The sequence below is a fragment of the Pseudomonas sp. BF-R-30 genome (assembly GCF_019956175.1).
Classification (GTDB): Bacteria; Pseudomonadota; Gammaproteobacteria; order Pseudomonadales; family Pseudomonadaceae; genus Aquipseudomonas; species Aquipseudomonas jessenii.
Genome location: NZ_JAHBDE010000017.1, coordinates 1 through 56494 on the forward strand (window position 1 = coordinate 1; position 56494 = coordinate 56494).

57 protein-coding genes and 2 pseudogenes (1 of these 59 cut by a window edge) are annotated in these 56494 nt (G+C 61.3%); 12 read left to right on the top strand and 47 right to left on the bottom strand.

Annotation, left to right across the window (positions count from 1 at the left end):
• Window positions 1–400 (bottom strand): GlcG/HbpS family heme-binding protein (locus KGB20_RS10975; RefSeq protein ID WP_223532241.1); only part of this gene is annotated, 400 nt, incomplete at its 3' end.
• Window positions 401–668: 268 nt separating this feature from the next.
• On the opposite strand from KGB20_RS10975, the gene gcl reads away from it, so the two are divergent.
• From gcl to KGB20_RS11015, 8 genes are all read left to right on the top strand, one after another.
• On the top strand, window positions 669–2444 hold the full coding sequence (gene gcl / locus KGB20_RS10980) for a glyoxylate carboligase (RefSeq protein WP_057715848.1): 1776 nt from the start codon (window positions 669–671) through the stop codon (window positions 2442–2444).
• 48 nt (window positions 2445–2492) lie between these two features.
• A complete protein-coding gene (gene hyi, locus KGB20_RS10985) occupies window positions 2493–3275 on the top strand; it encodes a hydroxypyruvate isomerase (RefSeq protein ID WP_090453874.1) in 783 nt (260 codons plus the stop codon).
• A 156-nt stretch (window positions 3276–3431) separates the two neighbouring features.
• The gene (locus KGB20_RS10990; RefSeq protein ID WP_057715850.1) at window positions 3432–4325 is read left to right on the top strand and encodes a 2-hydroxy-3-oxopropionate reductase; all 894 of its coding nucleotides are present in this window, start codon (window positions 3432–3434) and stop codon (window positions 4323–4325) included.
• A 158-nt stretch (window positions 4326–4483) separates the two neighbouring features.
• Entirely contained in the window at window positions 4484–5764 is a 1281-nt protein-coding gene (locus tag KGB20_RS10995) for a glycerate kinase (RefSeq protein ID WP_223532243.1), read from the top strand.
• Window positions 5754–7169 (top strand): pyruvate kinase, encoded by a 1416-nt coding sequence (gene pyk, locus KGB20_RS11000; protein WP_150716449.1) that lies wholly within the window; start codon window positions 5754–5756, stop codon window positions 7167–7169. Before KGB20_RS10995 ends, pyk begins: the two co-directional genes overlap by 11 nt.
• Window positions 7170–7319: 150 nt before the next feature.
• Window positions 7320–8234 carry an urea transporter gene (locus KGB20_RS11005; protein ID WP_223532245.1) on the top strand — a complete coding sequence of 305 codons (915 nt, stop codon included), beginning with the start codon at window positions 7320–7322 and terminating at the stop codon, window positions 8232–8234.
• Between the two features lie 21 nt (window positions 8235–8255).
• A complete protein-coding gene (locus tag KGB20_RS11010) occupies window positions 8256–9080 on the top strand; it encodes an ion transporter (RefSeq protein WP_090453869.1) in 825 nt (274 codons plus the stop codon).
• A 91-nt stretch (window positions 9081–9171) separates the two neighbouring features.
• On the top strand, window positions 9172–10170 hold the full coding sequence (locus KGB20_RS11015) for a sulfate ABC transporter substrate-binding protein (RefSeq protein ID WP_102669706.1): 999 nt from the start codon (window positions 9172–9174) through the stop codon (window positions 10168–10170).
• A gap of 129 nt (window positions 10171–10299) precedes the next feature.
• Here the strand turns inward: KGB20_RS11015 and KGB20_RS29020 are convergent.
• Window positions 10300–10395, bottom strand: a pseudogene (locus KGB20_RS29020) (hypothetical protein); the annotation flags it as partial.
• Between the two features lie 169 nt (window positions 10396–10564).
• Here KGB20_RS29020 and KGB20_RS11020 point away from each other — a divergent pair.
• Both KGB20_RS11020 and KGB20_RS11025 read left to right on the top strand, forming a co-directional pair.
• A complete protein-coding gene (locus tag KGB20_RS11020) occupies window positions 10565–11770 on the top strand; it encodes an MFS transporter (protein WP_223532247.1) in 1206 nt (401 codons plus the stop codon).
• Between the two features lie 60 nt (window positions 11771–11830).
• Window positions 11831–12115: pseudogene (locus KGB20_RS11025) on the top strand (LysR substrate-binding domain-containing protein); the annotation flags it as partial.
• Window positions 12116–12129: 14 nt separating this feature from the next.
• Here the strand turns inward: KGB20_RS11025 and phnN are convergent.
• The 11 genes from phnN to ccmA all read right to left on the bottom strand — a co-directional run bounded on the left by phnN (window position 12130) and on the right by ccmA (window position 20572).
• Entirely contained in the window at window positions 12130–12681 is a 552-nt protein-coding gene (phnN, locus tag KGB20_RS11030; RefSeq protein ID WP_223532286.1) for a phosphonate metabolism protein/1,5-bisphosphokinase (PRPP-forming) PhnN, read from the bottom strand.
• A 524-nt stretch (window positions 12682–13205) separates the two neighbouring features.
• Window positions 13206–13613 carry a hypothetical protein gene (locus tag KGB20_RS11035; RefSeq protein ID WP_079246789.1) on the bottom strand — a complete coding sequence of 136 codons (408 nt, stop codon included), beginning with the start codon at window positions 13611–13613 and terminating at the stop codon, window positions 13206–13208.
• A gap of 14 nt (window positions 13614–13627) precedes the next feature.
• Window positions 13628–14830 carry a c-type cytochrome biogenesis protein CcmI gene (gene ccmI, locus KGB20_RS11040; protein WP_154910949.1) on the bottom strand — a complete coding sequence of 401 codons (1203 nt, stop codon included), beginning with the start codon at window positions 14828–14830 and terminating at the stop codon, window positions 13628–13630.
• The gene (locus KGB20_RS11045) at window positions 14823–15296 is read right to left on the bottom strand and encodes a cytochrome c-type biogenesis protein (RefSeq protein WP_223532249.1); all 474 of its coding nucleotides are present in this window, start codon (window positions 15294–15296) and stop codon (window positions 14823–14825) included. Before KGB20_RS11045 ends, ccmI begins: the two co-directional genes overlap by 8 nt.
• Window positions 15293–15829, bottom strand: a complete 537-nt coding sequence (locus tag KGB20_RS11050; RefSeq protein WP_223532251.1) for a DsbE family thiol:disulfide interchange protein — start codon at window positions 15827–15829, stop codon at window positions 15293–15295. The genes KGB20_RS11045 and KGB20_RS11050 overlap by 4 nt, the downstream gene beginning before the upstream one ends.
• On the bottom strand, window positions 15826–17814 hold the full coding sequence (locus KGB20_RS11055) for a heme lyase CcmF/NrfE family subunit (RefSeq protein ID WP_057715862.1): 1989 nt from the start codon (window positions 17812–17814) through the stop codon (window positions 15826–15828). The genes KGB20_RS11050 and KGB20_RS11055 overlap by 4 nt, the downstream gene beginning before the upstream one ends.
• 3 nt (window positions 17815–17817) lie before the next feature.
• Window positions 17818–18273: a cytochrome c maturation protein CcmE gene (ccmE, locus tag KGB20_RS11060; protein ID WP_008052305.1), complete on the bottom strand. Its 456-nt coding sequence runs from the start codon at window positions 18271–18273 to the stop codon at window positions 17818–17820.
• Window positions 18270–18446 carry a heme exporter protein CcmD gene (gene ccmD / locus KGB20_RS11065; protein WP_057715863.1) on the bottom strand — a complete coding sequence of 59 codons (177 nt, stop codon included), beginning with the start codon at window positions 18444–18446 and terminating at the stop codon, window positions 18270–18272. Before ccmD ends, ccmE begins: the two co-directional genes overlap by 4 nt.
• Window positions 18443–19198 (bottom strand): heme ABC transporter permease, encoded by a 756-nt coding sequence (locus tag KGB20_RS11070; protein WP_102669713.1) that lies wholly within the window; start codon window positions 19196–19198, stop codon window positions 18443–18445. Before KGB20_RS11070 ends, ccmD begins: the two co-directional genes overlap by 4 nt.
• A gap of 73 nt (window positions 19199–19271) precedes the next feature.
• A complete protein-coding gene (gene ccmB, locus KGB20_RS11075; RefSeq protein WP_007983326.1) occupies window positions 19272–19940 on the bottom strand; it encodes a heme exporter protein CcmB in 669 nt (222 codons plus the stop codon).
• Complete coding sequence (ccmA, locus tag KGB20_RS11080; RefSeq protein ID WP_057715865.1) at window positions 19937–20572, bottom strand: cytochrome c biogenesis heme-transporting ATPase CcmA; 636 nt, start codon at window positions 20570–20572, stop codon at window positions 19937–19939. Before ccmA ends, ccmB begins: the two co-directional genes overlap by 4 nt.
• 199 nt (window positions 20573–20771) lie before the next feature.
• Between ccmA and KGB20_RS11085 the strand changes: the two genes are divergently transcribed.
• Together KGB20_RS11085 and KGB20_RS11090 are read left to right on the top strand one after the other, a co-directional pair.
• Entirely contained in the window at window positions 20772–22346 is a 1575-nt protein-coding gene (locus tag KGB20_RS11085; protein WP_223532253.1) for a flagellar hook-length control protein FliK, read from the top strand.
• On the top strand, window positions 22343–22672 hold the full coding sequence (locus KGB20_RS11090; RefSeq protein WP_154947861.1) for an EscU/YscU/HrcU family type III secretion system export apparatus switch protein: 330 nt from the start codon (window positions 22343–22345) through the stop codon (window positions 22670–22672). The genes KGB20_RS11085 and KGB20_RS11090 overlap by 4 nt, the downstream gene beginning before the upstream one ends.
• Window positions 22673–23731: 1059 nt before the next feature.
• Here KGB20_RS11090 and KGB20_RS11095 read toward each other — a convergent pair.
• The 34 genes from KGB20_RS11095 to KGB20_RS11260 all read right to left on the bottom strand — a co-directional run.
• On the bottom strand, window positions 23732–24124 hold the full coding sequence (locus tag KGB20_RS11095; RefSeq protein ID WP_150813436.1) for a DUF2802 domain-containing protein: 393 nt from the start codon (window positions 24122–24124) through the stop codon (window positions 23732–23734).
• Window positions 24125–24610 (bottom strand): chemotaxis protein CheW, encoded by a 486-nt coding sequence (locus tag KGB20_RS11100; protein ID WP_007980742.1) that lies wholly within the window; start codon window positions 24608–24610, stop codon window positions 24125–24127.
• 77 nt (window positions 24611–24687) lie between these two features.
• Window positions 24688–25617, bottom strand: a complete 930-nt coding sequence (locus KGB20_RS11105) for a CheW domain-containing protein (protein ID WP_150813435.1) — start codon at window positions 25615–25617, stop codon at window positions 24688–24690.
• A gap of 126 nt (window positions 25618–25743) precedes the next feature.
• On the bottom strand, window positions 25744–26532 hold the full coding sequence (locus tag KGB20_RS11110) for a ParA family protein (RefSeq protein ID WP_008020302.1): 789 nt from the start codon (window positions 26530–26532) through the stop codon (window positions 25744–25746).
• A gap of 43 nt (window positions 26533–26575) precedes the next feature.
• Window positions 26576–27466, bottom strand: coding sequence for a flagellar motor protein MotD (gene motD / locus KGB20_RS11115; protein WP_151213369.1), 891 nt, complete (start codon window positions 27464–27466; stop codon window positions 26576–26578).
• A gap of 15 nt (window positions 27467–27481) precedes the next feature.
• On the bottom strand, window positions 27482–28222 hold the full coding sequence (locus KGB20_RS11120; protein ID WP_057715870.1) for a flagellar motor protein: 741 nt from the start codon (window positions 28220–28222) through the stop codon (window positions 27482–27484).
• Window positions 28222–29346, bottom strand: a complete 1125-nt coding sequence (locus KGB20_RS11125; protein WP_223532255.1) for a chemotaxis response regulator protein-glutamate methylesterase — start codon at window positions 29344–29346, stop codon at window positions 28222–28224. Before KGB20_RS11125 ends, KGB20_RS11120 begins: the two co-directional genes overlap by 1 nt.
• A 48-nt stretch (window positions 29347–29394) precedes the next feature.
• On the bottom strand, window positions 29395–31665 hold the full coding sequence (locus KGB20_RS11130) for a chemotaxis protein CheA (protein WP_223532257.1): 2271 nt from the start codon (window positions 31663–31665) through the stop codon (window positions 29395–29397).
• 46 nt (window positions 31666–31711) lie between these two features.
• A complete protein-coding gene (locus tag KGB20_RS11135; protein WP_150813431.1) occupies window positions 31712–32500 on the bottom strand; it encodes a protein phosphatase CheZ in 789 nt (262 codons plus the stop codon).
• A 21-nt stretch (window positions 32501–32521) separates the two neighbouring features.
• Window positions 32522–32893 (bottom strand): chemotaxis response regulator CheY, encoded by a 372-nt coding sequence (locus KGB20_RS11140; RefSeq protein ID WP_003183998.1) that lies wholly within the window; start codon window positions 32891–32893, stop codon window positions 32522–32524.
• A 167-nt stretch (window positions 32894–33060) separates the two neighbouring features.
• Window positions 33061–33801 (bottom strand): RNA polymerase sigma factor FliA, encoded by a 741-nt coding sequence (gene fliA, locus KGB20_RS11145; RefSeq protein ID WP_150813430.1) that lies wholly within the window; start codon window positions 33799–33801, stop codon window positions 33061–33063.
• Window positions 33798–34628, bottom strand: a complete 831-nt coding sequence (fleN, locus tag KGB20_RS11150; protein ID WP_008001746.1) for a flagellar synthesis regulator FleN — start codon at window positions 34626–34628, stop codon at window positions 33798–33800. The genes fliA and fleN overlap by 4 nt, the downstream gene beginning before the upstream one ends.
• Before the next feature lie 116 nt (window positions 34629–34744).
• Window positions 34745–36073, bottom strand: a complete 1329-nt coding sequence (flhF, locus tag KGB20_RS11155; protein ID WP_150813429.1) for a flagellar biosynthesis protein FlhF — start codon at window positions 36071–36073, stop codon at window positions 34745–34747.
• A gap of 11 nt (window positions 36074–36084) precedes the next feature.
• Window positions 36085–38214: a flagellar biosynthesis protein FlhA gene (gene flhA, locus KGB20_RS11160; RefSeq protein ID WP_102669722.1), complete on the bottom strand. Its 2130-nt coding sequence runs from the start codon at window positions 38212–38214 to the stop codon at window positions 36085–36087.
• A 225-nt stretch (window positions 38215–38439) separates the two neighbouring features.
• Window positions 38440–39579 carry a flagellar biosynthesis protein FlhB gene (flhB, locus tag KGB20_RS11165; RefSeq protein WP_223532259.1) on the bottom strand — a complete coding sequence of 380 codons (1140 nt, stop codon included), beginning with the start codon at window positions 39577–39579 and terminating at the stop codon, window positions 38440–38442.
• A gap of 3 nt (window positions 39580–39582) precedes the next feature.
• Window positions 39583–40368 (bottom strand): flagellar biosynthetic protein FliR, encoded by a 786-nt coding sequence (fliR, locus tag KGB20_RS11170; protein ID WP_150734894.1) that lies wholly within the window; start codon window positions 40366–40368, stop codon window positions 39583–39585.
• A gap of 3 nt (window positions 40369–40371) precedes the next feature.
• Complete coding sequence (fliQ, locus tag KGB20_RS11175; protein WP_008058625.1) at window positions 40372–40641, bottom strand: flagellar biosynthesis protein FliQ; 270 nt, start codon at window positions 40639–40641, stop codon at window positions 40372–40374.
• On the bottom strand, window positions 40638–41396 hold the full coding sequence (fliP, locus tag KGB20_RS11180) for a flagellar type III secretion system pore protein FliP (protein ID WP_223532261.1): 759 nt from the start codon (window positions 41394–41396) through the stop codon (window positions 40638–40640). Before fliP ends, fliQ begins: the two co-directional genes overlap by 4 nt.
• Window positions 41396–41809, bottom strand: a complete 414-nt coding sequence (fliO, locus tag KGB20_RS11185) for a flagellar biosynthetic protein FliO (RefSeq protein ID WP_102669727.1) — start codon at window positions 41807–41809, stop codon at window positions 41396–41398. The genes fliP and fliO overlap by 1 nt, the downstream gene beginning before the upstream one ends.
• Window positions 41810–41839: 30 nt before the next feature.
• Window positions 41840–42286, bottom strand: coding sequence for a flagellar motor switch protein FliN (gene fliN, locus KGB20_RS11190; protein ID WP_150813424.1), 447 nt, complete (start codon window positions 42284–42286; stop codon window positions 41840–41842).
• A gap of 65 nt (window positions 42287–42351) precedes the next feature.
• Window positions 42352–43320, bottom strand: a complete 969-nt coding sequence (gene fliM / locus KGB20_RS11195; RefSeq protein WP_046037701.1) for a flagellar motor switch protein FliM — start codon at window positions 43318–43320, stop codon at window positions 42352–42354.
• Window positions 43321–43329: 9 nt separating this feature from the next.
• Window positions 43330–43833: a flagellar basal body-associated protein FliL gene (fliL, locus tag KGB20_RS11200; RefSeq protein WP_150813423.1), complete on the bottom strand. Its 504-nt coding sequence runs from the start codon at window positions 43831–43833 to the stop codon at window positions 43330–43332.
• Window positions 43834–44062: 229 nt separating this feature from the next.
• Window positions 44063–45391, bottom strand: a complete 1329-nt coding sequence (locus KGB20_RS11205; protein ID WP_223532263.1) for a flagellar hook-length control protein FliK — start codon at window positions 45389–45391, stop codon at window positions 44063–44065.
• 100 nt (window positions 45392–45491) lie between these two features.
• On the bottom strand, window positions 45492–45842 hold the full coding sequence (locus KGB20_RS11210) for an Hpt domain-containing protein (protein WP_150813421.1): 351 nt from the start codon (window positions 45840–45842) through the stop codon (window positions 45492–45494).
• Window positions 45843–45872: 30 nt separating this feature from the next.
• Window positions 45873–47579, bottom strand: coding sequence for a fused response regulator/phosphatase (locus tag KGB20_RS11215; protein ID WP_150813420.1), 1707 nt, complete (start codon window positions 47577–47579; stop codon window positions 45873–45875).
• Between the two features lie 5 nt (window positions 47580–47584).
• Window positions 47585–47884: an STAS domain-containing protein gene (locus KGB20_RS11220; protein WP_150813419.1), complete on the bottom strand. Its 300-nt coding sequence runs from the start codon at window positions 47882–47884 to the stop codon at window positions 47585–47587.
• Between the two features lie 157 nt (window positions 47885–48041).
• The gene (fliJ, locus tag KGB20_RS11225; protein WP_057715885.1) at window positions 48042–48491 is read right to left on the bottom strand and encodes a flagellar export protein FliJ; all 450 of its coding nucleotides are present in this window, start codon (window positions 48489–48491) and stop codon (window positions 48042–48044) included.
• A 6-nt stretch (window positions 48492–48497) separates the two neighbouring features.
• Entirely contained in the window at window positions 48498–49856 is a 1359-nt protein-coding gene (fliI, locus tag KGB20_RS11230) for a flagellar protein export ATPase FliI (protein WP_057715886.1), read from the bottom strand.
• The gene (gene fliH, locus KGB20_RS11235; protein ID WP_223532265.1) at window positions 49846–50643 is read right to left on the bottom strand and encodes a flagellar assembly protein FliH; all 798 of its coding nucleotides are present in this window, start codon (window positions 50641–50643) and stop codon (window positions 49846–49848) included. Before fliH ends, fliI begins: the two co-directional genes overlap by 11 nt.
• Before the next feature lie 4 nt (window positions 50644–50647).
• Complete coding sequence (fliG, locus tag KGB20_RS11240) at window positions 50648–51667, bottom strand: flagellar motor switch protein FliG (RefSeq protein WP_150813417.1); 1020 nt, start codon at window positions 51665–51667, stop codon at window positions 50648–50650.
• Window positions 51660–53447, bottom strand: coding sequence for a flagellar basal-body MS-ring/collar protein FliF (gene fliF / locus KGB20_RS11245; protein ID WP_150813416.1), 1788 nt, complete (start codon window positions 53445–53447; stop codon window positions 51660–51662). Before fliF ends, fliG begins: the two co-directional genes overlap by 8 nt.
• Before the next feature lie 16 nt (window positions 53448–53463).
• Window positions 53464–53790 (bottom strand): flagellar hook-basal body complex protein FliE, encoded by a 327-nt coding sequence (gene fliE, locus KGB20_RS11250; RefSeq protein ID WP_057715889.1) that lies wholly within the window; start codon window positions 53788–53790, stop codon window positions 53464–53466.
• A gap of 234 nt (window positions 53791–54024) precedes the next feature.
• Entirely contained in the window at window positions 54025–55410 is a 1386-nt protein-coding gene (locus KGB20_RS11255; RefSeq protein WP_223532267.1) for a sigma-54-dependent transcriptional regulator, read from the bottom strand.
• A 5-nt stretch (window positions 55411–55415) separates the two neighbouring features.
• Window positions 55416–56494: the 3' portion of a sensor histidine kinase gene (locus tag KGB20_RS11260; RefSeq protein WP_223532288.1), read on the bottom strand. 115 nt of this gene lie beyond the right edge of the window; the window shows 1079 of its 1194 coding nt (coding positions 116–1194); its start codon lies beyond the right edge, outside the window; it ends in the stop codon at window positions 55416–55418.

Here is a 56494-nt window from a genome sequence, read left to right on the forward strand (position 1 = left end):
CGATGGCATTGATCGCGCACTGCTCGTCGACATCCGACAGATCGCCGCTGATCCCCACCGCCCCCAGCACGTTCCCGTCCTGATCGCGAACCAGCACACCACCCGGTGCCGGCACGACGCTGCCCTGCCCCAGGCTGTTCAACGCGGCGATAAACGCCGGGCGTTGCTGGGCGTCCAGCGCCAGCAGGCGCGACCCCTTGCCCAGCGCGATGGCGCCCCAGGCTTTGCCGATGGCGACGTGCGGGCGCAGCAGGCTGGCGCCGTCTTCGCGTTGCAGGGTGATCAGATGCCCGCCGGCATCCAGTACCGCAATGGTCAAGGGTGCCGCAGAGATTGCACGCCCGGCGGTGATGGCCTCGTTGACCAGGTTGACTGCGACTTTCAAGGTTAAAGCGCTCATGGTGCCGTCCTCATTTTGTTTTTCGGAAAGTCGGTGGACTGCGCCGTTGTGCCGCAGCCCGATGCAACAAATAGAACACAATGAATTATTTTTTTGTATACAATAATCATCGAAAGGCGCCACATGCGACGAAAAGCCACAGCAGAACGGGCTTCCGACGAATGAAACAAGCGCTTGAGAAAATGGATTGACCTGCGCCGTCCGCCGTGAATACACTCTGCGCAAAGCCACTTGTATACAATTACAAAACGTAAAGAGGCACAAAACCATGAGCAAAATGAGAGCAATCGAAGCCGCCGTTCTGGTGATGCGCCGTGAAGGGGTCGATACCGCTTTTGGCATCCCGGGTGCCGCCATCAACCCGTTGTACTCCGCCCTGCAAAAGGTCGGCGGCATCGATCACGTACTCGCTCGCCACGTTGAAGGCGCCTCGCACATGGCCGAGGGCTACACCCGCACCAAGGCCGGCAACATCGGCGTGTGCATCGGCACTTCCGGCCCTGCCGGTACCGACATGGTCACCGGGCTCTACAGCGCCTCGGCCGACTCGATTCCAATCCTCTGCATCACAGGCCAGGCACCCCGCGCCCGTATGCACAAGGAAGACTTCCAGGCTGTCGATATCACCACCATCGTCAAGCCAGTCACCAAGTGGTCGACCACCGTCATGGAACCGGGCCAGGTGCCTTACGCGTTCCAGAAAGCTTTCTATGAAATGCGCTCCGGCCGTCCGGGCCCGGTGCTGATCGACCTGCCGTTCGACGTGCAGATGGCCGAAATCGAATTCGACATCGACGCCTACCAGCCACTGCCATTGGCCAAGCCGAGCGCTACCCGCGTCCAGGTGGAAAAAGCCCTGGCCATGCTGGATCAGGCCGAGCGCCCATTGCTGGTGGCCGGTGGCGGCATCATCAATGCCGACGCCGCCGACCTGCTGGTGGAGTTCGCCGAACTGACCGGTATTCCAGTGATCCCGACCCTGATGGGCTGGGGCGCCATCCCGGACGATCACCCGTTGATGGTAGGCATGGTTGGCTTGCAGACGTCGCACCGCTACGGCAACGCCACCATGCTCAAGTCCGACGTGGTTCTGGGCGTAGGCAACCGCTGGGCCAACCGTCACACCGGTTCCGTTGACGTGTACACCGAAGGCCGCAAGTTCATTCATGTTGATATCGAACCGACCCAGATCGGCCGCGTGTTCACCCCAGACCTGGGCATCGTTTCCGACGCTGCCGCCGCGCTGACCGTGTTCATCGAAGTCGCTCGCGAATGGCAAGCCGCCGGCAAGCTGAAGAACCGCAGCGCCTGGTTGCAAGACTGCCAGCAGCGTAAAGCCAGCCTGCAGCGCAAGACTCACTTCGACAACGTACCGGTCAAGCCGCAACGCGTTTACGAAGAAATGAACCAGGTGTTCGGCAAAGACACCTGCTACGTCAGCACCATCGGTCTGTCGCAGATTGCCGGCGCGCAGTTCCTGCACGTCTACAAGCCGCGTCACTGGATCAACTGTGGTCAGGCAGGCCCTCTGGGCTGGACCATTCCGGCAGCACTGGGCGTGGTCAAGGCTGATCCGAACCGTAAAGTCGTGGCCCTGTCGGGGGACTATGACTTCCAGTTCATGATCGAAGAATTGGCAGTGGGCGCGCAGTTCAAGCTGCCGTACATTCATGTGGTGGTAAACAACTCGTACCTGGGTCTGATCCGTCAGGCGCAGCGCGGTTTCGACATGGATTACTGCGTACAGCTGTCGTTCGACAACCTGAACGCGCCGGAACTCAACGGCTACGGTGTGGACCACGTCGCAGTTGCCGAAGGCTTGGGCTGCAAGGCACTGCGTGTGTTCGAACCGGCTCAGATCCAGCCTGCCCTGCGCAAGGCCCAGGAGCTGATCGAAGAGTTCAAGGTTCCGGTGATCGTCGAGATCATCCTGGAGCGCGTGACCAACATTTCCATGGGTACCGAGATCAACGCCGTCAACGAATTCGAAGACCTGGCGCTGGTCGGCGACGACGCACCGACTGCGATTTCGTTGCTCGATTAACTGTTGATCGCTCCCACAGGGAAGCACACTCATATTTGGGAGACCACCATGCCGCGTTTCGCAGCCAACCTGTCCATGCTGTTCACCGAACAGGACTTTCTTGCCCGTTTCGAAGCGGCCGCCAAAGCCGGCTTCAGTGGTGTCGAATACCTGTTCCCGTACGACTTCAGCTCCGCCGAAATCAAGGCCCAGCTCGACGCCAACGGTCTGACCCAAGTGCTGTTCAACCTGCCGGCCGGCGACTGGGCCAAGGGCGAACGCGGTATCGCCTGCCTGCCGGACCGGGTCGAAGAGTTCCGTGCCGGTGTCGACCTGGCCATCGCTTACGCGCAAGTGCTGGGCAACACCCAGGTCAACTGCCTGGCCGGTATTCGTCCGCAGGGCTTTGACGATGCCACCGTGGAGAAAACCTTCGTCGCCAACCTCAAGTACGCAGCCGACAAGCTGCAAGCGGCGGGCATCAAACTGGTGATGGAAGCGATCAACACCCGTGACATTCCAGGTTTCTACCTGAACAACACGGCGCAAGCCCTGTCGATTCGCGAGCAGGTCGGCAGCGCCAACCTGTTCCTGCAATACGACATCTATCACATGCAAATCATGGAAGGCGATCTGGCCCGCACCCTGCAATCGCACCTGGGCGAGATCAACCACGTGCAGCTCGCGGACAACCCGGGGCGCAACGAACCAGGCACCGGTGAAATCAACTACCGCTTCCTGTTCGAACACCTGGACCGCATCGGTTACCAGGGCTGGGTCGGTTGCGAATACAAGCCGCTGACCACCACTGAAGCGGGCCTGGGCTGGCTCAAGACCCATAACGCAATCTGATGTAGATCCCTGTGGGAGCGAGCTTGCTCGCGATAGCGGTGGGACAGTCGACATCGATGCTGAATGTTATGGCCCCATCGCGAGCAAGCTCGCTCCCACAAAGAGCAGTACTCCCCTATTTGCTTGAAGCAGCAATAAAAACAAGAGGATTTTCTCATGGCTAAAATCGGATTTATCGGCACCGGCATCATGGGCCACCCAATGGCGTTGAACCTGCAGAAAGCCGGTCACAGCCTGTTCCTGTCGGCCCACCACGACCCTGCGCCTGCCGACCTGGTCGCCGCTGGCGCCGTTGCCCTGGCGAACCCGAAGGAAGTCGCCCAGGAAGCCGAATTCATCATCGTCATGGTGCCGGATACCCCACAGGTCGATGATGTACTGTTCCGCGCCGATGGCGTTGCCGCCGGTGTTGGCAAAGGCAAAGTGGTGATCGACATGAGCTCGATCTCGCCGACCGCCACCAAGGCTTTCGCAGCAAAGATCAACGAAAAAGGCGCGCAATACCTCGACGCCCCGGTCTCCGGCGGTGAAGTCGGCGCCAAGGCTGCGACCCTGAGCATCATGGTCGGCGGCGATGCCGACGCCTTCGAGCGCGCTCTGCCACTGTTCCAGGCCATGGGCAAGAACATCACCCTGGTCGGTGGCAATGGCGACGGTCAAACCGCCAAAGTGGCCAACCAGATCATCGTGGCCCTGAACATCCAGGCCGTGGCCGAAGCCCTGCTGTTCGCTTCGAAAAACGGTGCCGATCCGGCCAAGGTGCGTGAAGCACTGATGGGCGGTTTCGCGTCCTCCAAGATCCTCGAAGTGCATGGCGAGCGCATGATCAAGGGCACCTTCGATCCAGGCTTCCGCATCAGCCTGCACCAGAAGGACCTGAACCTGGCCCTGCAAGGCGCCAAGGAGCTGAACATCAACCTGCCGAACACCGCCAACACCCAGCAAGTGTTCAGCACCTGCGCGGCCATCGGTGGCAGCAACTGGGACCACTCGGCGCTGATCAAGGGCCTGGAACACATGGCGAACTTCTCGATTCGCGACAAGAAGTAAGCCCTGTCCCACCCTGCATCAAACCTGTGGGAGCGGGCTTGCTCGCGAAGAGGGAGTGTCAGTCGACATGGATACTGACTGAACCACCGCTTTCGCGAGCAAGCCCGCTCCCACAAGGTCCGCGACAACCCCAATAACAAGAATTCCGGGAGCCCGCCATGTCGGTCGATCCGCAACAATTGCTGCGCGAGCTGTTTGCCACAGCCATCGATGCGGCGCATCCGCAACAAGTCCTCGAAGCCCATTTGCCTGCCGACCGCAGCGGCCGCGTGATCGTCATTGGCGCCGGCAAAGCCGCAGCCGCCATGGCCCAGGTGGTCGAGCGCTGCTGGCAGGGTGAAGTGTCCGGCCTGGTGGTGACCCGCTACGGTCACGGCGCACCTTGCGAAAAAATCGAAGTGGTCGAAGCCGCACATCCGGTGCCTGATGCCGCTGGCCTGGCCGTGGCCAAGCGTGTGCTGGAACTGGTCAGCGACCTGAGCGAAAACGACCGCGTGATCTTCCTGCTCTCCGGTGGTGGTTCTGCCCTGCTGGCACTGCCGGCCGAAGGCATCACCCTGGCCGACAAGCAGTCGATCAACAAAGCCCTGCTCAAGTCCGGCGCGACCATCGGCGAGATGAACTGCGTGCGCAAGCACCTCTCGGCGATCAAGGGCGGCCGCCTGGGCAAAGCCTGCTGGCCTGCCACGGTCTACACCTATGCGATTTCCGATGTGCCGGGCGACCTCGCCACGGTCATCGCCTCCGGCCCTACCGTGGCCGACCCGAGCACGTCGGCCGAAGCGCTGGCGATCCTCAAGCGCTACGCCATCGAGGTTCCGGCTTCGGTGCGCACCTGGCTGCAAAGCCCCGAGTCGGAAACCGTCAAACCCGGCGACCCGAGCCTGGCCCGCAGTCATTTCCAGTTGATCGCCCGCCCGCAGCAATCCCTTGAAGCGGCCGCGGTGAAATGCCGTCAGGCCGGGTTCAGCCCGCTGATCCTCGGCGACCTCGAAGGCGAATCCCGCGAGGTGGCGAAAGTCCACGCCGGCATCGCACGACAGATCGTCCTGCATGGCCAGCCGCTGGCGGCGCCCTGCGTGATTCTCTCTGGCGGTGAAACCACCGTCACCGTGCGCGGCAATGGCCGTGGCGGACGCAATGCCGAGTTCCTGCTCAGCCTGACCGACAGCCTCAAGGGCCTGCCCGGCGTCTACGCGCTGGCCGGTGACACCGACGGCATCGACGGTTCCGAAGACAACGCCGGCGCGATCATGACCCCGGACAGCTACGCCCGCGCCGCGGCAAAGGGCCTGAGCGCCAGCGACGAGTTGGACAACAACAACGGCTACGGCTACTTCGCGGCGCTGGACGCCCTGATCGTCACCGAGCCGACCCGTACCAACGTCAACGACTTCCGCGCCATTCTGATCCTTGAGAGCACTAAACATGACGCCTGATAAAAAGGTCAAAATCCTCGCCACGCTCGGCCCGGCCACCGATGGCATCGACGCCATCCGTGAGCTGGTGCTGGCCGGGGTCAACATCTTCCGCCTGAACTTCAGCCATGGCGATCACGCCGACCACGCCCAGCGTTTTCAGTGGATTCGTGAAGTCGAGCGCCAGCTCAATTATCCATTGGGCATCCTGATGGACCTGCAAGGCCCGAAACTGCGGGTCGGCAAGTTCGCCGAAGGCAAGGTGCAACTGGTGCGCGGCCAGGCCTTGCGCCTGGACCTCGATGCCACGCCGGGCGATGAGCGCCGGGTCAACCTGCCCCACCCGGAAATCATCGCCGCGCTGGAACCCGGCATGGACCTGCTGCTGGACGACGGCAAGTTGCGTCTGCGGGTGGTGACCAAGTACGCCGACGCCATCGACACCACCGTGCTCAATGGCGGCGAACTGTCGGACCGCAAAGGCGTGAACGTGCCACAAGCGGTGCTCGACCTGAGCCCTCTGACCGCCAAGGATCGCCGCGACTTGACCTTCGGTCTGGAGCTCGGTGTGGACTGGGTGGCGCTGTCGTTCGTGCAACGTCCCGATGACATCCGCGAAGCCCGCTCGCTGATCGGCGACAAGGCATTCCTGATGGCCAAGATCGAGAAGCCCTCGGCCGTCGAGCAACTGCGCGAGATCGCCGAATTGAGCGACGCGATCATGGTCGCCCGGGGTGACCTGGGCGTGGAAGTGCCGGCCGAAAGCGTGCCGCAGATCCAGAAGAACATCATCAGCACCTGCCGCCAGCTCGGCAAACCGGTGGTGGTCGCCACTCAGATGCTGGAGTCGATGCGCTTCTCACCCGCGCCAACCCGCGCCGAAGTCACCGATGTGGCCAACGCCGTGGCCGAAGGTGCGGACGCGGTGATGCTGTCGGCGGAAACCGCATCCGGCGAATACCCGCTCGAAGCCGTGCAGATGATGAGCAAGATCATCCGCCAGGTGGAAAACGGTCCGGACTATCAGACTCAACTGGACGTCAGCCGGCCGAAAGCCGAGGCGACTGTTTCCGATGCGATCAGCTGCGCCATTCGCCGTATCAGCAACGTGCTGCCGGTGGCGGTGCTGGTCAACTACAGCGAGTCCGGTGCGTCGAGCCTGCGTGCGGCGCGGGAGCGGCCGACGGTGCCAATCCTCAACCTGACACCGAACCTGCAGACCGCCCGTCGTCTGAGCGTGGCGTGGGGTGTGCACTCGGTGGTCAACGACCGCCTGCGTCAGGTCGATGAAGTCTGCTCGACGGCACTGGAAATTGCCCAGGCCCAAGGCATGGCGCAGCGTGGCGACACGTTATTGATCACCGCCGGTGTGCCCTTTGGGCAGCCGGGATCGACTAACTCTTTGCGCATTGAGACGTTGATCTAGCGCCTGAACTGGCCTCTTCGCGAGCAAGCCCGCTCCCACAGTTGATCTATGTGCACCACAGAATCAATGACTGAACAAAGATTCAGTGTGGGAGCGGGCTTGCTCGCGAAGCAGGCGACACGATTCACTGGAAACACCACAGATTTCATCATGCCTGCCAATCACTTCAACACCCACTGCCCCGACTGGGCCGAAGCCTTGCTCAACGGCTTCAGCCAGATCTTTCTCCAGCGCAATCCGCTGTGCGGTCTGCTGTGCGTCCTGGCCATCCTGTTCACTGCGCCCGCCTTGCTCGGCGGCGCCTTGCTCGGTGGTGTTGCCGGGCTGCTCACCGCGCAACGCCGAAACTATGCCAAGGCTGATCGTCAGGCCGGGTTGTTCAGCTACAACGGCGTGCTGCTCGGACTGTTGCTGAGCCTGTATTTCCCCTGGTCGGCGATGATGCCGCCACTGATTCTGGCCGCCGGTGGCCTGAGCGCGATGGTCACCCAACAGTGGCTCAAGCGCGTCCGGTTCAGCCAATACCTGCCAGCCTACACCGCGCCCTTCGTTGGGCTGGGCTGGTTGCTGCTGTGCTTCGCCACGCCCTCGACAGAGCCGCATTTGATCGAAGTCAGCACCCTGAACATGCTCGCCGCGCCACTCAAAGGCCTCGGCCAGGTGATATTCCTCGGTCATCCGCTGGCCGGTGCGATGATTGCCGCCGGTTTGCTGATCGCTGATCGCCGCGCATTCTGCTGGGCGTTGCTGGCCTCAGTCGCGGGCATGGGCTGGAGCCTGCTGAACCACGATTTCTATACCGCACTGCTCGGCCTCGGTGGCTATAACGCCGTGCTGGCCGCCCTCGCCTTCAGCTCGCAGCGTCGCCAAACGTGGCTGCCGCTGGTTGGCATCGGCCTGGCGCTGCTGCTGACGCCGCTGTTTGCCGCCATCGGTCTGCCCACCCTGACCGCGCCGTTCATTCTTGCCGGCTGGCTGATTCGCAGTGTTATTCAAATGCTCGGCAAAGCCACAGTCGAAAGCGCGCCTTGCGCTCCCGGGGAGAATCAACCTAGGCTGCGCTGATTTGCGGCCAAGGCGATGTGCATGATCAGCAACGACACGTGGCGAAATCGCCTGTACGTGATTATTTTCCAGACCGACACCGTCGCCGGTCGACGCTTCGACTCCACCCTGCTGCTGATCATCTTCGCCAGCCTGGTAGTCGTGATTCTGGACAGCATCGATGACGTTCACCAGCACTACGCCAGCCTGCTGGCGTACATCGAGTGGGGCTTCACGGCGATCTTCCTCGGCGAGTACATCCTGCGCCTATACTGCTCGCCCAAGCCCCTGCGCTACGCCTTCAGTTTCTATGGGCTGGTGGACCTGCTGGCCATCGTGCCCGGCATCCTCGCGCTGTACTACAGCGATGCCCAGTACCTGCTGATCATCCGGGTGATCCGGATGCTGCGGATCTTCCGCGTGCTCAAGCTCGGCCCGTACCTCAAGCAAGCTCATTACCTGCTCGATGCCCTGCGTGGCAGCAAGCAAAAGATCCTTGTTTTCCTGCTCAGCGTCTGCACCCTGGTGACGGTGTTCGGCACCCTGATGTATGTGGTCGAAGGCCCGCAACATGGCTTCACCAGCATTCCCAAGGGCATTTACTGGGCTATCGTGACGTTGACCACCGTCGGTTACGGCGACATCGTGCCCAAGACCGCACTGGGTCAGGTCATCTCGTCGATGGTGATGATCACCGGTTACTCGATCATCGCCGTGCCCACCGGGATCTTCACCGCCGAACTGGCCACGGCCATGCGTGGTGGCCAGTTGCAGCACCACTGCCCGGTGTGCGCCAAGGACAGCCATGAGCCGGAGGCGTCGTTCTGCTCCCGTTGCGGTAATGCGCTGTTCAGGAAACGGGAATAAGCAAAGAGCTTTTTAATCTTTAAAGGACTATACGAGCCCAGTTATAGTCGCTGGCAAATTGCCCCACTTTTAATAGAACAAGGAATGCGCAGTGAAAAAACTCTTTGGCGCCTCACTTATCGCCGCTGGCCTGGCCCTGGGCAACATCGCCCAGGCTGCACCGACCCTGCTCAACGTTTCCTACGACGTGATGCGCGATTTCTACAAGGACTACAACACTGCGTTCCAGAAACACTGGCAAGCCGAGCACAACGAAAACATCACCCTGCAAATGTCCTTCGGCGGCTCCAGCAAACAGGCGCGTTCGGTCATCGACGGCTTGCCGGCCGACGTCATCACCATGAACATGGCCACCGACATCAACGCCCTGGCGGACAATGGCAAACTGGTCCCGGACAACTGGGTCACGCGCCTGCCGAACAACAGCGCGCCGTTCACCTCGGCCACCGTGTTCATCGTGCGCAAGGGCAACCCGAAAGCCCTGAAAGACTGGCCTGACCTGCTCAAGGACGGCGTTCAGGTCATCGTGCCAAACCCGAAAACCTCCGGTAACGGTCGCTACACCTACCTGTCGGCCTGGGGCTACGTGCTGAAAAACGGCGGCGACGAGAACAAGGCCAAAGATTTCGTCGGCAAGCTGTTCAAACAAGCGCCGGTGCTGGATACCGGTGGCCGCGCCGCGACGACTACTTTCATGACCAACCAGATCGGCGACGTATTGGTGACGTTCGAGAATGAAGCGGAAATGATCGCCCGCGAGTTCGGCCGTGATCAGTTCGAAGTCATCTACCCAAGCGTTTCCGCCGAAGCCGAGCCACCGGTGTCGGTGGTCGACAAGACCGTCGACAAAAAAGGCACCCGTGCAGCGGCCGAGGAATACCTGAAGTACTTGTGGTCGCCGGAAGGTCAGGAAATTGCCGCGGCAAACTACCTGCGCCCGCGTGACCCAGCCGTGCTGGCCAAGTACACCGACCGTTTCCCGAAAGTAGACTTCCTGTCGGTCGAGAAGACCTTCGGCGACTGGCGCACCGTGCAGAAGACCCACTTCAATGATGGCGGGGTTTTCGACCAGATCTACAGCGGCAAGTAATCGGCTGAAACACTGCAACTTCTGTGGGAGCGAGCTTGCTCGCGATGACAATTGAACAGTCAGCATCGTCGTTGACCGCCATTATGCTATCGCGAGCAAGCTCGCTCCCACAGGTTCTGCGACATCCCGCTACATCGGCGGCGTCACGCCATCCTTGCCCGCCGAAATGGATTGGGCGGTGAGCGTGCCGTCAGCGCCCGGCGTCACAAAGGTCACGATCTTCACGAACAAGATGTAAGTGAATGTATCATTCACCCTTGATGTTCTGACGCAAGACACACGCGTTCGTCAGTCATTCCGCAATGGAATGATTGCTATCACTCCAATCCCACTTCCGCCGTTTCAGTCAGCCCATTAGCCTGCGCGCATTCCTTTCCGTACAGCGAGACCCGTTATGAACCCAGCGACCCAGGTGTCCCATGGCACCGCGACAATGACCCGAGGCATGGTGCTGCTGTTCGCCTTCTGCTGCGGCGCCATTGTCGCCAATATCTACTACGCCCAGCCGATCATCGGCCTGATCGCGCCGGACATTGGCCTGACCAACACCATGGCCAGCCTGATCGTTTCCTTGACTCAGATCGGCTATGCGCTGGGACTGTTTTTCCTGGTGCCGCTGGGGGATCTGTTGGAGAACCGCCGGTTGATGATCATCACCACGCTGGTGGCAATTGTCAGCCTGCTAGGTGCGGCGTTTACCGACCAGCCGAAGGTGTTTTTGCTGATTTCGCTGTTGGTGGGGTTCAGTTCGGTTTCGGTGCAAATCCTGATTCCGTTGGCCGCGCACCTGGCACCGGAAGAAACCCGTGGCCGTGTGGTGGGCGGGATCATGGGTGGGTTGTTGCTCGGCATTCTACTGGCCCGACCGGTGTCCAGCGTGGTGGCCGACCACTTCGGCTGGCGGGCGATGTTTGTGATTGCCGCGGTGTTGATGGCGGCCATCAGCATCGTGCTGGCCGTGACCATTCCCAAGCGGGAGCCTGATCACAGCGCGTCCTATGGCCAGTTGCTGGGCTCTCTGTGGACGCTTTTGCGCAAGCAACCGGTCCTGCGCCAGCGTGCGTTTTACCAAGGCTGCATGTTTGCCACCTTCAGCCTGTTCTGGACCGCCGTGCCGCTGGAACTGGCGCGCAATCACGGTTTGTCGCAAAGCGAGATCGCGATCTTCGCCCTGGTCGGGGCCATCGGCGCCATTGCTGCCCCGATCGCCGGTCGCCTGGCCGATGCCGGTCACACCCGCATCGCATCGTTGCTGGCTCTGCTGTTTGCCAGCCTGAGTTTCATGCCGGCGTTTATCCATCCGGCCTACAGCGTCATCGGTCTGGCGGTGACCGGCGTGGTGCTCGACTTCTGCGTGCAGATGAACATGGTCCTCGGCCAGCGCGCGGTCTACGCCCTCGACGGTAAAAGCCGCAGCCGCCTGAATGCGCTGTACATGACCAGCATCTTCATCGGCGGCGCCTTCGGCTCTTCGGTGGCCAGCGCGGTGTACGAACACGGTGGCTGGTTGTGGATCGTGATCGTCGGCAGCGCGTTTCCGCTGTTGGCGTTGTTGCGGTTCCTGAGTGTTTCGCAAAAGGCTTCGCTGGCGACGGCGTAAGCCTCTAAACCCGGTCGGATCGCCGCCCGGAGCAGGCTCGCTCCCACAGTGGATCGGCCGTTCAACAAGGCCGGCGAGGAGCAATCGGTCATCGTCAGCGGCCGGATCCGCGTCAATGCCGCCGAAGGCCTGCGAGAAGCCGTGCTGGCCCACCAAGGGCTGGCCATGGCCTCGCAATGGATGTTCGCGCCTGAACTGGCTGACGGTTCGGTTCGGGAAGTGATGAAGGACTGGGCACTGCCGGACCTGGATTTGTGGGCGGTTTTCCCTACGGGGAGAATGGCCAGTGCCAAGGCTCGGGCGTTCTTCGAGTATGTGCAGGGGTTGTTGGCCAGGAAGGCCTGACAGGTAGCCGGGAGTTACTCGTCAATGCAGACCAGCAACCGTTCGACCGTTTGCTCAAGCGGCCCTGAGTTGTCGAGCACGTGCACGGCCGGGTCCTCCGCCAGCAATTGCTCGCTGAATCTGGCATTGCGTGCCAACCGCTGGTCGATCTCGATCGGCGATTCCCGCCCGCGTTCCAGCAAGCGCTGGCGCAGTACTGCCTGATCCACAGTCAACAACAGCACCAACGCGTTCGGATAGCGCAGGCGCGTGTTCTGCAAATGCCCGCGAGAGCCATTGATCAGCACGTCCTGCCCGGCGGCCAGCCAATCGTCGATTTCCCGCGGGATGCCATAGGACAACCCGTTGGCGTGCCAGCTCAGGGCAAACGCGCCCTGGGCCTCCATTTCGGCGAACTGCTGTTCACTGACGCCCAGCGCCGCTTCGCCCACGGCTTCCGCCGAGCGCGTGATGACCCGCCGCACGATACGGCAGCCGCTTTCGGCCAACCGTGTTCGCGCGGCATCCAGCAGGCTGTCCTTGCCCGAACCTGAAGGCCCGATGAGATAGATCAACCTGCCCGCCATCAAACCACCCTCTTCATTTGTCGCCCTGTTTGCCGGATCCACGGCAGACCGTCCTGATTGCGCTTGCGCCAGATCAGCCCGCAGGCCCGGCGTATGATCCATCACCGACACCGGTTGCACCAGTGGGTTTTCCAGCGGGTCTCGGTATACGCCAAGGGTGTCCTCGCAGCGCATTGACGCCTCGGCGCGGGCGAGTCCATCCAATTACGGCGGGTTACTTGGCAAATCCCCAAGTAACCAAGGGCTCTTGCCCCTCACGTTCGGCCTCTCGAGGGGGCAAGAAGATCAAAAGCCAAAGCAAAAGCGAGGCAGCCTACTGGCCGGCCTGATCGCAATTGAACGCGTTCCCCCTGTAGGAGCGAGCTTGCTCGCGAAAAACGCCGGGACACCGCGGGGATTCAGACAGCCCGCGTTATCGTTGACGTCCATCGCGAGCAAGCTCGCTCCCACAGAATTGAGCAGTGACCCACCCATCACATTCCAGCAGGCACAAAAAAGGCGACCCGAAGGTCGCCTTTTTTGCGTTACTGCCCGAATTTTCGCCCCAGGCCACCCGGTACACCCTGGATGTCAGTATCTTCCCACGGCCCTTGCGGACTAATCGACCGACTCCAACCATTATCCCAGCGGTAATAGGTACGTTGGCGATAAAAGGTATTGGGCTGGTCATCAAGCACATACACCCCAAGCTTCGGATCCCAATGGCTATTGCCCCCCGGTGGCGGCGCGAAGCTGGCAGAAGTGCGTGGCAACGGCTTGGAGGGTTTGGCCGGGATGGTCGGCTTGCTCGGTACAGGCGACGTCGATGGCGTGGGGCTGGGCTGCGACGGCGGGAACGGTGGTGGTGCCTGATGTTCCGTTGGTTGCTGGACCGCACAAGCGCTTAACCCCAAAACAGCGCTGAGCAGGGCAATACGAGCAATGGCGGTCATGGTGGCGTTTCCTGTTATTTATCCGGGCTGTCGATGGTCAGTGTCTGCGGCGCGGTGGTGCTGCTGGCCAGGGGCTGGCTGCGACCAATCCATTCGCCGGCGGTCGGTTTGCCGGCACGGGAAATGCGCGCAACCAGTTGGACTTCAGGGAAGTTCGACAGTTTCAATTGCGGCATCATTGCGTCGGCATCGCCCAGTTCGACGGTTACCGGCAGGTCGGCCACGGTCATGCGCTTGACCGCCAGCGGGGCTGGAGGACCGGAGATCGCACGGGCGAAGATGAACACGCTGTCGCCAGGCTGGACCTTGGATTTGAGGTCCGCGGCCAGATCGACACTGACCTTGAGCAACGCCGAGGCCTTGGCCGCCGGTGCTTGTGCAACCTTGCCGCCACTGGCCACCAGCTTCTCCGTGGCCCGGGTAATTCCGCCTTCCAGCGCCTCGCGGGACTTGTCCTCCGGCGGCAGCTGCGCCAACAGGCGATTCCAGTAATCGATGGCGTCCTGATAACGCTCGCTTTCAAATGCGGCAATGCCAAGCAGGCCAAGGCTGGTGACTTCTTTCGGATCAGCCTTGAGCGCTTCGTCGGTCAGGGCCTGGACCTTGTCCGACCACTTCTTGCCATCGGCGAAGTACTGGGCCTGGGCCCATTGACCGAGCAACTCGGGCTGGCGACCGGCCAGGCTCACGGTGCGTTCGAACATCTTCGCCGCGTCCGCCGGGCGATCCTGAGCCATGTAGGTGCGACCGAGGAAATACATGCCTTCAGCGGAATCCGGTTGAGCGGCGACCGCACGTTCCAGGCGCCGCGTCATCTCTTCCATCGACTGGGGTGCCTGGGAGAATTCGCGGGTCAGTTCGACCTTGTCGCTGGCACCGAAATGCAAATACAGGCCCAAGCCCAGCACCGGCACCAGAATGGCCGCCAGCAACGGCAAGGGTTTGCCCAGACGCGACACCCGTGGCGCTTCAGCGCCTTCGGTGTCCGCCAGCAACTCACGGGCAGCTTCGGCGCGACCGGCGTCCATTTGCGCGGCATCGAGCACGCCCTCTTCCTGCTGAGCCTGCAACTCAGTCACGCGCTCCTGATACAGCGCGACGTTCAGGGCGGTACGATCCTCTTCGAGCTGGGCGCGACGGCTGCGCAGCACCGGGATCAACAGAAAACTCAGGGCAACCAGAAGCAGCAGACCTGCAGCGAGCCAGAAATCAATCATTCTTGGTTTTATCCAACAGGTGGTCGAGGCGCGAGCGCTCCTCGGCAGAAAGCGAGTCCGGGGTGCCGGCGCGTTGCACGCGACGACGGCGGACGATCACCGCGATGATCACGACACCGCCCAGCAGCAGGCCGGCGGGGCCGAACCAGAGCAAGGCGGTCTTGGCGTTCAGCGCAGGCTTGTAGCGGACGAAATCACCGTAGCGATCGACCATGAAGTCGATGATCTGCTGGTTGTCCTTGCCCTCGCCGAGCATGCGGAAAATCTCTTTGCGCAGGTCGGCGGCAATCGGTGCGTTGGAATCGGCGATATCCTGATTCTGGCACTTGGGGCAACGCAGCTCCTTGGTCAACTCGCGGAAACGCTCGCGATCTTCTTCCTTGGCGAACTCGTAGGTGTCGATGGCCGCGTAGGCCACGCCCGCCAGGCTCAAGCCCAGGACAACGGCAGCGATCCAGCGCTTCATGGCTTGGCCTCGTCGACCAGCGCCTGGTACTTGCCCGCCAGTTTTTCACGCCAGACCTGCTCGTCGATCACGCCGACGAACTTGTCACGGATGATGCCCTTGGCGTCGATGAAGAAGGTTTCCGGTGCGCCGTACACGCCGAGGTTCAGGCCCAGCGAGCCTTCGTCGTCACGAATGTCCAGCGCATACGGGTTGTGGAAGTCCTTCAGCCACTTCAAGGCATCGGCGTTGACGTCCTTGTAGTTGATGCCGTAGATCACCACGCCCTGCTGGGCCAGTTTGTTCAACACCGGGTGCTCGACCCGGCAGGAAATGCACCAGGTGCCCCAGACGTTGACCAGCGCCGGTTTGCCCAGAATGTCAGCGCGGGTCAGGGTCTTGTCGCCCTGCACCGACGGCAGGGAAAACTCCGGGAACGGCTTGTCGATCATGGCCGAAGGCAGCTCGGCCGGATCCAGGTACAACCCACGGTAAAGGAATACCGCGACCACCAGAAAAATCGCCAGTGGCAACAACATCAACCAACGCTTCATGCAGTGGCTCCCGACATGCCCAGTGCTTCGCGCACGCGGCTTTTGACCTTGACCCGATAACGCCGATCCAGCGCCGCCAGCAACCCGCCAGCGCCTGTCAGCAAGCCGCCGAACCAGATCCAGCGCACAAACGGCTTGACGTGCACGCGCACGGCCCAGGCGCCATTACCCAGTGGTTCACCGAGGGCGACATAGAGGTCGCGGGTGAAACCGGCGTCGATACCCGCTTCGGTCATCACCGAGTTCTGCACGGTATACAGGCGTTTTTCCGGGTGCAGCACGCTGATTTCCTTGCCGTTGCGGATCACTCGCACGGTGCCCTTGTCGGAGGTGAAGTTCGGGCCTTCGAAGTGTTTGGCGCCTTCGAAGACGAACTGATAGCCGCCCAGGTCCATGGATTCGCCGGGCGCCAGGCGCAGATCGCGCTCGGCACTGTTCTGGCTCGACAGCACGACACCCAGCGCACACACGGCGATGCCCAGGTGCGCGATCTGCATGCCCCAGTAGCTGCGGGTCAGGGTTGGCAGGCCTTTGATCAGGCCCTTGTGGCGAGTCTTGTCGAAGATGTCACGCACGCCGGCCAGCAACACCCAGGCAGCGAGCATGAAGGTCGCGAGCACGGCCCAGTTGAAATCGCCGTAGGCGATGCCGGCCACTACTGCCAGCGCGGCACTGCCGAGCAGGACCGGGGTGAGCATGCTTACCAGCCATTTCACCGGCGTGTCTTTCCAGCGCACGATCACGCCGACCGCCATCACCACCATCAGCAATGCCATCAACGGAATGAACAGCGCGTTGAAGTATGGCGGGCCGACGGACAGCTTGGCGCCGGTCATGGCGTCCAGAATCAGCGGATACAAGGTGCCGAGCAGGATCATCGACGCGGCCACCACCAGCACCAGGTTGTTACCCAACAGCAGGGTTTCCCGGGACCAGAGGTTGAAGCCCACCTGGCTCTTGACCACCGGCGCGCGCAGGGCGAACAGCGTCAGCGAACCACCGACCACGAACAGCAGGAAAATCAGGATGAACACCCCGCGCTCCGGGTCGGACGCAAAGGCGTGCACCGAGGTCAGCACGCCGGAACGCACGAGGAAGGTGCCCAGCAGACTCAAGGAGAATGCGGCGATGGCCAGCAACACGGTCCAGCTTTTGAACACGCCACGTTTTTCCGTGACCGCCAACGAGTGAATCAGTGCGGTGCCCACCAGCCATGGCATGAACGAGGCGTTTTCCACCGGGTCCCAGAACCACCAGCCGCCCCAGCCGAGTTCGTAGTACGCCCACCACGAACCGAGGGTGATGCCGATGCCGAGGAACGCCCAGGCCACGATGGTCCACGGACGCGACCAGCGCGCCCAGGCGGCGTCCAGGCGACCGCCCATCAGCGCGGCGATGGCGAAGGCGAAGGCCACCGAGAAGCCGACGTAGCCCATGTACAGCATCGGCGGGTGAACGATCAGGCCGATGTCTTGCAGCAGCGGGTTGAGGTCGGCACCGTCGGTGGGCATTTGCGGCAGGATGCGCTTGAACGGGTTGGAGGTCATGATCAGGAACAGCAGGAAACCGGTGCTGATCATGCCCATCACCGCCAGCACGCGAGCCAGCATGACCTGCGGCAATTGCCGGGAAAACACCGATACCGCAAAGGTCCAGCCGCCGAGAATCAAGGCCCACAACAGCAGGGAACCTTCGTGGGCACCCCACACGGCGCTGAACTTGTAGTACCACGGCAAGGCACTGTTGGAGTTGTTGGCCACATAGGCCACGGAGAAATCGTCGACCATGAAGGCGTAGGTCAGGCAACCGAAGGCGAACAGCAAGAACGCGAACTGCCCCCACGCGGCCGGCTGGGCCAGGCTCATCCAGAAGCGGTCACCGCGCCAGGCACCGACCAATGGCACCACCGCCTGAACCAGCGCGAAACACAGCGCCAGGATCATGGCCAGGTGGCCCAATTCGGGAATGAAGATTCCAGCTGTCATCAGTTAGCCCTCTTTCGCGGGAGTGGGTGCCGACTGGCCGCTGTCTTTCAACGCCTTGGTCACTTCCGGCGGCATGTACTTTTCATCGTGCTTGGCCAGCACTTCATCGGCCACCACGACGCCGTCAGCGTTGAGTTTGCCTAGAGCAACAATGCCCTGCCCTTCGCGGAACAGGTCCGGCAGGATGCCGCGATAAGTGATGGTCACGGATTTGTTGAAGTCGGTGACGACAAACTTCACGTCCAGCGAGTCGCCGGAGCGCTGCAAGGAACCGGCTTCGACCATGCCGCCGGCACGGATACGCGTGTCCTGCGGGGCTTCGCCGTTGGCGATCTGGGTCGGTGTGTAAAACAGGTTGATGTTCTGCTGCAGGGCACTCAGGGCCAGGCCAACGGCAGCGCCGACCCCGACCAGGATCGCGAGAATGATGATAAGACGCTTTTTACGCAGCGGATTCACTTGCCGTTCTCCCGGCGCAGACGGCGCGCCTCTTGTTGCAGATACCGCTTGCGGGCCAGGATCGGCGCCGCCACGTTGAGGGCCAATACCGCCAGGCAGATGCCATAGGCTGACCAGACATACAGGCCATGATGACCCATGGCGACGAAGTCGCCGAATGAAGCAAAACTCATCGAGCGACCTCCAGGCTGTTTTCGACTTCGGTTTTGACCCAACTGGCCCGGGCTTCGCGCTTGAGCACTTCAAGACGCATGCGCAGCAGCAGGACCGCGCCGAAGAAACAGTAGAAACCCAGCGCCGTCAGCAGCAGTGGCAGCCACATCTCGGCTGGCATCGCCGGTTTTTCGGTGAGGGTGAAGGTCGCGCCCTGGTGCAGGGTGTTCCACCACTCCACCGAGTACTTGATGATCGGGATGTTGATCACACCAACGATCGCCAGCACCGCACAGGCCTTGGCCGCGCTGTCACGATTGCTGATGGCGTTGCCCAATGCAATGAGACCGAAGTACAGGAACAGCAGGATAAGCATGGACGTAAGGCGTGCATCCCAGACCCACCACGAGCCCCAGGTCGGCTTGCCCCAGATGGCCCCGGTGACCAGCGCCACGGCGGTCATCCAGGCGCCGATGGGCGCCGCGCATTGCAGGGCGACGTCGGCCAGTTTCATCTTCCACACAAGGCCGACGATGCCGCACACGGCCAGCATCACGTAGATGGACTGCGCCAGCATGGCGGCCGGAACGTGGATATAGATGATGCGAAAGCTGTTGCCCTGCTGGTAGTCCGGCGGCGCGAAGGCCAGGCCCCAGACCACGCCAACGCCGATCAGCAGCAACGCCGCAACGCTCAGCCAGGGCAGCATTTTGCCGCTGATGCCGTAAAACCATTTGGGCGAGCCAAGCTTGTGAAACCACGTCCAGTTCATACTGTTTCCATCACGGTTGCTCTTTACTGTGAAGAGCCAGGGCCTTTACTGATCAATTTTTGACCAGACCTCATTATTCGCCGACGCTGATCTTCAAGCCAGCGGCTATTGCAAAAGGTGTCAGGGTTATCGCCAAGGCGGTCAGGCTGCCAAGCCATAGGAGATAACCGGTCGCCGGCATTCCCTGCAAGGCCGCCTGCAAGGCGCCACTGCCAAGGATCAATACCGGGATGTACAACGGCAGAATCAGCAGTGCCAGCAACAGGCCGCCGCGCTTCAAACCTACTGTCAGCGCCGCACCCACCGCACCGAGCAGGCTCAGTACCGGTGTACCGAGCAGCAACGAAAGCAGCAACACCGGCAGACAGGCGGCAGGCAAACCGAGCATCAGCGCCAGCAAGGGTGCGAGCAAAACCAGTGCCAGACCGGAAAAAGCCCAGTGTGCCAGCACTTTGGCCAAAACCAGAAGAGGCAGGGGGTGCGGCGAAAGGACCCACTGCTCAAGGGATCCGTCTTCGAAATCACTGCGGAAAAGCCCGTCCAGCGAGAGCAGAACCGATAAAAGTGCCGCGACCCAGACCAACCCCGGAGACAAGGTTTGCAACAATTGAGACTCGGGTCCGACCGCCAACGGGAACAAGGAAACGACGATGGCGAAAAACACCAGCGGATTGGCCAGCTCCGCGGGACGGCGAAACAGCAGACGGGCCTCACGGGCGACCAACAGGCCAAAAACACTCATACGGCCCAATTCCCCAGATCGATGTCGCGATAAGCGGCCGGCATCCGGCTCAGCGTGTGGTGGGTGGTCAACACCACCATGCCGCCGCGTTCGCAGTGGCCGGCCAGGTGTTCTTCGAGTTGCGCCACGCCTTGCTTGTCGAGAGCGGTGAACGGCTCATCGAGAATCCACAACGGCGGGCTGTCCAGATACAAACGCGCCAGTGCGACGCGACGCCGCTGCCCAGCGGACAGAGTGTGGCAGGGAACATCTTCGAATCCGCGCAAGCCGACCGCCGCCAAGGCTTGCCAGATCGCCTCACGGGAGGCCGGTTGATGCAGGGCGCAGAGCCAACTCAGGTTCTCTTCCGGTGTCAGCAGATCCTTGATTCCCGCCGCATGGCCGATCCACAGCAGATTGCGCGCCAGCTCAGCGCGCTGCTCATCAAGGGGCTTGCCGTTGAGCAGCACTTGACCGGCGGTCGGATGCATCAGCCCGGAGAGCAGACGCAACAGGCTGGTCTTGCCGCTGCCGTTGGGGCCACTGATTTGCATCATTTCGCCACTGGCCAGTCTCAAATCGAGATTTTCGAAGAGCAGCCGAAGGTCTCGCTCACAGGCAAGGGCAACGGTTTGCAGGACAGGACTGGTCAAGGGATCACGGGCCTTATACGGTTCAAGTCGGCTCTGGCGCGGCCGTTAAAGAGATGCAGCATAGATGCAATGGCGTCTTGTTCTAGAGAGCTGCGTCAAAGAATTGCAAAGTTTTCGCCATTATTGGATACAACGGCGCGGCATTATACATGCCATACCTTACTCTAAAGAGTGCATTTTCCTCAGGTTGTGACCGCGTATGACAGGCGAAATGAACATCCTCCCGCTACCGCAAACCCTCCCGGCGACTTCGCGCCCGCAGGTGGTCAGCGGTGAGTTGCTCAAGTTGCTGACGCCGGTGGAAGGGCTGATCAGCGTCGGTCAAACCGCCCAGGCCGAAGTGTTGTCGCTCAAGCAGGCGGACCAGACTTTCCAGATGCTGCTCAAGGTCACCCTCGACAGCGGCCGCCAGGCCACGGTCCACACCACCAGCAATCAACCGCTGGCCCAAGGCACCACGCTGGTCGTCACCCAGCCCTCGGCCGGCAACCTGGCCGTGACGGTGCAACAGGCCATTGCTTCCAACGTCGCCACCCTCACCCGCCTCGACACCGCGCAACTGCCCGTTGGCACCCTGCTGCAGGGCAAAGTGCTGACCTCGCAAATGCTGCCCCAGGTGCCCGGCCAGCCCATGGTGTTTCGCTCGATGGTGGGCCTGCTCAACACCGCACTGAGCGGCAGCACACTGAGTATCGACAGCCCGCAACCCTTGCGCATCGGCACCTTGTTGAGCGCACAGGTGCAGGACGCCCAGACCGTGAAGTTCGTGCCCCTGAGCAGCCGACAGGAACAACTGGCGGTGACCCGGCAACTGGTCGACCAGCAAAGCCGCCAGGGCTCGCTGGATAGCTTGCTCAAGCGCCTGCAGAATCTTCCGACCTCGGACCAGACATCCGTTGAATTGCGCAGCGCTGCTGCCCGTTTGCTCGCCGGCTTGCCGGATGTTCAACAGTTGAGCACCCCCAAGGGCCTGGCCCAGGCCCTGGCCAGCAGCGGCATGTTTCTCGAAAGCAAACTGCTGACCGGGCAAAACCCGACGCTCGCGCCGGACATGAAAGGCGATTTGCTCAAACTGGTTGCGCAGTTGAGTCAGGGCTTGCCGGCCAACACCAGCCTCGGCGCGATCATCGCCGCCAATACCCTGGCCCAGGCCATGCCGAATTTTGTCCGCAATGCCCTGGGCATGCTCGGTCAGGTCAGTGCCAAGCCATCGCCGACCGGTTTCCCGCTGCCCGAACGTCTGTTAAAAGGCGCCGACGGTGAAAACGACCTCGAACACCTGCTTCGCCTGGCCGCCGCCGCGGTTTCACGCCTGCAAAGCCATCAACTGTCGAGCCTGGAACAAACCGGCGTAACCGCCGACGGGCGGCTGATGAGCACCTGGCAGCTGGAAATCCCGATGCGCAATATGCAGGACATCGTGCCACTGCAGGTCAAGTTCCAGCGCGAAGACGCCGCCGAAAAACAACAGCCAAAGGAACGTCGCGAAGAACACGAACCCAAGCAACAACTGTGGCGTGTGGAGCTGGCCTTCGCCATGGAGCCTTTGGGGCCGCTGCAAATCCAGGCGCAACTGATCAAGGGCAGCCTCTGCGGCCAGCTCTGGGCCGAGCGGCCATACACCGCCAGCCTGATCGAAAGCAATTTGGCCGAGCTGCGTGATCGCCTGCTGTCCGTCGGTCTGAACGTCGGCGACCTCGATTGCCACCTCGGTACACCGCCCCAAGGCCCGCAAACCCGCCTCGAACAACGCTGGGTGGACGAAACCGCATGAACAACCCCAACACCCCACGCCAGGCCATCGCCCTCAAATACGACGGCACCCACGCCCCCACCCTCACCGCCAAAGGCGACGAAGAGCTGGCGGAAGAAATCCTGCGCATTGCCCGCGACTGCGAAGTGCCGATCTACGAAAACGCCGAACTGGTGAGACTGTTGGCGCGCATGGAACTGGGAGACAGCATTCCGCAGGAACTCTATCTGACGATTGCCGAGATCATTGCGTTTGCGTGGAGTTTGAAGGGGAAGTTTCCGGCAGGGCAGGATGCGGATGCGCTGATGGTCGAGAAGGATGTTACCGAGCGCGGGGAAGACTACTGAGGATTCGAGGGCGCCTTCGCGAGCAGGCTCGCTCCCACAGGTGATCTGCGGTGAACACATGTTCTGTGTCCGACATAGAACCATTGTAGGAGCGAGCCTGCTCGCGATGGAGGTATGAGCGCCGCGTTTCTTCAGGAAGCCCGCGTCATCGTTGACGTCCATCGCGAGCAAGCTCGCTCCCACAGATGATCTGCGGTGAACTCATGTTCTGTGTCCGACATAGAACCATTGTAGGAGCGAGCCTGCTCGCGATGGAGGTATGAGCGCCGCGTTTCTTCAGGAAGTCCGCGTCATCGTTGACGTCCATCGCGAGCAAGCTCGCCCCCACAGGTGATCTGCGGTGAACACATGTTCTGTGTCCGACATAGAACCATTGTAGGAGCGAGCCTGCTCGCGATGGAGGCATGAGCGCCGCGTTTCTTCAGGAAGCCCGCGTCATCGTTGACGTCCATCGCGAGCAAGCTCGCTCCCACAGATGATCTGCGGTGAACATATGTTCTGTGTCCGACATAGAACCATTGTAGGAGCGAGCCTGCTCGCGATGGAGGCATGAGCGCCGCGTTTCTTCAGGAAGCCCGCGTCATCGTTGACGTCCATCGCGAGCAAGCTCGCTCCCACAGATGATCTGCGGTGAACATATGTTCTGTGTCCGACATAGAACCATTGTAGGAGCGAGCCTGCTCGCGATGGAGGCATGAGCGCCGCGTTTCTTCAGGAAGCCCGCGTCATCGTTGACGTCCATCGCGAGCAAGCTCGCTCCCACAGATGATCTGCGGTGAACACATGTTCTGTGTCCGACATAGAACCATTGTAGGAGCGAGCCTGCTCGCGATGGAGGCATGAGCGCCGCGTTTCTTCAGGAGGTCCGCGTCATCGTTGACGTCCATCGCGAGCAAGCTCGCTCCCACAGGTGATCTGCGGTGAACATATGTTCTGTGTCCGACATAGAACCATTGTAGGAGCGAGCCTGCTCGCGATGGAGGTATGAGCGCCGCGTTTCTTCAGGAAGCCCGCGTCATCGTTAACGACCATCGCGAGCAAGCTCGCTCCTACAGGCTGTCAGTTCTTGTGCAACTTGCTCATCAACTCCGCCTCAGCCTGGGTCAAGCCGCAGGACTGGGTCAGTTCGTTGACGCTGGCGCCCATCCCGACCAGTCGCGCCGCCTGGGCGAACGACAGGCTTGAGGGGTCGCGTTGTTCCAGCTGGGCGAGTTTGTCCGGCAAGGGCGCGACGATCGCCCGCAGTTCATACAGGTCCTCGCCCATGCGCACGTTGCCGTTCTGGTAATCCTCGACGCGCCTGGCCAGGTCCTTGATGCGCTGATCGCGCAGCGCATCACCCTGGGCCTGTTGCGCGGCGATCTGCTTTTGACCGCGAATGTATGCCAGGAACATTGCCAGCGTACCTGCCCAGAACAGGAACAGGACAATGACCGCAACCTCGAGAATCAATCAGATACTCTCCAGTTCCGACCATTCTTCTTCGCTCATCATCTTGTCGAGCTCGACCAGGATGAGCAATTCGTTGTTCTTGTTGCATACGCCTTGAATGAACTTGGCGGACTCTTCGTTACCCACGTTCGGCGCGGTTTCGATTTCCGACTGACGCAGGTAAACCACTTCGGCCACGCTATCGACCATGATCCCGACCACCTGTTTGTCGGCTTCGATGATGACGATACGGGTGTTGTCGCTGATCTCGGCATTCATCAGGCCGAAGCGCTGGCGGGTGTCGATCACGGTCACGACGTTGCCGCGCAGGTTGATGATGCCCAGCACGTAGCTCGGGGCACCCGGGACCGGGGCGATTTCGGTGTAACGCAAGACTTCCTGGACGCGCATCACGTTGATGCCGTAGGTCTCGTTGTCCAGCTTGAAGGTGACCCATTGCAGGATCGGATCTTCGGAACCTTTTGCCGCCGTTGCCTTGTCATTCATACCCTGCCCCCTCAAAAAACCGCCCTGGCGGTGTGTGTTCTGTGCAACATCATCAGATGTGACGTCGCCTGTTTTGTTTATTTGACTGATGTCGGTTTGTGGCCCGGCTTGCCGCCGGACATGTGCCGGGCTCCGCCGCTGGCGATCAACTCGGCCAGTGAGGCGACATCGAGCAAGGCGCACATGTGTTCTATTACCGTGCCGGCGAGCCATGGCCGCTGACCTCGGTGACTTCTCCATTTGATTTCATTCGGATTCAGACGCAACGAGCGGCTGACCTGATGCACCGCCAGCCCCCACTCGTAGCCTTGCACCGAAATCACGTATTGCAGGCCTTGCTTGAAATCGTCGCGGTAACGGTCGGGCATGACCCAACGCGCGGTATCGAGCACCTTGAGATTGCCGGCCTGGCTCGGCAGGATGCCCAGGAACCATTCGGGCTGGCCGAACAATGGGGTCAACTCGTGACCGGCCAGGGAGTAAATCGACCCCAGGCACACCAGCGGCACCGCCAGGGTCAAGCCGGCGACATCGAACAGCAGGCATTCGAAGGGTTCGGCAGCCCAGGACGGACGACCGTCGGACTCAACCGGGGGCGGCGTGTTGCTCGGTGGTAGATGCACATCGACGACCGGCGGCACCAGGGTTTGCTGCACTTCGACGACTGCTGGCTGCGCCTCGACAGGTGGTGGCACCAAGGCTTGCAGCAGCGGCGCGATGGTCGAGACCGGCGCCATAACAGGGACCGGAGCTTCGATCACCGGCGCCTTGAACACTGGCGCCACCGATGCCTGCACCGGGACGACCGTCACAGCGGCTGCGGCGTCGCGGGCCTGCTCTTCGAGCACCGCTGCCTGAAACTCGTCCAGCACCGCTTCTGCGGCGATCTCCTCGGCCACTGCCTCTACGGGCAGCGTCAATTCTTCGGTCACTTCCTGCAGCAAGCTGTCCAGGTAGGACTGCAATGCCAGTTGCGGGCGCGAAGTGGTCTTCAATGGCCGGTTCATGAGCACGCACCTGTAGGAGCGAGCATGCTCGCGATGAACCTGAGAGCGCCACGGGGTGTCAGGTTTCCCGCGTCATCGTTGACGACCATCGCGAGCAAGCTCGCTCCTACAGGAATTGGGCTCATGTCACGCCACCTGCGCAACAAGTTGCGCCGCCAGCAGATGCTTGAGCAACGCGCGGTAAGCGAGAACGCCACGGCTCTTGCCGTCGAATTGCGAAGGCGTCAGACCGGCGCGGCTGGCATCGCGCAGGCGCGTGTCCACCGGGATATAGCCTTGCCAGATTTCGTCGGGGAATTTGTCGCGCAGCACGCGCAACGTTCCGAGGGACGCCTGGGTGCGACGGTCAAACAGGGTCGGTACGATGGTGAAGGGCAGCGCCTGTTTGCGAGAGCGATTGATCATCGCCAGGGTGTTGACCATGCGCTCAAGGCCTTTGACCGCCAGATGCTCGGTCTGCACCGGGATCACCAGTTGCTGGCTCGCCGCCAAGGCATTGACCATCAGCACGCCGAGCAATGGCGGGCTGTCGATCACGGCGTAATCGAAGTCCTGCCACAGTTGCGCCAGGCTCTTGGCAATCACCAGGCCCAAACCGCTCTGCCCCGGCGACTGGCGCTCAAGGGTGGCCAGTGCGGTGCTGGAGGGCAACAGGGAGATGCGCTCGTCACTGGTCGACAGCAGCAGTTGACCCGGCAGGCCTTGGGGCACGTTGCCCTTGTGCAGGAACAGGTCGTAGCTGCTGTGCTCCAGGGCGTCGGGATCGTAGCCGAAGTAGCTGGTCATGGAGCCGTGGGGGTCGAGATCGACCACGACCACACGCTTGCCCGCCTCCGCCAGTAAACCGGCTAAAGCGATGGAGGAAGTGGTTTTACCGACACCACCCTTTTGATTGGCGACTGCCCAGACTCTCATTCGGATTGTTCCTCCCGGCCGAACGGATCGACCGAGAAATAGCTCAACGTGTTAATGCGGGTGACGGAGAATTGACGGCGTTCTCTCGTACCGGCGACTTGACCGGGGTCGGTGCAGTTTGTGTGCCAGCACGCTTCAAAGCGGCATCCGGTTGCGCATGGGCGGTTCCGGTGCCGGTCAGGCTGCGGCGAACATCGAGGTTGCGCGACACCACCAGCACCACGCGACGGTTGCGGGCGCGGCCTTCGGCGGTGGCGTTGTTGGCCACCGGCTGAAACTCGCCGTAGCCCACCGAAGCCAGGCGACCGGGGTTCACCCCTTGCATCGCCAGCATGCGCACGATGCTCGCCGAGCGTGCCGAGGACAGCTCCCAGTTGGTCGGGTACTGCGCGGTACGGATCGGTTGATCGTCGGTGAAACCTTCGACATGGATCGGGTTGTCGAACGGCTTCAGGATCGCCGCGACCTTGTCGATGATGTTGAACGCGATGTCGCTGGGCATGGCGTCGCCGCTGCCGAACAGCAGGCTGGAATTGAGCTCGATCTCGACCCACAACTCGTTGCCGCGCACGGTCATCTGGTTGGAGCTGATCAGGTCACCGAACGCCGCACTGATGTCGTCGGCGATGCTCTTGAGCGGATCGCTGGCGCCGGCGACGCCGGCATCGACCTGGTCACTGTCCTTTACCAGCGGCTTGGCCGGGGTCACGGTCTTCGGCCGCTCGTCACCGATCGGGATCGGCTTGAGCGAACGGTCGGAGTCGGTAAAGACCCCGATCAGCGCCTCTGAAATGACCTTGTACTTGCCTTCGTTGATCGATGAGATGGAGTACATCACCACGAAAAAGGCGAACAGCAAGGTGATGAAGTCGGCATAGGAAACCAGCCAACGTTCATGGTTTACATGCTCTTCATGCTGACGACGACGTGCCATGGTCCATGTCTCCCATCAATCCATGAAGCCCTGAAGCTTCAACTCAATGGAGCGAGGGTTTTCACCTTCGGCGATCGACAGGAGCCCTTCCAGCAACATCTCGCGATAACGCGACTGACGTAACGCGATGGATTTGAGTTTGGCGGCAATCGGCAGCAGCACCAGGTTGGCACTGGCCACACCGTAGATAGTGGCGACGAACGCCACGGCAATACCGCTGCCCAGTTGCGATGGATCAGCGAGGTTGCCCATGACATGAATCAGGCCCATGACCGCACCGATGATGCCGATGGTCGGCGCGTAACCGCCCATGCTTTCGAAGACTTTGGCCGCTTCGATGTCGCGGCTTTCCTGGGTGTAGAAGTCCACTTCCAGAATGCTGCGGATGGCTTCCGGCTCGGCGCCATCCACCAGCAGTTGCAGGCCTTTGCGTGCGTAGTTGTCGGGCTCGGCATCGGCGATGCCTTCAAGGCCCAGCAGGCCTTCCTTGCGGGCGGTCAGGCTCCAGTTCACCACGCGGTCGATGCCACCGGCCAGATCGACACGGGGCGGGAACAGGATCCAGGCGAGGATCTGCATGGCGCGCTTGAAGGCACTCATCGGCGATTGCAGTAGCGCGGCGCCAATGGTGCCGCCGAGCACGATCAGCGCTGCCGGGCCGTTGGCCAGGGCGCCGAGGTGACCGCCTTCAAGGTAGTTGCCGCCGATGATCGCGACAAAGGCCATGATGATGCCAATCAGGCTTAGAACATCCATCAGATACAGGCCTCGACCAGGTGCCTGCCAATGTCGTCCAGGCTGTACACCGCGTCGGCGAGCTCGGCTTTGACGATGGCCATCGGCATGCCGTAGATCACGCAACTGGCTTCGTCCTGCGCCCAGATCGAACTGCCGCCCTGCTTGAGCAGGCGCGCGCCTTCGCGGCCGTCGGCGCCCATGCCGGTCAGGACCACCGCCAGAACTTTGTCACCGTAGGTCTTGGCTGCCGAACCGAAGGTGATATCCACGCACGGCTTGTAATTGAGACGTTCGTCACCCGGGAGGATTTTCACCGCGCCGCGGCCGTCGATCATCATCTGCTTGCCACCCGGCGCCAGCAGCGCCAGGCCCGGACGCAGGATATCGCCATCCTCGGCCTCCTTGACGCTGATGCGGCAGAGCTTGTCCAGGCGCTCGGCGAAGGCCTTGGTGAAGGCCGCCGGCATGTGTTGAACCAGCACGATCGGGGCCGGGAAGTTGGCCGGCAATTGGGTCAACACTCGCTGCAGGGCGACCGGGCCGCCGGTGGACGTACCGATAGCCACCAGTTTGAAGGCTTTGCGTTTCGGCGCGGGCGACGACGCAGTGGCCGCATGCGTACGCGCAGGGATCGGTGTCGAACGCACGGGCGTGCTGCTGCCGTAACTGCCGACGCTCGAAGGCGCAGCTGTTGGAGCAGGTGTGGCCACAGGGGCAGGAGCGCTGTAAGTGCTGACGCGACGATTGCTGCGCGAGATGCTCAGGATCTTCTCGCACAACAGTTGCTTGACCTTCTCGGGGTTGCGCGAGATGTCTTCGAAATTCTTCGGCAGGAAGTCCACCGCGCCGGCATCCAGCGCATCGAGGGTGACCCGGGCGCCTTCGTGGGTCAGCGAGGAGAACATCAGGACCGGGGTCGGGCAGCGTTGCATGATGTGCCGCACGGCGGTGATGCCGTCCATCATCGGCATCTCGTAGTCCATGGTGATCACATCCGGCTTGAGGGCCAGCGCCTGATCAATCGCCTCTTTGCCGTTGGTCGCCGTGCCGACGACCTGGATATTGGAATCCGCTGAAAGAATTTCCGAGACGCGGCGGCGGAAAAACCCCGAATCGTCCACCACCAGGACTTTGACTGCCATAAACACTCCATTAGATGGAGCGAGGCCAGGCGCCTCGCTCCACCAGAATCAAATACGCCGTGTGGCGTAACGCTTGAGCATGCTCGGAACATCGAGAATCAGCGCGATGCGGCCGTCACCGGTGATGGTGGCGCCGGACATGCCTGGGGTTCCCTGGAGCATTTTGCCCAATGGCTTGATGACCACTTCTTCCTGGCCCACCAGTTGATCGACGACAAAGCCGATCCGCTGCGTGCCCACCGAAAGGATCACCACATGGCCCTCGCGCTGCTCTTCGTGAGCGGCGGAGCTGACCAGCCAGCGTTTGAGATAGAACAATGGCAGCGCCTTGTCCCGCACGATCACCACTTCCTGGCCGTCCACGACGTTGGTGGTCGACAGGTCGAGGTGGAAGATCTCGTTGACGTTCACCAGCGGGAACGCGAACGCCTGGTTACCGAGCATGACCATCAACGTCGGCATGATCGCCAGGGTCAGCGGCACCTTGATGACGATCTTCGAACCCTGGCCCTTGGCCGAGTAGATGTTGATCGAGCCGTTGAGCTGGGAAATCTTGGTTTTCACCACGTCCATGCCCACGCCACGACCCGATACGTCGGAAATCTCGGTCTTGGTCGAGAAACCCGGGGCGAAAATCAGGTTGTAGCATTCGGTGTCGCTCAGGCGATCGGCGGCATCCTTGTCCATCACACCGCGTTTTACCGCAATGGAACGCAGCACGTTCGGGTCCATGCCCTTGCCGTCGTCGGAAATCGACAGCAGGATGTGGTCGCCTTCCTGCTCCGCCGCCAGGATCACCTTGCCGCCACGGGCCTTGCCCGAGGCTTCGCGTTCTTCCGGCGACTCGATGCCGTGGTCAACCGCGTTGCGCACCAAGTGGACCAGCGGGTCGGCCAGGGCCTCGACGAGGTTCTTGTCGAGGTCGGTTTCTTCGCCGACCAGCTCCAGGTTGATCTCTTTCTTGAGCTGGCGGGCCAGGTCGCGAACCAGGCGCGGGAAGCGCCCGAAGACTTTCTTGATCGGTTGCATCCGGGTCTTCATGACCGCGGTTTGCAAGTCGGCGGTGACCACGTCGAGGTTCGACACTGCCTTGGACATGGCTTCGTCGCCGCTGTTGAGGCCCAGGCGTACCAGGCGGTTACGCACCAGCACCAACTCGCCGACCATGTTCATGATCTCGTCCAGACGCGCGGTATCGACACGTACGGTGGTCTCGGCTTCGCTCGCCGGCTTTTCCGCCAGTGGCGCGGCCGGGGCACGGGACGACGCCGGTGCAGCAGTTGCCGGGGCCGACGCTTCGGCTTTTGGCTCGGGGGCCCTGGCCACCGGTTTCGGCGCGGTTGCCTTGGCGGCAGGTGCCGCAACCGAGGCGTTGGCGCCGGTTGCCGTTCCAACCGTCACGCCCACTTCACTGAACTTGCCTTTACCGTGCAATTCGTCGAGCAGCGCTTCGAACTCGTGATCGGATATCAGATCGCTGCCGGCCGCCACCGCGCTTGGTGCCGCGGGTGCAGGCACAGAAGCAATGGCCGACTCCAGCGCCTCGACAGCAAAATTACCCTTGCCGTGCAGCTGGTCGAGCAGTGCTTCGAATTCGTCGTCAGTAATATCGGAACTGTCGCCAGTCGCTTTCGGGGCTTCTGGCGCAGCCGGTGCCGGGACCAACGCGTCAACGGCGAACTGGCCTTTGCCGTGCAGTTGATCGAGCAACGACTCGAACTCGGCATCGGTGATTTCGTCGCTGCCAGCGGCATTGCCAGCAGGCGCTGGAACAGCCGCCGGGGCCTCGGCCTGGGCCTGGGCCTTGACGGCGTTCAGCGAGTCCAGCAGTTGTTCGAATTCATTGTCGGTGATATCGCCCGACTCGCTTTCAGCCACAGGCGCTTGGACCACGGCGACGACAGGTGCGGCAGCCGCCTCGTCAGCCGATTGCGGCTCGGCCAGACGGGCCAGCGCCGCGAGCAGTTCCGGTGTCGCGGCCGTGATCGGGCTGCGTTCGCGGACTTCGCTGAACATGCTGTTCACCGCGTCCAGCGCTTCGAGAACCACGTCCATCAGTTCCGAGTCGACGCGACGCTCACCCTTGCGCAGGATGTCGAACACGTTCTCGGCGATGTGGCAGCACTCCACCAGCTCGTTGAGCTGGAGGAAGCCGGCGCCCCCTTTTACAGTGTGAAAACCGCGAAAAATTGCATTGAGCAAATCCGCATCATCCGGACGGCTTTCCAGCTCGACCAGTTGCTCGGACAGTTGCTCTAGAATCTCGCCGGCCTCAACCAGGAAATCCTGAAGGATCTCTTCATCGGCGCCGAAGCTCATTAAGGGGGTGCTCCTAAAGGTCTAAAAACCTAAAATGCCTAAAATTCTAAAACCCTAGGCTGGATAGCAAATCGTCCACATCGTCCTGACCGGACACAACGTCTTCTCTTTTATCGGCATGAATCTGCGGACCTTCACCCTGAGAGAGATGTTTTTGTGGATCTTTTTCAGCAAGCATCGCTTCACGGTCATGTTCGATGCCCGCAAAGCGGTCCACCTGACTGGCCATCAGCACGAGCTTGAGCAGGTTGCTTTCAACTTCGGTGACCAACTGGGTCACCCGCTTGATCACCTGGCCTGTGAGGTCCTGGTAATCCTGGGCGAGCAGGATGTCGTTCAGGTTGCCCGACACCGCGCGATTGTCCGTGCCGCTGCGCGTCAGGAACCCGTCGACCCGTCGGGCCAGTTCACGAAACTCTTCGGCGCCGACTTCGCGACGCATGAAGCGCCCCCAGTCCGCGCTCAACACCTTGGCTTCATCGGCCAGGCCATTGACCAGCGGCGTGGCACTTTCCACCAGATCCATGGTGCGGTTGGCCGCAGCCTCGGTCAGCTTGACCACATACCCCAGGCGCTCGGTGGCGTCGGTGATCTGCGACACTTCTTCGGCCTGCGGCATGTGCGGGTCAATCTGGAAATTGACGATCGCGCTATGCAGTTCGCGGGTGAGCTTGCCCACTTCCTGATACAGGCCGCGGTCACGGGTCTGGTTGAGCTCATGGATCAATTGCACCGCGTCGCCGAACTTGCCTTTTTCAAGGCTCTCGACCAATTCGAGGGCGTGTTTTTTCAGGGTCGATTCAAAATCGCCCAATGAAGTTTCGTTATTGCCCATAGCTCCCCCGTGGCGCACTCATCAACCGATGCGTTCGAAAATCTTCTCGATTTTTTCTTTCAACGCCTGAGCCGTGAAGGGCTTGACCACATAGCCGTTAACGCCGGCCTGGGCCGCTTCGATGATCTGCTCGCGCTTGGCTTCAGCGGTCACCATCAGCACCGGCAGGTGCTTGAGCTTTTCATCGGCACGCACGTGACGCAGCAGATCGATACCGGTCATGCCAGGCATGTTCCAGTCCGTTACCAGAAAGTCGATGCTTCCGCTGTTGAGCACCGGAATGGCGGTAGTGCCATCGTCGGCCTCGACGGTGTTGGTGAACCCAAGGTCACGCAGCAGGTTCTTGATGATCCGCCGCATCGTTGAGAAGTCATCAACGATGAGGATTTTCATGTTCTTGTCCAATTCGACCTCCAAGCAGTCTTAAACGCGCCCAGCACCTGGACACGCCATTTCAATCAATCCGGCAAAGCACTCAATGACTGTCTGGAGCACAACAGATCGCGACCGGCGCAGTTCAACACCACACCGGCCTCGTTCGCAGTGTCCCCACACTGCCTTCAGCGCGCTCGCCACTCCCCCAAACGCCCCCGCAAACGGGCCGCGCACTGGCTGTGTAACTGGCTGACCCGCGATTCGCTGACCCCCAGGACCTCACCGATTTCCTTGAGATTCAACTCTTCGTCGTAGTACAGCGCCAACACCAGTCGCTCACGCTCCGGCAAATTGGCAATCGCATCCGCCAGCGCAGCCTGGAAGCGTTCATCCTCCAGGTCGCGTGACGGCTCGACATGAGCACTCGCGCCATCCTCGTGCAGCCCTTCGTGTTCGCCGTCCTGCAACAGGTCGTCGAAACTGAACAGCCGGCTGCCCAGGGTGTCGTTCAAAATCCCGTAGTAATCGTCGAGACTCAATTGGAGTTCGGCCGCAACTTCGTGATCTTTAGCGTCACGGCCGGTTTTAGCTTCAATCGAGCGAATGGCATCGCTGACCATGCGCGTATTGCGGTGGACCGAACGTGGCGCCCAGTCCCCCTTGCGCACTTCATCGAGCATGGCGCCGCGGATTCGTATGCCCGCGTACGTCTCGAAACTGGCGCCTTTGCCGGCGTCATATTTGGTCGACACTTCAAGCAGGCCAATCATCCCGGCCTGGATCAGGTCTTCGACCTGGACACTGGCCGGCAAACGCGCCAGCAAGTGGTAGGCAATGCGTTTAACCAGCGGCGCGTAACGCTCGATCAGCTCGTACTGCGCATCACGCGCCGATCTCTTGTAGAGGTTGTAGCCGCTGGCTGTCATAGAACAGGTCCTGCTGTCTGCTGCACGAGGCGCTCGACGAAAAACTCCAGGTGCCCGCGCGGGTTGGCAGGCAGCGGCCAGGTATCAACCTTTTGTGCGATTGCCTTGAACGCCAGCGAGCACTTGGAACGCGGGAAGGCCTCGTAGACGGCGCGCTGCTTCTGCACGGCCTTGCGCACGCTTTCGTCGTAGGGCACCGCGCCGACGTATTGTAAGGCGACGTCGAGGAAGCGATCCGTGACCTTGGTCAACTTGGCGAACAGGTTGCGTCCTTCCTGCGGGCTCTGGGCCATGTTGGCCAGGACGCGGAAGCGGTTCATGCCGTAATCGCGGTTCAGCAACTTGATCAAGGCGTAGGCATCGGTGATCGAGGTCGGCTCGTCGCACACCACCAGCAGCACTTCCTGGGCTGCACGGACGAAACTGACTACCGAGTCACCAATGCCCGCAGCGGTGTCGATCACCAGTACGTCGAGGTTGTCGCCGATATCACTGAAGGCCTGGATCAGGCCGGCGTGTTGCGCGGGGCTCAGATGCACCATGCTCTGAGTGCCGGATGCGGCCGGAACGATACGGATGCCGCCGGGCCCCTGCAGCAATACATCGCGCAGTTCGCAGCGGCCTTCGATCACGTCGGCCAGGGTACGTTTGGGTGTCAGGCCCAGCAGAACGTCGACGTTCGCCAGCCCCAGGTCGGCGTCCAACAGCATGACGCGCCGGCCAAGTTCGGCCAAAGCCAGGGACAAGTTCACTGACACATTAGTTTTCCCGACGCCACCTTTGCCGCCGGTCACCGCGATCACCTGTACGGGATGCATGCTGCCCATGTTATTTCTTTACCTTGTCTTGCATAGACGGAGGCCACATTACTGGCTGCGCGTTCACAAACGGAACAATGCATGGCAGACCATCGATGTAGGTATAAAAACTGTTCATTTTTACCTCAGCCAACCTGCTTGGTCGGGCTGTGGTAGATGTCAGCGAACATGTCAGCCATGGCTTCTTCGCTGGGTTCTTCCTGCATTTGCACACTCACGGCGCGGCTGACCAATTGATGACGGCGCGGCAGATGCAAATCATCCGGGATCCGCGGGCCATCGGTCAGGTAAGCCACCGGCAGTTCATGACTGATGGCAAGGCTCAACACCTCGCCCAGACTAGCCGTTTCATCCAGTTTAGTCAGAATGCAGCCGGCGAGCCCGCAGCGCTTGTAACTGTGATAAGCGGCCGTTAGAACCTGTTTCTGGCTGGTGGTTGCCAGAACCAGATAATTTTTTGAACGGATGCCGCGACCGGCCAGACTTTCGAGCTGCATGCGCAGCGCCGGATCGCTGGCCTGCAGGCCCGCGGTATCGATCAGCACCACGCGTTTGCGCAGCAATGGCTCCAGCGCCTGCACCAGGGACTGGCCAGGGTCGACGTGGGTCACCGACACATTGAGAATGCGCCCCAAGGTCTTGAGCTGCTCCTGGGCACCGATGCGGAAGCTGTCCATGCTCACCAGCGCAATGTTCTGCGCGCCGTACTTGAGCACATAACGGGCAGCCAGCTTGGCCAGGGTGGTGGTCTTGCCCATGCCGGCAGGGCCAACCATGGCGATCACGCCGCCCTCTTCCAGCGGCTCGACCTCCGGAGTAACGATCATGCGCGCCAGGTGCGCCAGCAACATGCGCCAGGCCTGACGAGGCTCTTCGATTTCGGTGATCATTGCCAGCAGGTCGCGCGACAGCGGGCCAGACAGGCCGATACGTTGCAGGCGACGCCAGAGGTTGGCCTGGTCCGGACGGCTGCCTTGCAGCTGATTCCAGGCCAGGGAGCCGAGTTGTACTTCCATGAGTTCGCGCAGGCTGTTGAGCTCGAAACGCATCGAGTCGAACGCACGTGGATCCACGCCACCGGACGCTGGCGCAGCGGCTGGCGCGGGGCGACGGGGTTCGGCGTAGGTCGGTTCGATCAGCGGCTCGGCGGCAGTCAACGGCAATCCGGCGAACAGCTGGCGATTGGTTGCATTGTCGCTCTCGCCATCGCCACGCAGGCTCAATTCGGCCTGGGCGGTGACGATCCGCGACTGAGTCTTGCGCAATTCGTCTTCGAGCTCCATGTTCGGAACCCGCGGCGCCAGCGCCGACAACTTGTAGTCCAGCGCAGCCGTCAGTTCGACCCCCCCGGCGATCCGGCGGTTGCCAATGATGGCGGCATCAGCGCCCAGCTCATCGCGAACCAGCTTCATGGCCTGACGCATATCGGCGGCGAAAAAACGCTTAACTTGCATAAACCACTACCTCAGCCGTTGGGCCCTACTGTCGCAACGATGGTCACTTGCTTGTTGTCAGGGATTTCCTGGTAAGCCAACACATGCAAACCCGGGACTGCGAGCCGGCCAAATCGCGAGAGCATCGCGCGAACCGGACCGGCCACCAGCAGAATCACCGGCTGACCTTGCATCTCCTGACGCTGCGCCGCGTCGATCAACGAACGTTGCAGCTTCTCAGCCATGCTTGGCTCCAGCAGAACGCCCTCTTCAGAGCCTTGTCCTGCCTTTTGCAGACTATTGAGCAATATCTGTTCCAACCTTGGCTCCAGCGTGATAACCGGCAGCTCCGACTCAGTGCCTACAATGCTTTGGACGATTGCGCGGGATACGCCAACCCGCACGGCAGCCACCAGCGCGGCGGTATCTTGACTCTTGGCGGCATTGTTGGCGATCGCCTCGGCAATACTGCGGATATCGCGAACAGGCACCTGTTCGGCCAACAGCGCTTGCAACACCTTGAGCAACTGCGACAGCGAAACCACGCCCGGCACCAGCTCCTCGGCCAGTTTCGGCGAGCTTTTGGCCAGCAATTGCATGAGTTGCTGCACTTCTTCGTGACCGATCAGCTCACTGGAATGCTTGTAGAGTATCTGGTTCAAGTGAGTAGCCACTACTGTACTGGCATCGACCACCGTATAACCGAGGGATTGCGCCTGGGCGCGCTGGCTGATTTCGATCCAGACCGCCTCCAGGCCGAAAGCCGGATCTTTGGCGGTAATGCCGTTGAGCGTGCCGTAGACCTGCCCCGGGTTGATCGCCAGCTCGCGATCCGGGTAAATCTCCGCTTCGGCCAGGATTACCCCCATGAGAGTCAGGCGATAGGCACTCGGCGCCAGGTCGAGGTTGTCGCGGATATGCACCGTGGGCATCAGGAAGCCCAGGTCCTGGGACAGCTTCTTGCGCACGCCCTTGATTCGCGCCAGCAACTGGCCGCCCTGGTTGCGGTCCACCAGCGGAATCAGGCGATAACCCACCTCCAGGCCGATCATGTCGATCGGCGTCACGTCATCCCAGCCAAGCTCCCTGGTTTCCTGGGCCCGGGCTGGCGACGGCAGCAACTCCTGCTGGCGCTTGACCTCTTGCAGGGCGTGAACCTTGGCGACGTTCTGCTTCTTCCAGAACAGGTAAGCGCCACCGGCCGCCAGGGCCGCCATGCTCAGGAACGAGAAGTGCGGCATGCCGGGCACCAGGCCCATGACCGCCATCAAACCGGCTGCCACCGCCAGCGCCTTGGGCGAGGCGAACATCTGGCGATTGATTTGCTTGCCCATGTCTTCCGAACCGGACGCACGGGTCACCATGATTGCCGCTGCTGTCGATAACAACAGTGATGGCAATTGCGCCACCAAACCGTCACCGATGGTCAGCAGCGCATACACCTTGCCGGCGTCGCCGAAGGTCATGCCGTGCTGGAAGATACCGACCGCCATGCCGCCGATCAGGTTGATGAACAGGATCAACAGACCGGCGATGGCGTCACCGCGGACGAATTTGCTGGCACCGTCCATGGAACCGTAGAACTCGGCTTCCTGGGCCACTTCCGAACGACGGGCCTTGGCCTGGGCCTGATCGATCAGGCCGGCGTTGAGGTCGGCGTCGATCGCCATTTGCTTGCCGGGCATCGCATCGAGGGTGAAACGCGCGCTCACCTCGGAAATCCGCCCCGCGCCCTTGGTGACCACGACGAAGTTGATGATCATCAAAATCGCGAAGACCACGATACCGACCACGTAGTTACCGCCGATCACCACCTCGCCGAAGGCCTGGATCACCTTGCCGGCCGCCGCATGACCGTCCTGGCCGTGGAGCATCACCACCCGCGTCGAAGCCACGTTCAGCGCCAGGCGCAACAACGTCGCCACCAGCAGAATGGTCGGAAACACCGCGAAATCCAGCGGTCGCAGGGCATAGACGCACACCAGCAGCACGACGATGGACAGGGCAATGTTGAAGGTGAAGAACACGTCCAGCAGGAACGGCGGCACCGGCAACATCATCATCGCCAGCATGACCAGCAGCAACAGCGGCACGCCCAGATTGCCTCGACTGAGGTCGGCAACGTTTGTGCGGGCACTGTTGATTAACTGAGAGCGATCCACCGGTATTCCCCGTTCCTTTAAAGCAAACTTTTGACGCCTGAAGCGGGCGCAGGGCGGCTACTGCAAGAAGCTTTCCAACTTTTGCAAAGGCAAGAAACAGAGGGGTTTTGAAGGATTCTGTGGGAGCGAGCTTGCTCGCGATGGCGGTGTGTCAGTCGACACACATTGTGCCTGTGCTGGCGCTATCGCGAGCAAGCTCGCTCCCACAAAGGAGCCGCGCCCGGCTCAGGAGTCGCGGCGCAAATCCGGCGGAATAGGCAAATCATCCTTCAGCGGATCAGGCCGCTTGCCCTTGCCCGCCCGGTACTGTCGAATCTGGTAGACGTAAGCCAACACCTGCGCCACCGCCAGATACAACCCACCCGGGATCTCCTGCTCAAGCTCCGTCGAGTAGTAGATCGATCGCGCCAGCGCCGGAGACTCCAGCAACAGAATCTCGTTGGCCGCCGCGATCTCACGGATCTTCAGGGCCAGGAAGTCGCTCCCCTTGGCCAGCAATACCGGCGCATTACCCTTTTCCGGGTCGTACTTGAGGGCTACGGCGTAGTGCGTCGGGTTGGTGATGACCACGTCGGCGTCGGGAATGGCGGCCATCATCCGTCGCTGGGACATTTCGCGCTGGAGCTGGCGAATGCGTTGTTTGACCTCCGGCCGCCCCTCTTGATCCTTGTGCTCGTCACGCACTTCCTGCTTGGTCATTTTGAGTTTCTTGATGCTCTCCCAGAGCTGGATCGGCACATCCACGGCAGCGATGATGATCAATCCGCAAGCCATCCACAGGGAACTCCAACCGACCACTTGCACGCTGTGAATGATCGCGCGGTCCAGCGGTTCGTGAGCGATGCGCAGCAAATCGTCGATGTCCGCCGCCAACACCAGCAGCGCCACGAACAGCACGATGAAAAACTTCGCCAAAGCTTTGAGCAGTTCGGCAATGGCCTTGGTGGAGAACATGCGCTTGAGCCCGGCGCCGGGGTTCATCCGGCTGAACTTGGGCGCCATGGTGCCGGCAGAAAACAGCCAGCCGCCAAGGGAAATCGGGCCGATCAACGCGGCCAGCAGCAAGGTGATCATCACCGGTTGAATCGCCAGCAAGGCAATCTGTCCCGAGTGCAGCAAGTAGGTGCCCATCGAGCGCTGATCCAGCACCACCTCTCGCGACAGGGAAAAGTTCAGGCGCATCAGGTCCATCATTTCCTGGGCCAGCACCCCGCCGAACACCAGCAATGCCCCAGCCCCGGCGAGCATGATTGCCAGGGTATTGAGTTCCTTGGAACGGGCAATCTCACCCTTCTCACGGGCGTCCTTTTTCTTTTTCTCCGTGGGGTCTTCTGTTTTGTCCTGACCGCTTTCGCTCTCAGCCATGACTCAGCGCGCCTGTGCCAGTTCGCGTAAAAACTGCAAGGCCTCGGTGGCCAGCGGTTGATACTGATTGAGAATGTCCGCCAGCCCGACCCAGACGATAAACAGGCCGAGCACCAGGGTCAGCGGGAAGCCGATGGAGAAAATGTTCAGTTGCGGCGCCGCCCGGGTCATCACGCCAAACGCGATGTTGACCACCAGCAGCGCGGTGATGGCCGGCAGCACCAACAGCAGCGCCGCGCCAAGCACCCAACCCAGCTTGCCGGCCAGCTCCCAGTAATGATTGACCATCAGACCGCTGCCGACCGGCAGCGTGGTGAAGCTCTCGGTCAGCACCTCGAACACCACCAGATGGCCGTTCATCGCCAGGAACATCAGCGTCACCAGCATGGTGAAGAACTGCCCGATCACCGCCACTGACACGCCGTTGGTGGGGTCGACCATCGAGGCGAAACCCATGCCCATCTGGATCGCGACAATCTGCCCCGCCACCACGAACGCCTGAAAGAACAACTGCAAGGAGAAACCGAGGATTGCGCCGACGAGGATCTGTTCGGCAATCAGCAGCAGGCCGCTTAAATCCAGCGCATTCACTGGCGGCATCGGCGGCAGGTTGGGTGCGATGACCACGGTGATGGCGAGGGCGAAATACAGGCGGATACGTTTAGGCACCAGTGAGGTGCCGAACACCGGCATGACCATCAGCAAGGCGCCGACGCGAAACAGCGGCAACATGAACGTCGCCACCCAGGTACTGATCTGGGTGTCCGTCAGCTGCAGTAGCGACGACATGGTTTAGCCGATGACCTGCGGAATACTGCCGTACAACTGCAGGATGTACTCCATGAAGGTCTGCACCAGCCACGGCCCGGCCACGATCAGCGTCACCAGCATCACCAGCAGGCGGGGCAGGAAGCTCAGGGTCTGTTCGTTGATCTGTGTCGCGGCCTGGAACATCGCCACGATCAGGCCCACCAGCAGGCTTGGAATCACCAACACGGCAACCATCAGCGTGGTCAGCCACAGCGCTTCGCGGAAGATGTCGACGGCTACTTCCGGGGTCATGGCGAGACACCGCCGAAGCTGCTGGCCAGCGTGCCGATGATCAGCGCCCAGCCATCGACCAGCACGAACAACATGATCTTGAACGGCAGGGAAATAATCAGCGGCGACAGCATCATCATACCCATGGCCATCAACACGCTGGCCACGACCAGGTCGATGATCAGGAACGGAATGAAGATCATGAAGCCGATCTGGAATGCCGTTTTCAGCTCGGAGGTCACGAAGGCCGGCACCAGGATGGTCAACGGCGCCTGATCCGGCGTCGCGATGTCAGTGCGCTTGGACAGGCGCATGAACAACTCCAGATCGCTGGTACGGGTCTGGGCGAGCATGAAGTTCTTGATCGGCACCTGGGCCTTGGCGACCGCATCCTGGGCCGTCAGTTTTTCCGCCAGATACGGCTGCAAGGCGTCCTGGTTCACCCGGCCGAACACCGGCGCCATGATGAACAGGGTCAGGAACAGCGCCATGCCGGTGAGGATCTGGTTCGACGGTGTCTGCTGCAGACCCAGGGCCTGGCGCAGGATCGAGAAGACAATGATGATCCGGGTGAAACTGGTCATCAGCATGACAAACGCCGGGATAAAACTCAGCGCGGTCATGATCAGCAGAATTTGCAGGCTGACCGAGTATTCCTGCGCACCCTGCGCATTGGTGCCCAGGGTGATGGCCGGGATCGACAACGGATCGGCGGCGAATGCCAGCGGCGCGGCCAGCATCAGGGTCAGCGTCAAGGCGATGCGCAGCGCACCCATTACTTCTTATCCTTCTGATCTTTACCCAGCATCTCCAACAGGCGCTGGGCAAATTCCGGCGTCGGCTTCTCGGTACTCGGCACTTGCACCGGCTCCTTGAGCACATGCAGCGCAGTGATGTTGCCGGGGCTCAGGCCCAACAGGATCTGCTCGTTGCCGACCTGCACCAGCATCAGGCGGTCGCGAGGCCCCAGCGCGCGGGAACCGACAATCTCGATCACCTGCCCCTTGCCAGCCGGACCGGCCTGCTGGACCCGACGCAGCAACCAGGCGAGGAGGAAGATCAGCCCCAGCACCAGCAGCAAGCCGAACACCAGCTGCGTCAGTTGCCCAGCCACACCGCTGCTCACCGCCGGCGCGGCAGCCGTGGTCGCCGTAGCGACAGGCTCAGCCGCCAGCACGCTGAACGGCATCGCCAATACAAACCCGAGAACCCTTTTCACTCAGCGCAGCTTCTTGATGCGTTCGCTTGGGCTGATCACGTCCGTCAGGCGGATGCCGAACTTCTCATTGACCACCACCACTTCGCCGTGGGCGATGAGCGTGCCATTGACCAGCACGTCCAGCGGCTCGCCGGCCAGGCGATCAAGCTCGATCACCGAACCCTGGTTCAGTTGCAGCAGGTTGCGGATGTTGATCTCAGTGCTGCCCACTTCCATGGAAATCGACACCGGGATATCGAGGATCACGTCCAGGTTCGGGCCTTCGAGGCTGACCGGATCGTTGTTTTTCGGCACACTGCCGAACTCTTCCATTGGCAGGCGGTTGGACGCGGAACTGCCGGCGTCGGCGGCCAGCAAGGCATCGATATCGGCCTGCCCGGCATCACCGGTTTCTTCCAGGGCCGCTGCCCACTCATCGGCCAGAGCCTGGTCGTCTTGCGTGTTCATTTGTCAGTGTCCTCGGCGAGCAAAAAATCAGAATTCGTTTAATCGCGAATGGGTACGAGCGCCGGTCAACGGCGCTCGATCGGCTCGATCACTTGCAACGCCAGATTGCCCTTGTGCGAGCCCATCTTGACCTTGAAGGCCGGCACGCCGTTGGCGCGCATGATCATTTCTTCCGGCATGTCGACCGGGATCACATCCCCCGGCTGCATGTGCAGGATGTCGCGCAGGCGCAACTGACGACGAGCCACCGTCGCACCGATCGGCACGTCGACGTCCAGCACGTCCTGGCGCAGGGCGTTGACCCAGCGCTCGTCCTGATCGTCGAGGTCCGACTGGAAGCCGGCATCGAGCATTTCGCGCACCGGCTCGATCATCGAGTACGGCATGGTCACGTGCAGGTCGCCGCCACCGCCATCGAGTTCGATGTGGAAGGTCGACACCACAATGGCCTCGCTCGGGCCGACGATGTTGGCCATGGCCGGGTTCACTTCCGAGTTGATGTACTCGAAGTTGACTTCCATGATCGCCTGCCAGGCTTCCTTCAAATCGACGAACGCCTGCTCCAGCACCATGCGTACCACGCGAAGTTCGGTCGGCGTGAATTCACGCCCTTCGATCTTGGCGTGGCGGCCGTCGCCGCCGAAGAAGTTGTCCACCAGCTTGAACACCAGTTTGGCGTCGAGGATGAACAGCGCGGTGCCGCGCAGGGGTTTGATCTTGACCAGATTGAGACTGGTCGGCACGTACAGCGAGTGCACGTATTCGCCGAACTTCATCACCTGCACGCCGCCGACCGCCACGTCTGCCGAGCGACGCAGCATGTTGAACATGCTGATGCGGGTATAACGGGCGAAACGCTCGTTGATCATTTCCAGGGTCGGCATGCGTCCACGGACGATGCGATCCTGGCTGGTCAGGTCATAGCTTTTGACGGTGCCGGGTTCGGCAGCGTTATCGGTCTGTACCAGACCATCGTCGACGCCATGCAACAGCGCGTCGATCTCATCCTGGGACAGCAGGTCCTGCACGGCCATGTCGTGTTCCTACTGCAGTACGAAATTAGTGAAAAGCAACTGTTCGATCACCACTTTGCCGAGCTCTTTCTGCGCCACTTCCTGGACACTGGCGGTAGCTTTCTGCCGCAGCATTTCCTGGCCGACCGGCGAGGCGAGGGTCGCGAAGTCCTGCCCGGAGAACAGCATGACCAGGTTGTTGCGGATCACCGGCATGTGGACCTTGAGTGCTTCCAGATCCGCCTGGTTGCGCGCGAGCATGGTGATGCTCACTTGCATGTAGCGCTGGCGACCGTTCTGGTTGAAGTTGGCCACGAAAGCCGGCGCCATCGACTCGAAAATCGCTGGCTGCTTGCCGACAGGAGCGGTTTGCTCCACTGCGGCGGCAGGCTTGCTCTGAGCGCTGTGCATGAAGTACCAGGTCGCCCCCACGGACACACCGATCGCCAGCAGCAGGGCCACCACGATCACGATAATCAGCTTGAGTTTGCCTTTGGTTGCGGGGTCTTTTACTGCTGCGTCGCTCTTCGCCATGCCAATAATCCGTCACTAATCGGGTTTTCACAGTCGCACGGCAAGGCAAGAGCAAGTGTTATGCCAGAACGGTTGGGAGGGAGATGGGTGGACAGACGCCTTTTTGAAGAGCGCCGCCAAACAAATGTGGGAGCGGGCTTGCTCGCGAATGCGTTGTGACAGTCAACATTAATGTTGAATGTTAAACCGTATTCGCGAGCAAGCCCGCTCCCACAGGGTTTGTGTCTGATCAGGCGTAGTAGTCGACGGCGCTGGAGCCGATCACACTGGTAGCCGTTGCGGCAACTTCTGTGATGCTCGGGGCTATTTCGTCATCCATGGCTTCAAGACGACCACCACTGGCGCTCGTTCGCCCGCTCTGGCTCTGCTGAGCCTGCTCCTGCCCTTGCTGCGAACCACGGGATTGGTCCGAAACGTTGACATCGACCTGCCCCATGCCCTGCTGCGCGAACATGTCGCGCAAGCGATGGACCTGCCCATCCAGCGCCTCACGGACGCCCGGATGCGCACTCATGAACGTGACCTGGGTCTGTTGATCGGGAACCATGTTCACCCGAATGTCCAGACGCCCGAGTTCAGCGGGCTGCAACTGGATGTCCGCTGCCTTGAGATTGGCGCTGGACAGGTACATGACCCGGTTCACCACCTCTTCGGTCCACCCGCTCTGGTGCATGGCGATCGGCTGGTTCACCGGCAAGGCATTGGCTGTCTTCGGTGTGGCCGCCTGGGTCAGCGCTGCCAGACGGTTGGCGAAATCATCGACACGGGTGTCGCTGCTGGCGGACTTGAGGTCCTTCAGGCCGTCATCGATCAAGCCGCTGAAAGCCTTGTCGCCCCCCTGACCGGTGCCGCTGTTGTCGCCCTGAACCTCCAGCATGGTCGCCATGCCGGCGGCAAAGTTTTGCGCCGACGTCAGCTCACCGTCAGCCTGGGCTTGCGCTTGTGTCGGCGCAGCCTTGGGCTGCGCCTGGCTGGAAGCCGATACGTGACCGCCCTGCTCCATCGCCAGGCGCACCGCCGGCAATGCGTCGAGCGGATCGGTCGAGGGATCGAAATCGCCGTCGGCAGTGGCCAGCGCTGGAGCGAGTGCAGCCGTAGCCGTAGCCGCGGACGCAACCGGCGCATCAACGACAGGTTGCACTGTGTCGACTACGCAAGAGGCTACCGGTGCCAGTACAACGGGATCTATCGGTGCGGCATCGACGACCGGAGCCGGGTCGGCATCTGACGCATCATCGCCAACGATCTTGTCATCAGCCGGCACCGAATTGTCGACAGGCAAGGATTTGCCGCCATCGGCAACCACCGGTTCCTCGGCGGCAGACTTGTCGTCATCAGCGTCGTTCCTTCCGGCAACATCGCTGGTTTTGTCGCGACCGGGCTTGACCGAGGTATCGGCCAATGCATTGGGCTTGCTCTGGGCCTGGCTGGCGTAGACATGAGCGAAGCTTGCGGCCTTGCCCCCGGGCTTGGCAGTCTGCGCCGGAGGATTGGCGGAGCCAGCTTGAGTCTTGGCCTGCCTGGAGGCCTGAAGCAGAATATCGGGGGTAACGGGCATGAAACGGTCTCCGCTGCACGGGGCTCGTAAGTACAGTTGGATGAGTTGACTGCAAGGGTCGAGCCAGTTTCACTCGAAGAGGACCAAATGCAGCGTGTGCTCAGATTTTCGCCGGGCAACGCTGTCGTTCAGCTTCGTACAGAGGCCGGATACCGGCGAACTCGCGATCGATTTCGCCGACCAGTTCCTGAACGGCGGTGCATGGCAAACTTCTGGCCTGCAGCTCAAGTTGATGGCACAGCTCGGTCAGCCTCAGGGCGCCCATATTGCTGCTGCTGCCCTTGAAGCTATGGGCGGTTTCAACCAGCAGTGCAGCACTGTCAGCCGTTCTCAAGACTTTCAGGCGCTCTTCGGAGTCCGCAAGAAAGATATCCAGCAGATCCGGATAGCCCTCTTCCATCACTTCCTGCAATGCGCTCAGCACGTCGCGATCCACATGTGTGTCGTCCACTTGCTCACTCCTTGATCAAGAATGCGCGGATTATGCCAGAGCCTCCCAGATAAACTCCACGCGTGCACTTCGACCATTGTCGCTCCAGCGGGCATTACGCCCCAACTGGCGGATCAGACTGACCCCACGCCCCGACAGGCGGACGTCTTCCAACGGTCTTGCCATCACCCGCTCGACATCGAAACCCTTGCCGCTGTCTTCGATGTGAATGGTCAGGCAACCGCCATCGTCCGTTGGCGTCACCTGCAAATGTAACCGTACATAGCCATCCAGCAGCTCGTCCAGCCGGGTATTACGCTCTTGATAATATCGCGCAAAACCCGAGGCATCGCGCTTGAGACTCGAATCCAGCCCCAGCACGCCATGCTCCAGCGCATTGGAGTAGAGCTCCGCCAGCACGCTATAGAGCGCACCGCTCTGAGCCCGAAGACCATGGACCTCAAGCAACAACTGCAACAGATAGGGTAACGGATTGAAGCGCTTGAGCGTGGCGGCGCGAAACTCGAAACTTACCGACCAGTCCAGCGGGCAGGACTGGCCGCTGTCGGAGTAGACCAACGCCGGCGGAGTGATTTGCGTCGACTCCAGCAGGCTGACTTCGACCATGCTGACATCGTCACGCGCTTCACCGCCGAAATGACGCAGCGCCTGCTCGATCTCTTCGAACAGCACATCCGGATGCCGATTGGCGGCAAACACCTGCTGCAATCGCTGCACGCCAAACAGTTGATCATTGGCGTCGCAGGTATCGATCACCCCATCGGACAGCAGAAACACCCGATCCCCGAGAGCCATGGGATACACGTCGGTACGCTCATCGAAGGATTCCGGGCTCAGCACACCCAAAGGCAGGTTCCGCGCTGGCAGAGGCGTTCGCTCGCCACTGGCAACGCGATGCAGGTAACCGTCCGGCATGCCGCCATTCCAGACTTCCACCGAACGACGCTGAAAACTCAGGCACAGCAACGTGGCACAGCAGAACATGTCCACCGGCAGGATGCGCTTGAGCTTGGCATTCATCTCGCGCAGGGTTTCCGCCAGGCCATAGCCCTTGGCGGTCATGCCGTAGAAGACTTCGGCCAAGGGCATCGCACCCACTGCCGCCGGCAAACCGTGGCCGGTGAAGTCGCCCAGCAGCACGTGCATGTCTCCGGCCGGGGTGAACGCGGCCAGCAACAGGTCGCCATTGAACAGCGCATAGGGCGATTGCAGATAACGGATATTCGGAGCGGCATTCAGGCAGCCGGAGTGCGCCACCTTGTCGAAAACGGCCTTGGCCACACGCTGTTCGTTGAGCAGGTAGTCGTGGTGCCGGGCGATCTGGTCACGCTGTTGCAGCACGGTGTCCTGCAAGCGCCGCAAGCGATCCATCGCCTTGATCTTGGCAGCGAGAATCACCTGGTTGTAGGGCTTGGCCAGAAAGTCGTCACCGCCGACTTCCAGGCAACGGGCCAGGGCTTCGCTTTCGGACAACGACGTGAGGAAGATGATCGGCACCAGGGTTTCCCCGGCCAGAGCCTTGATCTGCCGGGCCGCCTCGAAGCCGTCCATGACCGGCATCATCGCATCCATCAACACCAGGTGCGGTGATTGCTGGCGAAACACCTCGACCGCTTCGGCACCGTTGGCCGCCGTCAGCACTTCGTGCCCCTGGCGGCGCAGAATGCTCGACAACAGCAGGCGATCGGCGGCGCTGTCCTCGGCAATCAGGATCGTCAGCGGCTCCAGTGGCTGCATGGCAATCAACTGATGTCGAACAGCTTGTCGAAGTTGGAGATGGCGAGGATCTTGCGCACGTCGGTACTGCTGTTGACGACACGGATATCGGATTCGTCGCCACCGGCGTGATCACGCAGCAAAAGCAACATGCCCAGGGCCGAGCTATCGAGGTAAGTGGCGTCTTTCAGGTCGACCACAACCGCCGATATCTCTTTATTTTCGTAGGACTGACGAAATTCCTGGTGCTTGGCGAAATCGAATCGTCCCTTGACCGATATCGTCAGTTTTTGCCCATCCGGAGAGACTTCTGTAACGACTGACATTTCATGGCTTCCTTGTCATTTGTAAACCCGCTTGCACAAGGTTTAGCATTTGGTAGAGGTTGGAGCAAGGCGGCAGGTTGTGGTGACTGTCGAATCGTTATCGCTGTAAGCCTGACATCCCCGTGCGCTCACAGGTTCATCGCGAGCGAGTTCGCTCCTACAGGTGATCCTGCCGTGGCAGGCGCTGGGACAATTCATCCAACAGTTTCTGTTCGCGCCGGTCTTCAAGCGCCCGCGCCTCATCGGCATAGCGCTGAACCAGCTTGCGCAAGCCTTCGACCCGGGCAAACGCCTGCTGCCAGGTGTCCCGGGCCTTGTTCAGGTTGTTCTGATGCCAGGCCAGGCTTTGCCGCTGCTGGTCGATGGCCGTGCCCAGTTGCGCGAGAAAGCCTTGATAGCCCAGCAACCATTGGCCCGAGACGCCGCCGCTGCCGCGCACGATCCATTGCTCCTGATAATCGAGACGGAAGGCTTCGAGGTCGGCGAGTTTGCTTTCGGCCAAACGCACTTGCCCCTGAAAGTGCCCCAGGCGCTGGACTGCGGTTTTCTCGGCCTTTTCGGCCATTTCCACCACGGGGGCCAGGCGCCCTGCCCGAGTCTGGGCCATGGCCGGTTAGCCGCCCGCCGCGGGCGCGAAGATCGACGCGAGGTAAGCTTCGCTTTCGCCCAGGCTGATGCTGTCGTTGAGCCCCTGGCGCAGGTATTTGACCAGTTGCGGTTGCAAGGAAATCGCCAGGTCGGTCTCGCGGTCGCCGCCAGCGACGTAGGCGCCGACGCTGATCAGGTCGCGACTCTGCTGATAGCGCGACCACAATTGCTTGAAATACTGCGCTCGCATCATGTGCTCCGGCGACACCACCGCCGGCATCACCCGGCTGATGGATGCCTCGATATCAATGGCCGGGTAATGACCTTCCTCGGCCAGTCGCCGGGACAGCACGATGTGCCCGTCGAGCACGCCCCGCGCCGAGTCGGCAATCGGGTCCTGCTGGTCATCGCCTTCGGACAGCACGGTGTAGAACGCGGTGATCGAACCACCGCCCTTCTCGGCATTACCGGCCCGCTCCACCAGCTTCGGCAACTTGGCGAACACCGACGGCGGATAGCCTTTGGTCGCCGGCGGCTCACCGATGGCCAAGGCGATTTCCCGCTGGGCCTGGGCGAAACGGGTCAGCGAATCCATGAGCAACAGGACGTTCTTGCCCTTGTCGCGGAAATATTCGGCGATGCGCGTGCAGTACATGGCGGCGCGCAGTCGCATCAGCGGCGCATCGTCCGCCGGGGACGCCACCACTACCGAACGCTTGAGCCCTTCTTCACCGAGGATGTGCTCGATGAATTCTTTAACTTCACGCCCCCGCTCACCGATCAGTCCGACGACGATAATGTCGGCCTCGGTAAAGCGCGTCATCATCCCCAACAGCACGGATTTACCGACACCGGTACCGGCGAACAGGCCGAGCCGCTGGCCGCGTCCGACCGTCAACATGCCATTGATGCAACGGATGCCCACGTCCAGCGGTTCGCTGATCGGTTCGCGCTTGAGCGGGTTGATGGTCGGGCCGTCCATTGGCACCCAGTCTTCGGCCTTCATCCCGCCCTTGCCGTCCAGCGCACGACCGGCGCCATCCAGCACCCGCCCGAGCATGCTCATGCCCATGGGCAAGCGACCGGTATCGGCCAAGGGCACCACTCGGGCACCGGGCGCAATGCCGGCGACACTGCCGACTGGCATCAGGAAGACTTTACTGCCGGAGAAGCCCATCACTTCGGCTTCAACCTGCATCGGGTGATAGCTGTCGTCGTTGATGACCATGCAGCGGCTGCCCATGGCGGCGCGCAGGCCTTCGGCTTCGAGGGTCAGGCCGACCATGCGCAGCAAGCGGCCTTCGAGGATCGGTGCGCCCTCCAGTCCCGTGGCCTCGGCATAGCTGCCCAGGCGCTTGGCGAAACTGGTGCGTTCAAGGCGCATCGGGAACATCCTGAGCCGGTGCGACCGCAGGCTTACCTTCGATCGGCAGTTCAAGGCTCAGGTCCGGCGCGGCCGGGTGCAAGGCCTGCTCGTGCAACTGATCGAACAGCTTGTCCATCACCCGCGCGACACGGGTTTCGACCGTGGCGTCGATGCGGCTGTGCTCTGTCTCGACCCGGCAACCGCCAGGCAACAGCGCTTCGTCCTCGACGATGCGCCACGTTTCCTCATGACGCTCGCGCAGGGCTTTGACCTGTGCGAAGTCCTGCGGATTGATGTACAGCCGCACATTGCCCACGCCCAGCGGCAACAGCTTGAGCGCCTCGCGCATGACGTGTTCGATCTGCGTCGAGTCGATGGCCAGTTCGCGCTGGATCACCTGCCTGGTGATGTGCTGCACGAGGTCGACCAGGGACTTTTCAATCTCGGTGTCCTGTTCGGCAATGGGCTCGAACAGGTGCATCATCAGTTGCTCCAACGCCGCAATCTTGGCGGTCAGGGCCATTTCGGCTTCCTGGCGGACCTTGAGCGTGGTGCTGTGGAAACCTTCCTTCTCACCCACCGCGAAGCCTTCGTTATAGGCTTCCTGGCGAATGCTTTCGAGCTCTTCGAGGGTCAGTGGCTGGACTTCCTCCAGCGGCACTTCCTCCATTTCCGGCGGTTCGGGTTCAGGCTCAGGTTCCGGCTCGGGTTCCGGCGGGTCGAAACTGGGCAGCGCCCAGGTATCGAAGCCACTGACATCCCTGGCCCGGATCAGGTCAGTGGGTGCATCATCATTCTTGACCATGGTGTTAGATCATTTCCTCGCCGCCCTTGCCGCCGAGAACGATTTCCCCGGCTTCGGCCATACGGCGGGCGATGGTGAGGATTTCCTTCTGCGCGGTTTCCACGTCGCTGACGCGTACCGGGCCCTTGGCTTCCAGGTCGTCGCGCAACAGTTCGGCCGCACGCTTGGACATGTTCTTGAAGATCTTCTCCTTGACGCCTTCGTCCGACCCCTTGAGGGCCAGCACCAGCACATCGGAGGACACCTCGCGCAGCAGCGCCTGAATCCCGCGGTCGTCGACATCGGCCAGGTTGTTGAACACGAACATGAGGTCTTCGATCTGACCGGACAGGTCTTCGTCGACTTCGCGGATCGAGTCCATGAGCTGGCCTTCGATCGAGCTGTCGAGGAAGTTCATGATGTCCGCAGCACGCTTGATACCACCCAGGTTGGTGCGAGAGGCATTCGAGTTGCCGGAGAACTGCTTCTCGAGAATCTGGTTGAGTTCTTTCAGGGCCGCTGGCTGTACGGTGTTCAGCGAGGAAACCCGCAGGATGATGTCCAGTCGCGCCTTGTGGTCGAAGTTACCGAGCACTTCACCGGCCTGGTCCGGATCGAGATACGCCACCACGATCGCCTGGATCTGCGGGTGCTCGTAACGGATCACGTCGGCGACGGCGCGCGGTTCCATCCACTTCAGGCTGTCGAGGCCGCTGGTGTTGCCACCGAGCAGGATGCGGTCGATCAGGCCGTTGGCCTTGTCTTCGCCCAGGGCCTGGGTGAGCATCTTGCGCACATAGTCGTCGGAGCCGACGCCCAGGCTGGTCTGGTCGCCGACGATATCGACGAACTCGCTCATCACCTGTTCGACCTGCTCGCGGTGCACATTACCCATCTGGGCCATGGCCACACCCACGCGCTGAACCTCTTTGGGGCCCATGTGGCGCAGCACCTGGGCAGCGTCGGTGGACCCCAGGGACAGCAACAGGATTGCGGCTTTGTCGACCTTGGACAGTTTGGCGGCAACGGCTCGGTTATCACTCATCTGCGTTAATCCACTCTTTCACGACCTGGGCCACACGACCCGGGTCTTCTGCCACCAGACTCTTGATTGCGTTCAACTGAGCGTCATAGCCTTCGCTCGGGCTCGGCAACAGGATGCTGGTCGGGCCACCGAGGCTGACACGGTCGTTGGCCAGTTCGCCATCCAGACCGCCCATGCCACCCAACTCGACGTCGCTGCCGATACCGGCCAGCTGCTTGCCCTTGCCACCACCGGTGATGTTGTTGAGCACCGGACGCAGCACACCGAACACCAGCACCAGAATGAACAGCACACCCAGCACTTGCTTGACGATGTCCCAGAACCACGGCTGGGAGTAGAACGGAATTTCGGCAATCACTTCACCGCGCTCGGCGGAGAACGGCATGTTGATCACGCTGACGCTGTCACCACGGCTGGCATCGAAGCCGACCGCGTCCTGAACCAGACGCGTGAAGCGCGCAAGTTCATCGGCGCTCCATGGCGCACGGGTGGTTTCGCCGTTGGCCGGGTTGATCTTGACCTGATCATCGACCACCACCGACACCGACAGGCGATTCAACCGGCCCTGTTGCTGCTTGGTGTGGCTGATGGATCGGTCGAGTTCGAAGTTCTTGGTCGATTGTTGACGCTTGTCCGCCGGGTACGGAGCGAGCATCGGCTGGCCGGTGGCAGGGTCCATGATTTGCTGGCCATTGGCATCAACCAGCGGCTGGCCCGGCTGCACCATGCCGGCTGCCCCCGGAGTGCCGCCGGTGGTTTGCGGTGCGGAGGCCGGCGCTGGAGGCTGGTTGCTCAAGGCACCCGGCACACCTTGCGGGCCATTGCTGGCGGTACGTTGTTCGTTGACCGACTGCTCGCTGCGCAACGCCGGTTGATCCGGGTTGAATTGCTCGGAAGTCGATTCGACCGCACTGAAATCCACGTCGGCCGAGACTTCGGCCTTGTAACGGTCGTTGCCCAGCACTGGCTGCAGGATGTTGTGCACGCGCTGAGTGAGCATGCTTTCCATGCGACGGCTGTAGTCGAACTGCTTGCCAGCCATGGTCAGTTCGGAGTTTTCCGCCTGATCGGAGAGCAGGTTGCCCTTCTGGTCGACCACGGTGATCTGCGATTTGCTGAGTTCGGGAACGCTGGTCGCTACCAGATTGATGATGGCCACGACCTGGCCTGGCTCGAGGGAGCGACCGGAATAGAGTTCAACCAGAACCGAAGCGCTCGGCTTGCGCTCGTCGCGCACGAACACCGAACTTTTCGGGATCGCCAGGTGCACACGAGCACCCTTGACGTTGTTGAGGCTGGAAATGGTGCGGGCCAGTTCGCCTTCGAGGCCGCGACGGTAGCGGGTCGCTTCCATGAACTGGCTGGTGCCAAGCCCCTGCTCCTTGTCGAGAATTTCAAAACCGATGTTGCCGTCGCTGGGAGTGACACCAGCGGCCGCGAGCTTGAGCCGCGCTCGGGACAGGTCATCGGCCTTGACCAGCAAGGCACCGGAATTGGGTTCGACGGTGTACGGGATATCGGCGGAGGCCAGGGTATCCATGACCTGCTTGGCGTCCATGCCGGCAAGGCTGCCGTACAGAGGCCGGTAGTCCGGTTGCTGGGACCACAACACCACGGCAAAACCAATCGCCACGCTCGCCGCCAGGCCGACCAACAGGCCCACCTGACGCAACATGGTCATCTCGGAGAGGTTTTCCAGGAAGGACAACCCGAACAACGGCGGTTTGCCGTCTATTGGAGTGGCCTTGGCCGGAACGTTATCGGCGACTGCTTCTGCCATGACTCAATCTCGTCCTTTAAACCGGCATCTGCATGATGTCTTGGTAGGCCTGAACCAGTTTGTTGCGCACCTGGGTCAATGCCTGGAAGGACACGCTGGCTTTCTGCGATGAGATCATCACGTCTGTAAGATCGACGCCGCTTTTGCCGATTTCGAACGCACTGGCCAACTGCGTGGAAGCCTGTTGGGTGTCGTTCACTTTATTGACGGCCTGACCGAGCATGTCGGAAAAGCTGCTGCCCGACACTTCAGGAACGGCAGTCGATTTCGGCGCAGACATGGCATCCATTTGCATGGCGCGCATATCCAGCATCAACCGATTGAATTCAATACCTTGGCTCATGGTTTCTCTCTTTGACGACCCGCAATTTTTTGACACTCACTCAGCGGGTCATGAGGTGTTAGCAACAAGGGTGCCAGCTCCATGGCCTTGTTTCACAAAAGCCCTTCTCATCGCCGCTAGCCACTGCAGGAGCGAGCTTGCTCGCGATGAACTGAAGAACGCCGCGTTTATCCTGACGCCCCGCATTATCGTTAACGACCATCGCGAGCAGAGCTCGCTCCTACAGGAACAGGATCAGGTGGCGAACAGATAGGCTTCCACATCCATGCCGGCATCGCGCATTTGCGCCAGCTTGTAGCGCAGGGTCCGCGGGCTGATACCCAGGCGCTCGGCCGCCTCTTTGCGACGACCGCGTTCGGCGCGCAGGGTATCGATGATCATCTGGAATTCTCGGCGACGCAGATCATCGCCCAGCGCACCGGCCGACTCGGCCTCGACTTCCACAGGACGCACCGGCGCCTGCGCCAACGCTGGCAGTGGCGCACAAGCCACCGGCCCGGCCAGGCAGAAATCCTGCGGCTGGATCAAGCCACCCTGCTGCAGAATCAACGCACGCTGAATCGCGTTGTCCAGCTCACGCACGTTACCCGGCCACGGATAAGCGATCAGGCACGCCTTGGCCTCGGGGGACAATCTGGCCGGTGAATGCTTCATTTTATTGACGTGTCTGGCCAGCAGACGCTCGGCCAGCGGCAGGATGTCGGCGGTGCGCTCGCGCAACGGACGCCAGGCCAGGGGAAACACCGACAGGCGATAGTAAAGGTCTTCGCGGAAGCGCCCCGCCGCCACCTCACCCGCAAGGTCACGATTGGTGGTGGCGACCACGCGAATGTCCAGCGTGATCGGCTTGCGCGCCCCAACCCTTTCGACCTCACGCTCTTGCAGTACGCGCAGTAGTTTGGCCTGGAGCCCCAGGGGCATTTCGGAAATTTCGTCGAGCAGAATGGTGCCGCCGTCGGCCTGCTCGAACTTGCCGGCTTGCGCGGCAATGGCACCGGTGAAGGAGCCCTTCTCGTGCCCGAACAAGGTCGCTTCGAGCATGTTGTCCGGGATCGCCGCACAGTTGATCGCAATAAATGGCTGATTGGCGCGATGAGAATGCTGATGGATGTAGCGCGCCAGCACTTCCTTGCCCGTGCCCGACTCACCCGAGATCAACACCGTGGAATCGCTGCGTGCGACCCGCGCTGCCAATTCGAGCAACTGCGCGCTCGCCGGCTCGAATGCTATCGGCCCTTCACCCTCAGCCAGGCCGAGACTGCCCAGGGCATGACGCCCCACCAGATCGAGCAACGCCCTGGGCTCGAAAGGTTTGACCAGATAGTCCACCGCACCTTGGCGCATCGCATCGACCGCACGCTCGACCGCGCCGTGAGCCGTCATCAGCAACACCGGCAATTGCGGCTGCCGCGCTCGCAACAGGCCCAGCAACTGGTGGCCGTCCATACCCGGCATGTTGACGTCGCTGATCACCAGGCTGAAGGCCTCGCCGCCGACGGCAAACAACGCCTCCTCTGCCGAACCCACCGCCTTGTAATCGTGCCCCGCGAGCAATAGCGTATCGGCCAGCGCCTCGCGCAACGCACGGTCGTCCTCGACCAGCAGAACCTTGATACCCATCTGTGTCACTCCGCTCCTTGAGCGCTGCTGAACAACGGCAGGATAACCTGCGCGCAAGTGCCGCGACCGAGTCGCGAGCGCAACTGCAATTGTCCCTGATGAGCACGCGCCACTGCCTTGACCACGGTCAGGCCAAGACCTGTACCGGTGGCCTTGGTGGTAAAAAAGGGTTCGCCCAATCGCGCCAGAACGGCGGCATCGATACCGGAGCCACTGTCGCTGACGCACAGGCGCAGGTAATTGCCGCGGGTGTAGAGGTGAATCTTGAGGCGCAATGGACCGGCACTGGACTGAATGGCGTTCTCGATCAGATTGAGGATCGCACCGACCAGGGTGTCGCGATTGCACAGCAACTCCCCCGAATGACTGTCGCACTGCCAGCGGATCGGCAGATCCTGAACGTGGGTCAGCGCCGCCGCTTGCAACGATTGCATCAGCTGACCGGGCGTCACGCGGTCAGTCAGCGGCAACTCGCCCCGGGCGAAAACCAGCATGTCGCGCACCTGGTGCTCCAGCTCGTGCAGGCGCTCCTTGAGGCGCCCGGCAAAGCGCTGCTGGGTAGCGACCGGTAGCTCTTGCTCGGTCAAATGACTGGCATACAGCAACGCGGCGGACAACGGCGTGCGTATCTGATGCGCCAACGAAGCAACCATGCGCCCCAGCGACGACAGCCGCTCATGTCGGGCCAGTTGATCCTGCAGGTGACGGGTTTCAGTCAGGTCGTTGAGCAACACCAACTGGCCAGGCTCGGCGTCCAGCGAGCGCGTGGCGATCGACAGGCGCCGACCATCCTTGAGGGAGACTTCATGACCATCGTCTTCGCGCGGCGCAAAACAGCGGGCAATGACGTGGCGCCACAATTCACCTTCCAGCGGCAACCCCAGCAACTCGCACGCCGCCGGATTGGCTTCGCGCACGATGCCCTGGGCGTCAATGACGATGACTCCGCCGGGTAAGAGATCAAGGAGGTTTTGCAGGCGGTTGGCCAGGCGTTCTTTTTCCGCCAGCTCCTGCATGCGCTGGGCACTGACCACTGCCAATTCACCCTTGAGCTCGGTTACCCGGGCTTCAAGCATGCTGTAGG

Bases quoted from the DNA above. Each gene is read 5' to 3' on its own strand.
- fliR (WP_150734894.1), bottom strand. From the start codon at position 40,368: ATGTCGTCGCTACTGCAGCTGACGGACACCCAGATCAGTACCTGGGTG.
- KGB20_RS11100 (WP_007980742.1), bottom strand. From the start codon at position 24,610: ATGAATGACAAGGCAACGGCGGCAAAAGGTTCCGAAGATCCGATCCTG.
- KGB20_RS11070 (WP_102669713.1), bottom strand. From the start codon at position 19,198: ATGAACTGGACGTGGTTTCACAAGCTTGGCTCGCCCAAATGGTTTTAC.
- fliI (WP_057715886.1), bottom strand. From the start codon at position 49,856: ATGCGCCTTGAACGCACCAGTTTCGCCAAGCGCCTGGGCAGCTATGCC.
- KGB20_RS11130 (WP_223532257.1), bottom strand. From the start codon at position 31,665: ATGAGCTTCGGCGCCGATGAAGAGATCCTTCAGGATTTCCTGGTTGAG.
- KGB20_RS11140 (WP_003183998.1), bottom strand. From the start codon at position 32,893: ATGAAAATCCTCATCGTTGATGACTTCTCAACGATGCGGCGGATCATC.
- KGB20_RS11125 (WP_223532255.1), bottom strand. From the start codon at position 29,346: ATGGCAGTCAAAGTCCTGGTGGTGGACGATTCGGGGTTTTTCCGCCGC.
- hyi (WP_090453874.1), top strand. From the start codon at position 2,493: ATGCCGCGTTTCGCAGCCAACCTGTCCATGCTGTTCACCGAACAGGAC.
- KGB20_RS11105 (WP_150813435.1), bottom strand. From the start codon at position 25,617: ATGAACCGGCCATTGAAGACCACTTCGCGCCCGCAACTGGCATTGCAG.
- KGB20_RS11045 (WP_223532249.1), bottom strand. From the start codon at position 15,296: ATGAAGCGCTGGATCGCTGCCGTTGTCCTGGGCTTGAGCCTGGCGGGC.
- KGB20_RS11085 (WP_223532253.1), top strand. From the start codon at position 20,772: ATGACAGGCGAAATGAACATCCTCCCGCTACCGCAAACCCTCCCGGCG.
- fliA (WP_150813430.1), bottom strand. From the start codon at position 33,801: ATGACAGCCAGCGGCTACAACCTCTACAAGAGATCGGCGCGTGATGCG.
- KGB20_RS10995 (WP_223532243.1), top strand. From the start codon at position 4,484: ATGTCGGTCGATCCGCAACAATTGCTGCGCGAGCTGTTTGCCACAGCC.
- KGB20_RS11035 (WP_079246789.1), bottom strand. From the start codon at position 13,613: ATGACCGCCATTGCTCGTATTGCCCTGCTCAGCGCTGTTTTGGGGTTA.
- fliE (WP_057715889.1), bottom strand. From the start codon at position 53,790: ATGAGCCAAGGTATTGAATTCAATCGGTTGATGCTGGATATGCGCGCC.
- KGB20_RS11220 (WP_150813419.1), bottom strand. From the start codon at position 47,884: ATGTCAGTCGTTACAGAAGTCTCTCCGGATGGGCAAAAACTGACGATA.
- motD (WP_151213369.1), bottom strand. From the start codon at position 27,466: ATGGCACGTCGTCGTCAGCATGAAGAGCATGTAAACCATGAACGTTGG.
- ccmI (WP_154910949.1), bottom strand. From the start codon at position 14,830: ATGATTGATTTCTGGCTCGCTGCAGGTCTGCTGCTTCTGGTTGCCCTG.
- KGB20_RS11055 (WP_057715862.1), bottom strand. From the start codon at position 17,814: ATGACAGCTGGAATCTTCATTCCCGAATTGGGCCACCTGGCCATGATC.
- fliP (WP_223532261.1), bottom strand. From the start codon at position 41,396: ATGGGTGCGCTGCGCATCGCCTTGACGCTGACCCTGATGCTGGCCGCG.
- fliL (WP_150813423.1), bottom strand. From the start codon at position 43,833: ATGGCGAAGAGCGACGCAGCAGTAAAAGACCCCGCAACCAAAGGCAAA.
- KGB20_RS11005 (WP_223532245.1), top strand. From the start codon at position 7,320: ATGCCTGCCAATCACTTCAACACCCACTGCCCCGACTGGGCCGAAGCC.
- fliM (WP_046037701.1), bottom strand. From the start codon at position 43,320: ATGGCCGTGCAGGACCTGCTGTCCCAGGATGAGATCGACGCGCTGTTG.
- KGB20_RS11120 (WP_057715870.1), bottom strand. From the start codon at position 28,222: ATGGATGTTCTAAGCCTGATTGGCATCATCATGGCCTTTGTCGCGATC.
- fliH (WP_223532265.1), bottom strand. From the start codon at position 50,643: ATGGTCAAGAATGATGATGCACCCACTGACCTGATCCGGGCCAGGGAT.
- fliN (WP_150813424.1), bottom strand. From the start codon at position 42,286: ATGAACACGCAAGACGACCAGGCTCTGGCCGATGAGTGGGCAGCGGCC.
- fleN (WP_008001746.1), bottom strand. From the start codon at position 34,628: ATGGGCAGCATGCATCCCGTACAGGTGATCGCGGTGACCGGCGGCAAA.
- KGB20_RS11020 (WP_223532247.1), top strand. From the start codon at position 10,565: ATGAACCCAGCGACCCAGGTGTCCCATGGCACCGCGACAATGACCCGA.
- KGB20_RS11090 (WP_154947861.1), top strand. From the start codon at position 22,343: ATGAACAACCCCAACACCCCACGCCAGGCCATCGCCCTCAAATACGAC.
- fliG (WP_150813417.1), bottom strand. From the start codon at position 51,667: ATGAGTGATAACCGAGCCGTTGCCGCCAAACTGTCCAAGGTCGACAAA.
- ccmB (WP_007983326.1), bottom strand. From the start codon at position 19,940: ATGAGTGTTTTTGGCCTGTTGGTCGCCCGTGAGGCCCGTCTGCTGTTT.
- KGB20_RS11135 (WP_150813431.1), bottom strand. From the start codon at position 32,500: ATGGGCAATAACGAAACTTCATTGGGCGATTTTGAATCGACCCTGAAA.
- flhF (WP_150813429.1), bottom strand. From the start codon at position 36,073: ATGCAAGTTAAGCGTTTTTTCGCCGCCGATATGCGTCAGGCCATGAAG.
- KGB20_RS11010 (WP_090453869.1), top strand. From the start codon at position 8,256: ATGATCAGCAACGACACGTGGCGAAATCGCCTGTACGTGATTATTTTC.
- fliQ (WP_008058625.1), bottom strand. From the start codon at position 40,641: ATGACCCCGGAAGTAGCCGTCGACATCTTCCGCGAAGCGCTGTGGCTG.
- flhB (WP_223532259.1), bottom strand. From the start codon at position 39,579: ATGGCTGAGAGCGAAAGCGGTCAGGACAAAACAGAAGACCCCACGGAG.
- KGB20_RS11215 (WP_150813420.1), bottom strand. From the start codon at position 47,579: ATGCAGCCACTGGAGCCGCTGACGATCCTGATTGCCGAGGACAGCGCC.
- gcl (WP_057715848.1), top strand. From the start codon at position 669: ATGAGCAAAATGAGAGCAATCGAAGCCGCCGTTCTGGTGATGCGCCGT.
- fliO (WP_102669727.1), bottom strand. From the start codon at position 41,809: ATGCCGTTCAGCGTGCTGGCGGCTGAGCCTGTCGCTACGGCGACCACG.
- fliJ (WP_057715885.1), bottom strand. From the start codon at position 48,491: ATGGCCCAGACTCGGGCAGGGCGCCTGGCCCCCGTGGTGGAAATGGCC.
- KGB20_RS10990 (WP_057715850.1), top strand. From the start codon at position 3,432: ATGGCTAAAATCGGATTTATCGGCACCGGCATCATGGGCCACCCAATG.
- phnN (WP_223532286.1), bottom strand. From the start codon at position 12,681: ATGGCGGGCAGGTTGATCTATCTCATCGGGCCTTCAGGTTCGGGCAAG.
- KGB20_RS11205 (WP_223532263.1), bottom strand. From the start codon at position 45,391: ATGCCCGTTACCCCCGATATTCTGCTTCAGGCCTCCAGGCAGGCCAAG.
- KGB20_RS11110 (WP_008020302.1), bottom strand. From the start codon at position 26,532: ATGAGAGTCTGGGCAGTCGCCAATCAAAAGGGTGGTGTCGGTAAAACC.
- fliF (WP_150813416.1), bottom strand. From the start codon at position 53,447: ATGGCAGAAGCAGTCGCCGATAACGTTCCGGCCAAGGCCACTCCAATA.
- KGB20_RS11255 (WP_223532267.1), bottom strand. From the start codon at position 55,410: ATGGGTATCAAGGTTCTGCTGGTCGAGGACGACCGTGCGTTGCGCGAG.
- KGB20_RS11050 (WP_223532251.1), bottom strand. From the start codon at position 15,829: ATGAAGCGTTGGTTGATGTTGTTGCCACTGGCGATTTTTCTGGTGGTC.
- ccmD (WP_057715863.1), bottom strand. From the start codon at position 18,446: ATGAGTTTTGCTTCATTCGGCGACTTCGTCGCCATGGGTCATCATGGC.
- pyk (WP_150716449.1), top strand. From the start codon at position 5,754: ATGACGCCTGATAAAAAGGTCAAAATCCTCGCCACGCTCGGCCCGGCC.